At 39.2% G+C, this 56789-nt stretch carries 63 protein-coding genes, 3 tRNA genes and 1 other RNA gene (2 of these 67 running past the window's edge); 37 read left to right on the top strand and 30 right to left on the bottom strand.

The window, feature by feature from the left end:
- A protein-coding gene (locus H5088_RS05470) for a HesA/MoeB/ThiF family protein (protein ID WP_182752405.1) crosses the window boundary here: on the top strand, nucleotides 1–256 show its 3' end. Its footprint begins 494 nt before the window's first position; 256 of the gene's 750 nt are visible here — the last part of the coding sequence; its start codon lies beyond the left edge, outside the window; the stop codon is at nucleotides 254–256.
- 332 nt (nucleotides 257–588) lie between these two features.
- Here H5088_RS05470 and asd read toward each other — a convergent pair whose 3' ends face one another.
- Together asd and rsgA are read right to left on the bottom strand one after the other, a co-directional pair.
- A complete protein-coding gene (gene asd / locus H5088_RS05475) occupies nucleotides 589–1455 on the bottom strand; it encodes an archaetidylserine decarboxylase (protein ID WP_004336058.1) in 867 nt (288 codons plus the stop codon).
- 15 nt (nucleotides 1456–1470) lie between these two features.
- A complete protein-coding gene (rsgA, locus tag H5088_RS05480) occupies nucleotides 1471–2529 on the bottom strand; it encodes a small ribosomal subunit biogenesis GTPase RsgA (protein ID WP_004336055.1) in 1059 nt (352 codons plus the stop codon).
- Between the two features lie 121 nt (nucleotides 2530–2650).
- Here rsgA and orn point away from each other — a divergent pair, with 121 nt between their 5' ends.
- The 4 genes from orn to H5088_RS05500 all read left to right on the top strand — a co-directional run bounded on the left by orn (nucleotide 2651) and on the right by H5088_RS05500 (nucleotide 3693).
- Entirely contained in the window at nucleotides 2651–3196 is a 546-nt protein-coding gene (gene orn, locus H5088_RS05485; protein WP_004336052.1) for an oligoribonuclease, read from the top strand.
- Nucleotides 3197–3379: 183 nt separating this feature from the next.
- Nucleotides 3380–3455 (top strand) — tRNA-Gly (locus tag H5088_RS05490).
- Between the two features lie 43 nt (nucleotides 3456–3498).
- Nucleotides 3499–3574 (top strand) — tRNA-Gly (locus tag H5088_RS05495).
- 43 nt (nucleotides 3575–3617) lie between these two features.
- Nucleotides 3618–3693, top strand: a tRNA-Gly gene (locus H5088_RS05500).
- Nucleotides 3694–3927: 234 nt separating this feature from the next.
- On the opposite strand, the gene H5088_RS05505 is transcribed toward H5088_RS05500, so the two are convergent.
- From H5088_RS05505 to H5088_RS05515, 3 genes are all read right to left on the bottom strand, one after another.
- A complete protein-coding gene (locus H5088_RS05505; protein ID WP_182752406.1) occupies nucleotides 3928–4356 on the bottom strand; it encodes a secondary thiamine-phosphate synthase enzyme YjbQ in 429 nt (142 codons plus the stop codon).
- Nucleotides 4353–4820 (bottom strand): chemotaxis protein CheX, encoded by a 468-nt coding sequence (locus tag H5088_RS05510; protein ID WP_024595807.1) that lies wholly within the window; start codon nucleotides 4818–4820, stop codon nucleotides 4353–4355. The genes H5088_RS05505 and H5088_RS05510 overlap by 4 nt, the downstream gene beginning before the upstream one ends.
- Before the next feature lie 75 nt (nucleotides 4821–4895).
- Complete coding sequence (locus H5088_RS05515; protein ID WP_002957918.1) at nucleotides 4896–5333, bottom strand: transcriptional repressor; 438 nt, start codon at nucleotides 5331–5333, stop codon at nucleotides 4896–4898.
- A 95-nt stretch (nucleotides 5334–5428) separates the two neighbouring features.
- Between H5088_RS05515 and H5088_RS05520 the strand changes: the two genes are divergently transcribed.
- The 10 genes from H5088_RS05520 (at nucleotide 5429) to H5088_RS05565 (ending at nucleotide 13462) form a co-directional block, all read left to right on the top strand.
- Complete coding sequence (locus H5088_RS05520; RefSeq protein ID WP_002957920.1) at nucleotides 5429–6049, top strand: MarC family protein; 621 nt, start codon at nucleotides 5429–5431, stop codon at nucleotides 6047–6049.
- Between the two features lie 405 nt (nucleotides 6050–6454).
- Entirely contained in the window at nucleotides 6455–6922 is a 468-nt protein-coding gene (locus tag H5088_RS05525) for a Panacea domain-containing protein (RefSeq protein WP_182752407.1), read from the top strand.
- The gene (locus H5088_RS05530) at nucleotides 6913–8100 is read left to right on the top strand and encodes a RelA/SpoT domain-containing protein (protein WP_182752408.1); all 1188 of its coding nucleotides are present in this window, start codon (nucleotides 6913–6915) and stop codon (nucleotides 8098–8100) included. The genes H5088_RS05525 and H5088_RS05530 overlap by 10 nt, the downstream gene beginning before the upstream one ends.
- 379 nt (nucleotides 8101–8479) lie before the next feature.
- Nucleotides 8480–9463 carry a tRNA dihydrouridine(20/20a) synthase DusA gene (gene dusA / locus H5088_RS05535; protein WP_182752478.1) on the top strand — a complete coding sequence of 328 codons (984 nt, stop codon included), beginning with the start codon at nucleotides 8480–8482 and terminating at the stop codon, nucleotides 9461–9463.
- A 245-nt stretch (nucleotides 9464–9708) separates the two neighbouring features.
- Nucleotides 9709–10389: a PspA/IM30 family protein gene (locus H5088_RS05540; protein WP_182752409.1), complete on the top strand. Its 681-nt coding sequence runs from the start codon at nucleotides 9709–9711 to the stop codon at nucleotides 10387–10389.
- Nucleotides 10390–10398: 9 nt separating this feature from the next.
- The gene (locus H5088_RS05545; RefSeq protein WP_039485433.1) at nucleotides 10399–10605 is read left to right on the top strand and encodes a PspC domain-containing protein; all 207 of its coding nucleotides are present in this window, start codon (nucleotides 10399–10401) and stop codon (nucleotides 10603–10605) included.
- A gap of 172 nt (nucleotides 10606–10777) precedes the next feature.
- A complete protein-coding gene (locus H5088_RS05550; RefSeq protein WP_002957925.1) occupies nucleotides 10778–11104 on the top strand; it encodes a hypothetical protein in 327 nt (108 codons plus the stop codon).
- Between the two features lie 79 nt (nucleotides 11105–11183).
- Nucleotides 11184–11693, top strand: a complete 510-nt coding sequence (locus H5088_RS05555) for a copper chaperone PCu(A)C (RefSeq protein WP_404936286.1) — start codon at nucleotides 11184–11186, stop codon at nucleotides 11691–11693.
- An 8-nt stretch (nucleotides 11694–11701) separates the two neighbouring features.
- Complete coding sequence (locus H5088_RS05560; protein WP_024603343.1) at nucleotides 11702–12688, top strand: DUF2333 family protein; 987 nt, start codon at nucleotides 11702–11704, stop codon at nucleotides 12686–12688.
- Nucleotides 12689–12691: 3 nt separating this feature from the next.
- A complete protein-coding gene (locus H5088_RS05565; RefSeq protein ID WP_002957929.1) occupies nucleotides 12692–13462 on the top strand; it encodes a TIGR04219 family outer membrane beta-barrel protein in 771 nt (256 codons plus the stop codon).
- A gap of 33 nt (nucleotides 13463–13495) precedes the next feature.
- Here the strand turns inward: H5088_RS05565 and H5088_RS05570 are convergent, their stop codons facing one another.
- A complete protein-coding gene (locus H5088_RS05570; RefSeq protein ID WP_039485422.1) occupies nucleotides 13496–14383 on the bottom strand; it encodes a TIGR03899 family protein in 888 nt (295 codons plus the stop codon).
- Nucleotides 14352–14933, bottom strand: coding sequence for an SRPBCC family protein (locus tag H5088_RS05575; protein WP_182752411.1), 582 nt, complete (start codon nucleotides 14931–14933; stop codon nucleotides 14352–14354). The genes H5088_RS05570 and H5088_RS05575 overlap by 32 nt, the downstream gene beginning before the upstream one ends.
- A 111-nt stretch (nucleotides 14934–15044) precedes the next feature.
- Between H5088_RS05575 and H5088_RS05580 the strand changes: the two genes are divergently transcribed.
- Nucleotides 15045–17234, top strand: coding sequence for an EAL domain-containing protein (locus H5088_RS05580; protein ID WP_182752412.1), 2190 nt, complete (start codon nucleotides 15045–15047; stop codon nucleotides 17232–17234).
- Nucleotides 17235–17365: 131 nt separating this feature from the next.
- On the top strand, nucleotides 17366–19543 hold the full coding sequence (locus tag H5088_RS05585; RefSeq protein ID WP_149602129.1) for a YgiQ family radical SAM protein: 2178 nt from the start codon (nucleotides 17366–17368) through the stop codon (nucleotides 19541–19543).
- A 159-nt stretch (nucleotides 19544–19702) separates the two neighbouring features.
- On the opposite strand, the gene H5088_RS05590 is transcribed toward H5088_RS05585, so the two are convergent.
- From H5088_RS05590 to H5088_RS05650, 13 genes are all read right to left on the bottom strand, one after another.
- Nucleotides 19703–20110: a protein disulfide oxidoreductase gene (locus tag H5088_RS05590; RefSeq protein ID WP_259398088.1), complete on the bottom strand. Its 408-nt coding sequence runs from the start codon at nucleotides 20108–20110 to the stop codon at nucleotides 19703–19705.
- Between the two features lie 202 nt (nucleotides 20111–20312).
- A complete protein-coding gene (gene mgtE / locus H5088_RS05595; RefSeq protein WP_002957935.1) occupies nucleotides 20313–21671 on the bottom strand; it encodes a magnesium transporter in 1359 nt (452 codons plus the stop codon).
- Between the two features lie 131 nt (nucleotides 21672–21802).
- The gene (locus tag H5088_RS05600) at nucleotides 21803–22075 is read right to left on the bottom strand and encodes an HPr family phosphocarrier protein (RefSeq protein WP_002957937.1); all 273 of its coding nucleotides are present in this window, start codon (nucleotides 22073–22075) and stop codon (nucleotides 21803–21805) included.
- Nucleotides 22076–22117: 42 nt separating this feature from the next.
- Nucleotides 22118–22963: an RNase adapter RapZ gene (rapZ, locus tag H5088_RS05605; RefSeq protein ID WP_182752414.1), complete on the bottom strand. Its 846-nt coding sequence runs from the start codon at nucleotides 22961–22963 to the stop codon at nucleotides 22118–22120.
- 18 nt (nucleotides 22964–22981) lie between these two features.
- Entirely contained in the window at nucleotides 22982–23434 is a 453-nt protein-coding gene (ptsN, locus tag H5088_RS05610; RefSeq protein ID WP_024595797.1) for a PTS IIA-like nitrogen regulatory protein PtsN, read from the bottom strand.
- A gap of 4 nt (nucleotides 23435–23438) precedes the next feature.
- Complete coding sequence (hpf, locus tag H5088_RS05615) at nucleotides 23439–23726, bottom strand: ribosome hibernation promoting factor (protein ID WP_007580301.1); 288 nt, start codon at nucleotides 23724–23726, stop codon at nucleotides 23439–23441.
- Between the two features lie 26 nt (nucleotides 23727–23752).
- A complete protein-coding gene (locus tag H5088_RS05620; protein WP_002957941.1) occupies nucleotides 23753–25252 on the bottom strand; it encodes an RNA polymerase factor sigma-54 in 1500 nt (499 codons plus the stop codon).
- Nucleotides 25253–25321: 69 nt separating this feature from the next.
- Nucleotides 25322–26047, bottom strand: coding sequence for an LPS export ABC transporter ATP-binding protein (lptB, locus tag H5088_RS05625; RefSeq protein WP_002957942.1), 726 nt, complete (start codon nucleotides 26045–26047; stop codon nucleotides 25322–25324).
- Nucleotides 26044–26589 carry a lipopolysaccharide transport periplasmic protein LptA gene (gene lptA / locus H5088_RS05630; RefSeq protein WP_002957943.1) on the bottom strand — a complete coding sequence of 182 codons (546 nt, stop codon included), beginning with the start codon at nucleotides 26587–26589 and terminating at the stop codon, nucleotides 26044–26046. The genes lptB and lptA overlap by 4 nt, the downstream gene beginning before the upstream one ends.
- Nucleotides 26579–27133, bottom strand: coding sequence for an LPS export ABC transporter periplasmic protein LptC (gene lptC / locus H5088_RS05635; protein WP_182752415.1), 555 nt, complete (start codon nucleotides 27131–27133; stop codon nucleotides 26579–26581). The genes lptA and lptC overlap by 11 nt, the downstream gene beginning before the upstream one ends.
- On the bottom strand, nucleotides 27130–27681 hold the full coding sequence (gene kdsC, locus H5088_RS05640) for a 3-deoxy-manno-octulosonate-8-phosphatase KdsC (RefSeq protein ID WP_007580311.1): 552 nt from the start codon (nucleotides 27679–27681) through the stop codon (nucleotides 27130–27132). The genes lptC and kdsC overlap by 4 nt, the downstream gene beginning before the upstream one ends.
- Complete coding sequence (locus H5088_RS05645) at nucleotides 27682–28653, bottom strand: KpsF/GutQ family sugar-phosphate isomerase (protein ID WP_182752479.1); 972 nt, start codon at nucleotides 28651–28653, stop codon at nucleotides 27682–27684.
- A gap of 3 nt (nucleotides 28654–28656) precedes the next feature.
- Complete coding sequence (locus H5088_RS05650) at nucleotides 28657–29625, bottom strand: calcium/sodium antiporter (RefSeq protein WP_182752416.1); 969 nt, start codon at nucleotides 29623–29625, stop codon at nucleotides 28657–28659.
- Nucleotides 29626–29880: 255 nt separating this feature from the next.
- Between H5088_RS05650 and H5088_RS05655 the strand changes: the two genes are divergently transcribed.
- From H5088_RS05655 to murA, 7 genes are read left to right on the top strand one after another with little or no spacing between them, the layout of a single operon-like run.
- Nucleotides 29881–30696: an ATP-binding cassette domain-containing protein gene (locus H5088_RS05655; RefSeq protein WP_080945050.1), complete on the top strand. Its 816-nt coding sequence runs from the start codon at nucleotides 29881–29883 to the stop codon at nucleotides 30694–30696.
- On the top strand, nucleotides 30696–31475 hold the full coding sequence (gene mlaE, locus H5088_RS05660) for a lipid asymmetry maintenance ABC transporter permease subunit MlaE (RefSeq protein WP_002957949.1): 780 nt from the start codon (nucleotides 30696–30698) through the stop codon (nucleotides 31473–31475). Before H5088_RS05655 ends, mlaE begins: the two co-directional genes overlap by 1 nt.
- Before the next feature lie 13 nt (nucleotides 31476–31488).
- Nucleotides 31489–32037, top strand: coding sequence for an outer membrane lipid asymmetry maintenance protein MlaD (mlaD, locus tag H5088_RS05665; RefSeq protein ID WP_002957950.1), 549 nt, complete (start codon nucleotides 31489–31491; stop codon nucleotides 32035–32037).
- Between the two features lie 5 nt (nucleotides 32038–32042).
- Entirely contained in the window at nucleotides 32043–32723 is a 681-nt protein-coding gene (locus H5088_RS05670) for a phospholipid-binding protein MlaC (protein WP_039485391.1), read from the top strand.
- Nucleotides 32716–33009, top strand: a complete 294-nt coding sequence (locus tag H5088_RS05675) for a lipid asymmetry maintenance protein MlaB (protein WP_002957952.1) — start codon at nucleotides 32716–32718, stop codon at nucleotides 33007–33009. Before H5088_RS05670 ends, H5088_RS05675 begins: the two co-directional genes overlap by 8 nt.
- A gap of 5 nt (nucleotides 33010–33014) precedes the next feature.
- Complete coding sequence (locus H5088_RS05680; protein ID WP_002957953.1) at nucleotides 33015–33272, top strand: BolA family protein; 258 nt, start codon at nucleotides 33015–33017, stop codon at nucleotides 33270–33272.
- 13 nt (nucleotides 33273–33285) lie between these two features.
- Entirely contained in the window at nucleotides 33286–34545 is a 1260-nt protein-coding gene (gene murA / locus H5088_RS05685; protein WP_002957954.1) for a UDP-N-acetylglucosamine 1-carboxyvinyltransferase, read from the top strand.
- Between the two features lie 86 nt (nucleotides 34546–34631).
- Here murA and H5088_RS05690 read toward each other — a convergent pair whose 3' ends face one another.
- From H5088_RS05690 to H5088_RS05700, 3 genes are all read right to left on the bottom strand, one after another.
- Nucleotides 34632–35714 carry a trypsin-like peptidase domain-containing protein gene (locus H5088_RS05690; protein WP_024595792.1) on the bottom strand — a complete coding sequence of 361 codons (1083 nt, stop codon included), beginning with the start codon at nucleotides 35712–35714 and terminating at the stop codon, nucleotides 34632–34634.
- Nucleotides 35715–35816: 102 nt separating this feature from the next.
- On the bottom strand, nucleotides 35817–37169 hold the full coding sequence (locus tag H5088_RS05695; protein ID WP_024606350.1) for a Do family serine endopeptidase: 1353 nt from the start codon (nucleotides 37167–37169) through the stop codon (nucleotides 35817–35819).
- A 129-nt stretch (nucleotides 37170–37298) separates the two neighbouring features.
- Nucleotides 37299–37742: a YhcB family protein gene (locus H5088_RS05700; RefSeq protein ID WP_002957957.1), complete on the bottom strand. Its 444-nt coding sequence runs from the start codon at nucleotides 37740–37742 to the stop codon at nucleotides 37299–37301.
- Nucleotides 37743–37876: 134 nt separating this feature from the next.
- On the opposite strand from H5088_RS05700, the gene zapE reads away from it, so the two are divergent.
- The 8 genes from zapE (at nucleotide 37877) to H5088_RS05740 (ending at nucleotide 44405) form a co-directional block, all read left to right on the top strand.
- Nucleotides 37877–38965, top strand: a complete 1089-nt coding sequence (gene zapE / locus H5088_RS05705; protein ID WP_182752417.1) for a cell division protein ZapE — start codon at nucleotides 37877–37879, stop codon at nucleotides 38963–38965.
- 283 nt (nucleotides 38966–39248) lie between these two features.
- Nucleotides 39249–39677, top strand: a complete 429-nt coding sequence (gene rplM / locus H5088_RS05710) for a 50S ribosomal protein L13 (protein ID WP_002957960.1) — start codon at nucleotides 39249–39251, stop codon at nucleotides 39675–39677.
- An 8-nt stretch (nucleotides 39678–39685) separates the two neighbouring features.
- Nucleotides 39686–40078, top strand: a complete 393-nt coding sequence (rpsI, locus tag H5088_RS05715) for a 30S ribosomal protein S9 (protein ID WP_024595789.1) — start codon at nucleotides 39686–39688, stop codon at nucleotides 40076–40078.
- A 581-nt stretch (nucleotides 40079–40659) separates the two neighbouring features.
- Nucleotides 40660–41250 carry a ubiquinol-cytochrome c reductase iron-sulfur subunit gene (petA, locus tag H5088_RS05720; protein ID WP_002957962.1) on the top strand — a complete coding sequence of 197 codons (591 nt, stop codon included), beginning with the start codon at nucleotides 40660–40662 and terminating at the stop codon, nucleotides 41248–41250.
- Complete coding sequence (locus tag H5088_RS05725; protein WP_002957963.1) at nucleotides 41250–42515, top strand: cytochrome b N-terminal domain-containing protein; 1266 nt, start codon at nucleotides 41250–41252, stop codon at nucleotides 42513–42515. Before petA ends, H5088_RS05725 begins: the two co-directional genes overlap by 1 nt.
- Nucleotides 42512–43261 (top strand): cytochrome c1, encoded by a 750-nt coding sequence (locus H5088_RS05730; protein WP_002957964.1) that lies wholly within the window; start codon nucleotides 42512–42514, stop codon nucleotides 43259–43261. The genes H5088_RS05725 and H5088_RS05730 overlap by 4 nt, the downstream gene beginning before the upstream one ends.
- A gap of 80 nt (nucleotides 43262–43341) precedes the next feature.
- Nucleotides 43342–43968, top strand: a complete 627-nt coding sequence (gene sspA / locus H5088_RS05735) for a stringent starvation protein SspA (protein ID WP_002957965.1) — start codon at nucleotides 43342–43344, stop codon at nucleotides 43966–43968.
- The gene (locus H5088_RS05740) at nucleotides 43968–44405 is read left to right on the top strand and encodes a ClpXP protease specificity-enhancing factor (protein WP_002957966.1); all 438 of its coding nucleotides are present in this window, start codon (nucleotides 43968–43970) and stop codon (nucleotides 44403–44405) included. The genes sspA and H5088_RS05740 overlap by 1 nt, the downstream gene beginning before the upstream one ends.
- 57 nt (nucleotides 44406–44462) lie before the next feature.
- On the opposite strand, the gene dolP is transcribed toward H5088_RS05740, so the two are convergent.
- From dolP to H5088_RS05760, 4 genes are read right to left on the bottom strand one after another with little or no spacing between them, the layout of a single operon-like run.
- On the bottom strand, nucleotides 44463–45029 hold the full coding sequence (dolP, locus tag H5088_RS05745) for a division/outer membrane stress-associated lipid-binding lipoprotein (RefSeq protein ID WP_039485369.1): 567 nt from the start codon (nucleotides 45027–45029) through the stop codon (nucleotides 44463–44465).
- On the bottom strand, nucleotides 45022–45615 hold the full coding sequence (locus H5088_RS05750; protein WP_002957968.1) for an SIS domain-containing protein: 594 nt from the start codon (nucleotides 45613–45615) through the stop codon (nucleotides 45022–45024). Before H5088_RS05750 ends, dolP begins: the two co-directional genes overlap by 8 nt.
- A gap of 32 nt (nucleotides 45616–45647) precedes the next feature.
- A complete protein-coding gene (locus H5088_RS05755) occupies nucleotides 45648–46019 on the bottom strand; it encodes a YraN family protein (protein ID WP_182694726.1) in 372 nt (123 codons plus the stop codon).
- Nucleotides 46020–46043: 24 nt separating this feature from the next.
- Nucleotides 46044–47921: a penicillin-binding protein activator gene (locus tag H5088_RS05760; protein WP_182752418.1), complete on the bottom strand. Its 1878-nt coding sequence runs from the start codon at nucleotides 47919–47921 to the stop codon at nucleotides 46044–46046.
- A gap of 61 nt (nucleotides 47922–47982) precedes the next feature.
- On the opposite strand from H5088_RS05760, the gene rsmI reads away from it, so the two are divergent.
- Nucleotides 47983–48840: a 16S rRNA (cytidine(1402)-2'-O)-methyltransferase gene (rsmI, locus tag H5088_RS05765; RefSeq protein WP_024595588.1), complete on the top strand. Its 858-nt coding sequence runs from the start codon at nucleotides 47983–47985 to the stop codon at nucleotides 48838–48840.
- A gap of 41 nt (nucleotides 48841–48881) precedes the next feature.
- Nucleotides 48882–49259: RNase P RNA component class A (gene rnpB / locus H5088_RS05770), an RNA gene on the top strand.
- A 76-nt stretch (nucleotides 49260–49335) separates the two neighbouring features.
- Here rnpB and H5088_RS05775 read toward each other — a convergent pair.
- Nucleotides 49336–50415, bottom strand: a complete 1080-nt coding sequence (locus tag H5088_RS05775) for a mechanosensitive ion channel family protein (protein ID WP_182694723.1) — start codon at nucleotides 50413–50415, stop codon at nucleotides 49336–49338.
- A 127-nt stretch (nucleotides 50416–50542) separates the two neighbouring features.
- Here H5088_RS05775 and H5088_RS05780 point away from each other — a divergent pair, with 127 nt between their 5' ends.
- Entirely contained in the window at nucleotides 50543–51496 is a 954-nt protein-coding gene (locus H5088_RS05780; RefSeq protein ID WP_182670939.1) for a YihY/virulence factor BrkB family protein, read from the top strand.
- 3 nt (nucleotides 51497–51499) lie between these two features.
- Here H5088_RS05780 and H5088_RS05785 read toward each other — a convergent pair whose 3' ends face one another.
- Both H5088_RS05785 and H5088_RS05790 read right to left on the bottom strand, forming a co-directional pair.
- The gene (locus tag H5088_RS05785; RefSeq protein WP_182752419.1) at nucleotides 51500–52384 is read right to left on the bottom strand and encodes a LysR family transcriptional regulator; all 885 of its coding nucleotides are present in this window, start codon (nucleotides 52382–52384) and stop codon (nucleotides 51500–51502) included.
- 88 nt (nucleotides 52385–52472) lie between these two features.
- The gene (locus H5088_RS05790; RefSeq protein WP_182752420.1) at nucleotides 52473–55577 is read right to left on the bottom strand and encodes an EAL domain-containing protein; all 3105 of its coding nucleotides are present in this window, start codon (nucleotides 55575–55577) and stop codon (nucleotides 52473–52475) included.
- Between the two features lie 201 nt (nucleotides 55578–55778).
- Between H5088_RS05790 and H5088_RS05795 the strand changes: the two genes are divergently transcribed.
- Nucleotides 55779–56621, top strand: coding sequence for a pirin family protein (locus H5088_RS05795; RefSeq protein WP_138488552.1), 843 nt, complete (start codon nucleotides 55779–55781; stop codon nucleotides 56619–56621).
- A 21-nt stretch (nucleotides 56622–56642) separates the two neighbouring features.
- Nucleotides 56643–56789, top strand: partial view of a glutathione S-transferase family protein gene (locus tag H5088_RS05800; RefSeq protein ID WP_182752421.1) — the start only. It continues 828 nt past the right edge of the window; only the first 147 of its 975 coding nucleotides appear in the window; the start codon lies at nucleotides 56643–56645; the stop codon falls past the right edge of the window.

Genomic DNA, 56789 nt, shown 5'->3' on the forward strand with positions numbered 1-56789 from the left:
TTTTAGGCAAAGTGATAGCCCGTGTTATGGCTGTGTTTTTCCACAGGGCGAAGCTACACCAGTTATCAATTGCAGTAACGCTGGGGTTATTAGCCCGTTACTTGGTGTAATAGGCTCTATGCAGGCGCAACTTACGCTCAACTTATTGCTGGGGCATGCAGAGGGAGGTGTGTTTATAACCTTTGATGCGCTCACTTTAAAACAACAGCACTTTAAAGTGATTAAAGATTCAGAGTGTAAAGAGTGTGGTAAATAAGTTTTTGAGGGGCTTGTGCCTTTTATTAAATGTAGCGTTAAAGAATTAAAAGCTGCGCTTTTCGCGTGAGCAAGCTTCACGCCTACAACATATCAAACTTTTGCACCAAGCTTGTTGACGCACAGCTTGCTGGCGTGACGAGCAAAGCTCGTAATTTCTATGCTTTGGTGTCTTCTCATTTACTCCTATTTGTGCAATAAGATCTTAAGTGATTTATTCACAAAGAGGTTAAGAGGGCGCTGCGCTTTTCGCGTGAGCAGGCTTTGCGCCTACAAAAATAAAAAACCGCGTTTAAATAACGCGGTTTTTTGATTTCTAATTAACGATTTATTTTAGTCGTTAATTTTTGCAAACGCAGTACCTAAGCGAGTAACCACTTCTGGTAGTTGGTCATCCAGTATTTCAGCTTTATCAGCACCCCATGCAAGTACCACAGTAGAGCCTAATTTAAAGCGACCCATTTCTTCACCCTTTTTAAGCGTGATGGCGTTATCGCCAGTGGTTGGGTATTTCCAACTAAATACATCGCTACCTGCTGGTGGCGTGACAGTACCTGCCCAAATAGTTTCTATGCTGGCTACAATTGTTGCGCCAACAAGTACCATTGCAAGCGGACCAATCTCAGTTTCAAAAATTGCTACTACTCGTTCGTTACGTGCAAACAAGTTAGGCACGTTTTGCGCTGTAAGTGGGTTTACTGAAAATAAATCACCTGGCACGTAAATCATTTTGCTTAGTGTGCCATCAATTGGCATATGAATACGGTGGTAATCTTTAGGCGCTAAATAAATAGTGGCAAACTTACCGCCTAAAAATGGTGTTGTATCATCTTGTGAGCCGCCTAGTAGCGCTTGTAAGCTGTAATCGTGACCTTTAGCTTGTATTAGCTGTCCGTCAACAATATCGCCTAGCTGGCTGATTGCGCCATCCACTGGATGAATGATTATATTGCTATCTTCTACCATTGGGCGCATGCCGTCTTTTAAAGGGCGAGTAAAAAATTCATTAAAGCTTTTATAATGAGCCGGATCTGGGTATTGGGCTTCGCTCATATCTACTTTATATTGCTTAATAAATAGTTTAATTAAAGTCGTTGTTAAAGCACCTGCTTTAGCTGCGGCTAATTTACCCACTACGCGTGAAATAAAGTGTTTTGGCATTGCGTACTGCATTGCGATTTTAAATTTGTCTAAACTCACAGTATTTATCCTAAATTATACGCGAGGCGCACGGGCGCCTGCACGGCCATCGGCCATTGTTTCTAAAATTCGGTGGTAGCTGTCAAAGCGCAATTGAGAAATTTTGCCATCTGCTACAGCTTCTTTAACTATACAGCCCGGATCGTTTAAATGTTTACAGTCTCTAAAGCGGCATCCGCCTATAAATTCTCTAAACTCTTTAAAGCACCAGGTTACACGCTCAACATCTAAATGCCATAAACCAAATTCGCGAATTCCTGGCGAGTCGATTAGGTTACCGCCACTTGGTAAATGGTGAAGGCGTGAAACAGTTGTTGTGTGCTGGCCTAGGCCGCTGTTTTCAGATACTTCTTTAGTTAATATTTCAGCGTTAGGTAATACAGTATTAACGAGGGTTGATTTACCCACACCACTTTGACCAACAAAAATGTTATTTTTACCAACAAGTACTTCTTTTAATTCATCAATACCATTGCCCGATATATTACTAACAAGGAGTACTTGGTAATCAAGTTTACGATAGATATCGAGAACTTTTTGTATTTCGCTAAGACCTGCGTCATCAATTAAATCTATTTTATTGAGTACTAAAATTGGCTCAATACCCATATCTTCACAGGCTATTAAATAGCGGTCGATAATACTTGGGGTAAACTCAGGTAATACCGCCGATACCATGAGTATTTGATCAATGTTAGCCGCAATAACTTTTACGCCGTCGTAAAAGTCAGGGCGGGTAAGTTGCGAGCGACGCTCTTGCGTGGCTTCAATTACTCCGGCTAAATCACCTTCACTTACTTTGGCACGGCGAAACAATACCTCATCACCACACACTAAATTTGACACGGTACGTCGTATATTACAACGAAGTACATCGCCATTTTCAGTTTCGACATCGGCGTGTTGGCCAAAACGACTGATCACAATTGCGCTCTCGACCTGACCTAAATTATCGGTTTGCCACTCTTGCGCGCCTTTTTTAGCTGGTCTTGAGTCTGCGCTATTAATGCGCTTTTGGTGGTTGGCCTTGATCTGACGCGATTGGCCTTTACTTAATTTTTTCTGTTTTGCCACTGGAGGCCTATAACCTTAGTTAAATGTCGCTTTTCCTAAAAAAAGCTTTAGCTCGACGGTTGATGCTAATATGATATATCGAAATGCGTTGGATCTAAAGGAAAGCACCGCTTAGGTAATTATGACTATTAATAAATCAAATTTAATTTGGCTCGATCTTGAAATGACAGGACTCGAACCAGAGACCGATAAAATACTCGAAATTGCGACGGTTGTCACTGACGCAGACCTGAATATATTAGCTGAAGGGCCAACCATAGCTATTCATCAAAGTGATGAATTACTAAATGGTATGGACGAGTGGTGTACTACGCAGCATGGTAAGTCGGGTTTAACAGCGCGCTGTAAAGCAAGTACATTCGATGAAGAGTATGCCGTGGCACAAACGTTAGATTTTTTAAAACAGTGGGTGCCTGCAGGTGTATCACCAATGTGTGGTAATTCAATTGGGCAAGACCGCCGCTTTATGAATAAATACATGCGTGAACTTGAAGATTTTTTTCATTACCGCAATCTTGACGTGAGTACTATTAAAGAATTAGCACGTCGCTGGAAACCCGAAGTGCTTGCAAAAGTGAATAAAAAAGGCTCGCACCTTGCTTTGGATGACATTAAAGATTCGATTATGGAATTAAAAGTCTATAGAGAAAATTTCTTTAATTTGTAAAAAACACTTGCAAACACATCGGATTATTGTAGAATCCTGCCCCGCTCAAGACGATAACCCACGCGGGGTTAGTGTGTTTGAGTGATTGAATTACCATCAATAAATGCGGTACTAGCTCAGTTGCTAGAATGTTGAACGCGACCCGTCGCGCTTAAGCGTAAAATAACTGAAGAAATAAAAAATGCGGTACTAGCTCAGTTGGTAGAGCGCGACCTTGCCAAGGTCGAGGTCACGAGTTCGAGCCTCGTGTACCGCTCCAATTTCTAACCAAAAGAAATTGTAGTGTTGAATGAAAATATAATGCGGTACTAGCTCAGTTGGTAGAGCGCGACCTTGCCAAGGTCGAGGTCACGAGTTCGAGCCTCGTGTACCGCTCCAATTTCTAACCAAAAGAAATTGTAGTGATAGTAAATTTAGTTATGCGGTACTAGCTCAGTTGGTAGAGCGCGACCTTGCCAAGGTCGAGGTCACGAGTTCGAGCCTCGTGTACCGCTCCAATCTTTTTATATCCTTTCAAAATTCTCTGTATTAAAAATCATAAATAAAATTATAATTTAAAATCTCTCTTATCTACTTTATTCTTTGTGCAATATTCAGCATTAAAGTTTTGGTTGTTAGAAGCTATGGTTTCTCGCGCGAGCTATGCGCCTACAATAAAGCTATTGTACTTTGAAGTTATGAGGTATGAGTGAGGTACAGAGGAGTCAATACTTTGAAACCGAGAGCTTTTATTAAAATAGCTCCCCCTGAATAGTTGCTATAACTCGTCTAGAGCCACCAGAATCGCGATGTTCACCTAAATAAATACCTTGCCATGTACCTAACGCTAAATAACCATTTGAAATAGGAATACTTAACTCGCAGCCTAACGTACTGGTTTTTATGTGTGCAGGCATGTCGTCGTCACCTTCATAATCGTGGCGATAATAAGGTTGACGCTCAGGAACGAATTTATTGAAATGGCTCTCCATGTCCATACGAACAGTGGGGTCTGCATTTTCGTTTATTGTAAGGCTCGCTGAGGTATGCTGAATAAATAAATGCAACAAACCAACTTTATAATTTGCCAGTTCAGGAAGTTGAGACAATATTTCGTCATCGATTATATGAAAACCTCGCGGGCGAGGCTTTAATGTAATTTGCTTTTGCTGCCAACTCATAATTTATCGAAACTAACTTCAATGTTTGCATTACCAGCATCACAGCTAAATGGCATGATGATTTTTTTACCTTGGCTTTTGTGAGTAATTGTATGACCCTTACCCGATACCACAATAGGCGTTGCCATATCAAAGTCGAAGCCTTTCTCGCCAAGTAAATTTTTAGCACCACCTGTTACCATGTTGGTTATTTCGCCAACCATATCAGTAACTTCTTCATCTATAGCATCAGGGCGTTCGCCAAGCATACGCTCCATGATGGTTAATGCTAGTTCTTCATCAAATGTTATTGAAAATGATCCTCGCGTTTGCGGGCCAACCATGCCAATCAAACCTGATACATCACCACAGGCTATCTCATCAGTTTTAATGCGAGGTTTACCTGGCTTCAATTGAGTTTGAGCCATAGTGCTCAAAACATTAATTAAAGAAGATAAAAAGGGATTGATGAATTCTACATTCATAGTGGCTACTCTTAAATTTGTTCTGTGAAATGACTATATAGTTTGAGTATAGTCACTAAGGATAACTTTGAAGGATTATGATGCTCTGCAAGATTCACATTTACCATGTGCTTCTATTGTCTGCCCTGATACAACAAACCCACCTTCGGCAGCTAAATTATTTAGCTCATGCGAAATTACACTCGAGTGTAATTCTTTGACAAAACCACAGGTATCGCAAATTAACAATTGTACTGGGTGTATATGATCAAAATGATGACACAGCATAAATGCATTTGTGCTTTCAATTTTATGAATAAAACCTAGCTCAGCTAAAAAGTCTAATGCACGATAAATAGTTGCAGGTTTAGCACCCGTTTCAGTTATTTTTAATTGCTCAAGCAAATCGTATGCACCAACACCACCTTGTGCGCTGGCTAATAGGCGAAATACTTTCTCGCGGATAGGCGTAAAACGCGCGCCACGGTTGTCACAAACTTGTTTTGCTTTACTTACGAGTGATTCTATATTCATCATTACTCTTATCCTTATGCTACCGTGATATACTAACATACTGTGTTGTAGTTGCAGCGTTTTTATTAAGCGCTTTTTACCTAGGAAACCCAGTAATGCACGAACTATTAGCTATATTTATTTTCTTTTTTGCGGTTATTGACCCCATTGGTACTGTACCTGTATTTATTGCAGTCACACGTGGTGATGATGAGAAATTTAAACGTAAAGTTATATATAAAGCGGTAGGCGTATCTGCATTAGTGCTCTTATTTTTTGTACTTGCAGGTGAGCAATTACTTAACGCAATTGAAATTCCGCTTTCGGCTTTTCAAATAGCCGGCGGTATCATATTACTTATTTTTGCGCTCTCAATGATATTTGGTGAAAGTAAACCAGAAGCCGAAATTAAAAGTGTACGCGACAGCACTGAAACCGCTATTTTTCCGCTTGCGATTCCCTCTATCGCGAGCCCAGGCGCTATGTTAGGCGCCGTATTAATGACTCGTAATGAAGAATATACTTGGGTTGAGCAATTACTAACGTCTTCGATGATGCTTGCTGTATTGGCTGTTGTACTGGTTTTGTTACTGCTTGCAACGCATGTACATAAATTAATTGGTGACAGTGGTGCAAGTATAATAAGTAGAATTATGGGGCTTATTTTAAGCTCGGTTGCAGTTACCAATATTTTAAATGGCATAGCCCATTATTTTGGCTTGCAGGTTTTCTCTTAACATTGATGCTCGCTAGGCTTTTGTGTAAAATGCAGCGCCTTTTAAGCTGTGCTTAATAACTTTAATACCCTGAGGTTTGCTTTGAATAAATGTACTTTGGATAGACGCTTTTCTGTGGCCCCAATGCTTGATTGGACTGATAAGTAAGTATTTAAAGGGATTTAGTAGTGCAAGGGTGCCCATTGGGGGGACTCGACATATTAAGGGGGACTGTTGGGGGCCTATTTATGATGGTACCTAGAAGATTTACTTAGAGTAATTGCTAAAGCGAATAACTCATAGCTTTAAAGTAAATACGAAATCTTGTTAGTCTACAGAGCTCATGCTAGTATATTTTTGTACAAGTTTTATTCTTAGTGGCGAATGGCCACTATATCATTTCTCATTTATTTTGGATTATTAAAGATGAAAGCTTATCACACATACAGTGCTGTTGATGTTGCCTTTTGCTTGCTAAAGCATGCTGCTTTACAAGGTAAGCGCTTTACTAATCTTCAGCTCCAAAAATTAACTTATGTTTGTCATGGTTGGTCTTTAGGTATTTATAAGCGCCCGCTAATTATCGAAGATGTTCATGCTTGGCAATACGGACCTGTAGTGCCATCAGTATATTTTCAATTTAAACATTTTGGGTCACAGGCCATTGATGCTAGTAATCCTGTTGTACTCGATGGTGAAAGTGAACAAATTATAAGCGATATAGTTTCTGTTTTAGGAGACTATAGTGGCCCACAATTAGTTGAACTTACACATAGAGAAGGAAGTCCTTGGCATATTGTTTGGGATGGTAGCAACAACAGATTAATACCAGACGCAATCATCGAGCAGCATTACAACAAAATAAAGAGCTCAGGCCACACATCTTGCCTGTAAATGATTCAAGTACTAAAAGAATTGTCGACTTCAGAGTCGACAATTCACCACCGAATATCCCATCAAATGCTGTTTCTGAAGAATTAGATTTTGAAACACTTTTTAATTCTGATTTTGAAGAGTCACACGATGTTGTAATTTCTAAAAACCAAGTTAAAAAAGCTGGTAGAAAGATAAGAAAAAACGAAGGCGATTTAAAAGATGCACGAGCAAAAATTCAATCATTTCGTACTGAACATAAGAAGCCTTTAGAATGTATTGTACAAATTGTTAGCCGATATAGCTGTGAAGGTACACAGGTTGTTGCTAGACTGAAGCGGTTAGACACCATTATTGACAAGTTGACTAGACTTTCTCTAGATGGAGTAAGTGAGAATAAAACTTGTGTAACAAATATGAATGATATTGGTGGCTGTCGAGCAATATTCGAACGTATTGAATATCTATACGATGCATTAGAAGATATTAAAATAATTGTTGATAGGTTATCTAATATAAAAATAAAAGACATTGATGATTATATAGAGAATCCTAAAGGAAATGACTGTGGCTATCGAAGTCTCCACATCATTTTTGAGTTTAAAACACCTGACAAAACCTTAAAAATTGAGGCACAGTTAAGAACTCGTGTTCAACATTTATGGGCTACAACAGTTGAAGTGATAGACTTAATTGAACGAGTCAAAATAAAGACTCTTTCGCATAGACCCGATAATGAAAAGAATCGGAGTCAAATTTATTGGGAAGAGCTTTTAAGCCTCATGAGTGATGTTATAGCTGGTAACGAAGGCTGTAATGAATTAACGGATTCACGTAGAACAGAAATAAAAAATAAGTTGAAATACTTAAACAATAAAGTTAAAGCCGTTAATAAACTTGAAAGTTTTAAGCTGGTATCAGAAAAAATAGACTTTAATACTAGCTCTCAAAATAGTTATTATATTGTAGTTATTGGATTGGAAAAAGGAAGTATAAAAGTTATTGCTGAACAAGCATACGATAATGAACATAAAGCTATGTTGATTTATAATAATATCGAGCAAGTAGTTTCAAGTATGGAAAATACTAATACTTTAATGGTTGCCACAAAAGATATAAGCTCACTAGGGGATGCTTACCCTAACTATTTAGGCGATTGCCAAGCTTTTATTGAAATGCTAAATGAAGCCATGACTTAATTATTGTCAATTTTATAAAAATAAAAAAACCCGCTAACTAGCGGGCTTTTTTGTGCTTTAAGCTTGTGCTGTTTGAACTGATTTTATAAATAAGCACTTTTTAATATGTATTTTTAGTAATCCTTTGCTGAACAGTTTGCTAGATATTATTAAATATAGTGCTAGATTCACTGCAGTTTCGCAGCCTGTTTGTGTATAATCTCTCGCCTAATTTAATACTTTAATTATCAACTCGCATGTTTATGTAAGTTATTGATCTGTCCTACTCTGCTAGGGAGCCTATAGGGGGACCATATAGGTAATTCAAGGCAATTCAGGGCAATTCAAAGCAACTCGGAGCAGCAATTTTATGAATGAAGAAACCCTTGGAGGTGTTGTAATGTCTGGAAACCCAGTAAAAACAAGCTTTCGTAGAATGTCCGTTGCACCCATGCTTGATTGGACTGATCGCCATTGTCGTACTTTTCATCGCAAAATGACTAAACATACTGTGCTTTATACTGAAATGATAACCACAGGAGCTATCTTATTTGGTCGAGGCGACTACTTACATTTTAATAAACACGAAGGCCCAGTGGCGTTGCAGCTTGGTGGCTCTGATCCTAAAGCGCTTGCGCAATGTGCAAAATTAGCCGGTGAGCGTGGTTATGACGAAATAAATTTAAATGTAGGTTGCCCGTCAGACAGAGTTCAAAATGGTCGATTTGGCGCATGTTTAATGGCTGAACCTCAATTAGTTGCTGAGTGTGTTGCAGCAATGAAAAACGAAGTAAACATTCCTGTTACCGTTAAAACGCGCATTGGCATTGATGAGCAAGATTCGTATGAGTTTTTATGTGCGCTAATTGAAGCGTCTCATAAAGTAGGGTGTGATGATTTTATTATTCATGCTCGTAAAGCATGGCTTAATGGTTTAAGCCCGAAAGAAAATCGTGAAGTTCCACCGCTTGATTATCCACGTGTTTATCAACTTAAAAAAGATTATCCGCAGCTAGACTTAAGCCTAAATGGCGGTGTTAAAACAATTGAGCAGAGCCTAGAACATTTGCAACATATTGATGGTGTAATGATTGGGCGTGAGGCTTACAGCAACCCATTTATGCTCAATGACGTTGATGAGAAAATTTATGGTGATGCTGCAAACACGCAGTCACGCCACGACGTAGTGCGTTCAATGTATGACTACATTGAAGAAGAAATGCGTTTGGGTGCTAATTTTTGGCATATTGCACGTCACATGCTCGGTATTTTTCAGGGGCAGCCTGGTGCGCGAGGTTTTAGACGCCACCTTTCTGAAAGTGGTCACGGTAAGCAAGCTGATTTATCGGTAATGGATAAAGCATTAAGCTTTGTACCAGAATAAAAACTAAGCTTTAAAAATTCTAAATTTTAGCCACTTTCGAGTGGCTTTTTTGATCCTAAAAATTAGTCAAAATCATAATTTATTGGCCAATTACACTCTATGTTGTTCAGCTTAAAGTCACTAAAATTTAGAGTGATTGTTGTTTATCATTATGATTTTAAATGTTTTATTTTTGTTTTGATGGACTTGGCACAACTCTTGGAATCTTCTTGTTGAAATTAATTAAAAATCAACAGGAGAATACCATGGGAATCTTTAACCGCGTAAATGATGTAATTCAATCAAACATTGTCGCCATGCTTGATAAAGCAGAAGATCCAGAAAAACTTTTAAACCTAATGCTTACCGAGATGCAAGATGCATTGAATGAGTGTCGTAGTACAGCAGCCGCTTTATTGTGTGAAGAGAAAGTAATTAATCGCCAAATTGATACTAAAAAAACAGAATTAGCAGCTTGGCAAATGAAAGCAGAACGTGCGGTTGAGAAGGGCAGTGATGACCTTGCTAAATCAGCTTTACTTGAGAAGCAACGCGTTAACGAAAGCATTGAAAATAAGCAAACTCAACTAGAAACATTGCAAGAGTCTATTGCAAAAATTAAGTCTGATTGTGAACGCTTGCAGCAAAAAATGGCTATGGCTAAAACTAAGCAAGCTCAGTTAATGCAACGCCATAATGTTGCTATTGCTAGAGGGCGAATCAGTACGCAACTACAAAGCAATAAAGTAGCTCATGCGTTGTCTCGTTTTGAACAAATAGAGCAGCGTGTTGAAGGTATTGAAGCTCAAGTAGAGGCTTATGAGCTGACTGATACAGCAAGTTCTACCAGTGCCCAAATTGAGTCGTTAGTTAAAAATGAAAAAGTTGATGCTGAGTTGGCTCGCTTAAAGGCGAACTTAAATACTAATTTAAAACACACTGCTTAGGAGATTGCTATGAACAGCTTTAATCGTCAACAAGGTTGGTATAAAGATACTCTGAATAAAAAAATATCGGGTGTTTGTAGTGGTTTAGCCCATAGATTGGACTTTCCGGTATGGGCAACACGCCTAGTTACTATTTTGTTGTTTTTGAGTTTTCCGTTTGCAGTTGCACTTGGCTATTTTATAGCGCATTGCTGTCTTGAAAATAAAGAGTATTAATACCAACAGGCATAAATATTTGAACAATTTAACGAATTAAATCACCCTATAACGTTGTTAAAAATTTTAATTTAGAACAGCTAAGTATAAAAATTTTTGCCTAGTTATAGCGCAATTTTCTTATCGTTAAATAGACCTCATGTATAAGCCGGTTGGTATAAGGAGAATTACTATGAAAGCTTTGGCAGTATGTGTAATTATCTATTTATTACTGTTTACTGATTTAATAACGTTTGTGCAGATTGATTCTTGGCAGTTGCCGTTATGGATTGCTGACATTAGTTGGGCTGGGCTCGAGCTTGTAGGTGCTTTGGCCGCAATTATTGCTGTAGTTGCGGTAGTGGCTTTAATTACTATGGGATTAGTTGGTGCGGGTGTAGTGGCATTAGCAGGGACTGTTTTAGCGCTTTTATTCGGATCTATAATGATTGCATGGCCGTTACTATTTGTTGCAGTGTTGTGTTGGCTTGTTGCCGATAACAAAAAAGTAGCCTCTTAATCCTTAATTTGACTGACTATTATAGGTTAACTATGTTAAATTTAGCCTGTAATTTAAAGTTTTCATAAGGATAAGAATGATGACGAAACTATGTTTTTCGATGGCTTCTGCATTAATATTTAGTTTTTTTTCGTCATCGTTGGCGGCGCACTCAGGGCACGATCATGGTTCTGATGTGGCTGTGCTCGAAGTAACTAACGCGCAAGTTAGAGAGTTTTTACCTAGTAGTACTTCAACTGTAGGTTATTTAACCCTTATTAATCATAGTGGAGCCGCAGCAACTTTAACTAAGGCAACTATTGATGGCTTAGGGCGTGTTGAAATGCACGAGCATTCACATGTAGACGGCATGATGAAAATGCAACAAGTTGAATCGGTTGAAATTAAGGCGCACGAAAGTGTCAGCTTTCAGCCTGGCGGTTATCATTTAATGGCATTTGAACCACAAGAGCCATTAAAAGTAGGACAAGAACGTAAACTCACACTATATTTTAGTGACGGTAATCGCTTATTTACTAATGCTCAAGTCGTGTCGCTTGAAGCGCAAGCTAAGCAGTCAAAACCATCTACTCAACACGCTCATCATTAGGAGTACACATGTCGCAACATAAAGGAAAAATAGCAGGAATAATTGTTTTACTGCTTATCATTTTTTACGCAATTGCTGTTTATTGGAGCACAGAACCTTCACGTTTTGACGTTGTTGCCAACGCGAAAGAGCAAGCGCAGCTTCGTAATGAAAAAATAGTAACGGGTTATGTAACTACTTCTACATTAATTACGGTAGCCAATACCTTACTAGATAAACCGGGTGGCTACTTATCAAATGATGTAATACCACCAAGTATTATTATGGATGATATGCCAGCGTGGGAATATGGCGCACTAGAAATGGTACGTGATTTATCGCTTTCTATGCGAAAAGATTTTAGCCGTTCTCAATCACAATCAACGGAACATGAAGCCCTTAAAAAGGCGCAGCCGCAGTTTAATATAAGCTCTGAGGCATGGGCATGGCCAAGTGCCGAAGGTGAGTACCAAAAAGGTATTGACTACTTAATGGTATATCGTGGACAAATTGCTAATGAGCATGAGCGCGATAGCCAATTTTACGCACGAGCAGATAACTTACGTAGTTGGCTTAAAGAAGCTGAAAAACGTTTAGGTAGCTTAAGCCAACGTTTAAGTGCCAGTGTAGGCCAAGAAAAAGTGAACACCGATTTAGCGGGTAATTCATCTAATAAACAAGCAACTCTTGCGCCACTGCAGCAGCAAGTAAGAACACCATGGTTGGAAATTGACGATGTGTTTTACGAGTCGCGCGGTGCAACTTGGGCATTACTGCATTTTTTACAAGCGATAGAGTATGACTTTAATGACGTGCTTGAAAAGAAAAATGCACGTGTAAGCTTACAACAAATCATACGTGAACTTGAGGCGACTCAAGAAACAGTATGGAGCCCACTTATTTTAAACGGCAATGGTTTTGGCTATGTGGCAAACCATTCTTTAGTTATGGCAAATTATATTTCTAGAGCCAATGCGGCTTTAATCGAACTCAGCGAACTACTAGCTCAAGGATAAAAAATGAAAAAGTATTGTTTAGCAGCAGCCCTTTCAATGGCATGTTTAGCACCAGCAGCGCAAGCTGACACTCTACTAGGTTTATACGTAGGTGTTGATGGGTGGAAGTCAGATAACGATGGTCAATTTTCTTATAAAAATAATGCATCTCAAGATTTTAATTTTGAAGATGAGACTTTTGTAAGTTACTACGCGGCACTTGAGCACCCTGTACCATTAGTTCCAAATATTAAATTAAAGTATACCGAGCTTGAGTTAAATGGTTCTGCGCTACTTACAGATACATTTAGCTTTAATGGCTCTGATTATGTTGTAGGCTCTACGGTAAATACTGTAAGTGATTTAACACACATCGATTACATTTTTTATTATGAGATTTTTGATAACGATTTAATCTCAATTGACTTAGGTTTAAATGCTAAGCAGTTTGATGGTGATATTGTTGTAAATGGTACTACTCAAAATGGTGGTACTAACTTTACCGAAACAAAAGATTTCTCTGGTTTTGTTCCTCTTGCGTATGGCCGTGCCGAAGCCGGCTTACCATTTACTGGTTTAAGTGTATTTTTTGAAGGTAGCTTTTTGGCTATTGACGATAGCAAAGTACAAGATTACCAAGTAGGCGTAGCGTGGGAACTTATTGATAACCTAGCAGTAGATGTTGCTGTTAAAGCAGGTTACCGCTCTATGGTATTAGAACTTGATGATGTAGATGATATTACTACTGATATTGATGCATCTGGCCCATTTGCGGGTATTCAGGTTCACTTTTAATTAGTATTTTCTAATTAAACAAAGCGTGGCATATTATTTTATTGCGTGCCACGCTAAATCAAACTCTCCCTCCAGCGCATTATTAATTAACTGCTTATAAATTTTATTTACAGGAAAATTAATGAGTTTAGATAACTCATCACCTGTTTGCGTGAATTTATAATAGCTTAATACCAAGTCACTGCTTTTTGCTTTTAACGTTACTTTTTGCGATAAAAATGAAAGGGTAAGTTCTTGCCCCGCTTTAAGCACTGCAGATTCAATTTCTTTTCTATACAGTAAATTAAGATCCATAAGTGTTAAAATATCAGGAAAACTAATACCTGTTTTTCCTAAATTTAGAGACACTTTATTGCCTTTTCGTAGCAAATCAAACAATGACGGTTTTTTGTAAAAGCCGAGTAAAATAAAGTGGCTGTCGTCTTTTTCGTTATAGCCTGAGAGCGACACACATTTTTGCAAAGAGTCAGCTTCTCGCTGTGTCATATGCTTTAACGTTTGCAGGCTTTTAATTGAAAACGTACCAGGGTTGAGTGTTTCTCCCGTTAAAATTTTGGCCCATAAAGTTTGCATTGACGCATTTGAAGTATCTTCGCACAGTGCGATAAAATGCTCTACCCAGTCAGCATCGGGTTGTTTAGTACTTGCTACATCGGGGCAAAACCCCATAGCCATTGCTAAAATTGACTCTATATTTTGTTGTTGTTTTATTAGTAGTAAATCTTGGCGCTTTTGGGCACGAGCTAAAACAGAGTTTTCACTGTTGATATGATAAAGCGGCTTAACTTGGCCTTTAATATCGTAATTTTGTTCGGGGGTAGGCAATATTCCGTTACTGCCTATTTTTGTTATAGGGTAACCAAGTAAGGATTCGATAATGTTAGCAAGGTTAATTCTCGCTTGTGCTGTCTTGACTGGCATGGCTGTGCATTGTCCTTTGTGAATGACTAAGCTGAGCAACAGTTTTAAGGTTATTTAACCCCATTGAAACTGTATTACGGAGCACATATTCGCTCAAAATTGAGGTGTAACCCGATATTAAAGGGGCGGTTGTTTGTCCGTTAATCTTACATATTAAAGTGACGATACCGTTTTGCTCACTAAAATTAAAAGTCCCCCTAATAATATGCTCAGCATTTAAAAGTATATTAAAGCTGACCTTATTTTGACTCACCGAAGTTATGATCATTTCACCATATCCCCATCTTCCCTTCCAAGACTGATGAGCACCTAGGCCAGAGCTCGGTTCGCCCAAGGTAAAACGTATACTGGGGTCTACTTTTTCCCATGGAGACCATTTTTGCCATTGATTAAAGTCAGTAATTAGCGGTTTTACTGCGTCAATATTTGCATTGATTTCTATTGTTTTATTTACATTATAACTTTGGGGAAGTATCAGCCCTACCAGTACTAATACCAATAGCAATAACAGTACGCCTTTGATCAATATTTTTAATGGTTTAATAAGCACACCTTTTATTAGTTTTTTGAGTTGAAATACAAAAACTTTTTATTAATCGACTATAGTATGAATTAGATTATAAACCAAAAATAATTTATAAATTGCTACCTAGGAGAGCGAATGTCGTCAGATCAAAACGATTTTTTATTTTTTGAACAAGACTATGAAGATGATGCAGTAATTGAGCCGACTAAGTTTTGGGATATTTTAATTGTTGATGACGAACCTGAGATCCACTCTGTGACAAAGTTAGCTTTGTCTGGGGTTGAGTTTTTGGGGGCAGGCTTGCGATTTCATGATGCCTATTCGGGAGCTGAAGCAATAGAGATTTTAGCTGAAAATAACGATATTTCAGTTATTTTTTTAGACGTTATTATGGAAACTGACGATGCTGGCTTGCAGGTTGTAAAAAGGGTGCGTGACGAATTAAATAATCAACATGTGAGAATTATTTTAAGAACAGGGCAAGCTGGTAATATACCAGAAGAAAAAGTAATACGTGAGTACGATATAAATGATTATAAAACTAAAACAGAACTCACTCGCTCTAAATTAGTAACATCGCTCATAACCGCTATTCGCTCTTACGAGCAGGTATGCCAGCTTGAATATCAAAGTGATGCAATGAACACGATTGTTTCTGCATCAAAGTCTATTTTAGGGCTTACTGATATTAAGCAACTATGCAAAGAAATCATCAAGCACATGAGTATTATTTTAAAGTGTTCACCTCGAGGGCTTGTGTGCAGCAAATTAGACGGCGATGACTTTATTCAAGTATTAGGTGGTTGTGGGCATTACGAAGACTACTTTGGTGAAAAATTAATTAATGTTGATAGCAAAGTATTTAAACAAGTTGAGTTGTGTTTTGATTTATCAAAGCATCAACATACAGACTCAAGTGCAACATTTGTATTAAAAAGTAAGCATAGAAAAGCGGCTTTATATATAGAATGTGACCATGTTCCTTTGCAAGCACAATTGCAGTTTGCTGAAATCTTCTTAACAAATGTGAGTGTTGCCCTGGATAATATAAGGCTGTTTGTAAAGTTAAGAGATGCAGCTTATAAAGATGTGCTTACAGGTATTTCAAATCGTACCAATTTTATTGAACGGGTAGAGCGTTATCAAAAGCCGCACGTGAATGATTATGTATTTGTACTACTTGATATAGTTAATTTTGCAGATATTAATAATGGCTTAGGGCAAGAGGTCGGCAATAAAGTATTAATTGGCATTGTGCAAAGGTTAAAAGAAAACTACCCAACAGCTAAATTACTATCTCGTATTGGTGCTGATGTTTTTGGTTTTATTATTCGCCGTGATGAACTCGACTTAAAAAAATTGAATGAGCAGTTAGGTGTTCCATTTTGCGCAGAAGAGCATACATTGCCTATCGATTTTAGATTGGGTTTATGCCAACAGCAAGACTTTCAAAGTAGCGGGATTGATACACTTAAAGTTGCTTATATTGCACTTAATCAAGCTAAAAAAACAAAACACAAAGAGGGAATTTATTACAGTGTAGACATGCAAGATAAAATGGCTTGGCGCATAGGAATTATTAGGCAATTACGCCATGATTTTGCTCGAAACAAGTTAGAGGTATGGTACCAACCTCAACTTTCATTAGGAGACTTGTCTCTAATTGGGTGTGAGGCATTACTTAGGTGGCCCACCGGTAATGGGTCGTATATATCGCCAGCGGTATTTGTTCCACTTGCAGAAGATGCGGGCTTGATTGTTGATATAGGGCAGTGGGTTTTAGAGCAAGCTTGCCAACAACAAAAGCGCCTAGAAAATATGGGCACCGAAATTTGTATTGCGGTTAATGTGTCTGTTCCGCAGTTTAAAGTAAAAGGTTATGCTCAAAACGTTAAAAATACATTATTAAAATATGGTGTTAAGCCAAAAAACATAGAGTTAGAAGTCACAGAAAGCGTAGTAATGGATGAACTCGAAACTGTTATTAATACACTTAGAGAGCTTCAAGAGTTAGGGATTGAGGTTGCTATTGATGACTTTGGTACTGGCTTTTCATCGCTTAGTTATATACAAAGTTTACCCTTGGATAGGTTGAAAATAGATCGTGCATTTATTAAGGATCTGCCAAATGATGACACTGGCGCTATTGCTGCCTTAGTTATTTCTCTTGGTGCTAAGTTGGGGTTAAAAACGATTGCTGAAGGCGTTGAAACACAAGAACAAGCTCAGTTCTTAAAAAACTTAGGCTGTGATGAGGTACAAGGTTTTATGTATGCTAAACCCATGCCTGAGCATGAACTGATAGAATTTATAAATAAACGCTAAAAAAGATTAACTTATTATTTAAGCTAATGAACGATTTAGAATTTAAAGCGCGATATGCTTTGACTACTTTGTATATATAAAGAATTTAGTAGGGTATAATTCGCGCCTTTTGTTATTCTACGGCCACAATTATGAGCACACTCAAAGCTAAGCGCGCCTTATTTTCATACCCGAAATACTGGGCTGAATGTTATGGCACCGCGCCATTTTTACCAACTACACGTGAAGAAATGGATGCACTTGGCTGGGATAGCTGCGACATAATAATAATTAGTGGCGATGCGTATGTTGACCATCCTAGTTTTGGTATGGCTGTAATTGGCCGTGTACTTGAAGCGCAAGGCTTTAGAGTGGGGATTATTGCCCAACCTGCATGGGACTCTAAAGATGCATTTATGGAGCTCGGCAGACCGAATTTATTTTTTGGTGTAACAGCCGGCAACATGGATTCGATGATCAACCGCTATACAGCGGAAAAACGCATGCGCCACGATGATGCTTACACGCCTAATAACGTTGGCGGTAAGCGCCCAGATCGCGCCGTGATGATTTACTCGCAAAAATGCCGTGAAGCATACAAAGGTATCCCAATTGTTATTGGCGGTATTGAAGCCAGCCTTCGCCGTATTGCTCATTACGACTATTGGCAGGAAAAAGTACGTCGTAGTATTTTGTTTGATGCAAAAGCCGATATTTTAATTTACGGTAACGCAGAGCGCCCGCTAGTTGAAGTTGCACACCGTATTGCTGCGGGTGAAACGATGGATACGATTCAGGATATTCGCGGCACGGCTGTTATTCGAAAAGAGCCTCTACCTGGTTGGCGTGGCAGTGATTCTACCGCTATTGATAAAATTGGTAAAATAGACCCTATTCCAAACCCATATGGCGCGGATGATGTTGGCTGTAGTAAATCTGAATTTAAACAAGCGGGTATTGATTTAAAAGCAGAAGCGGCAAAACCAATCATGGTTCAGCCTGCACGTCCTAAGCCGTGGGAAAAAACCTATGTTAAGTTACCTGCTTATGAGCAAGTAAGTGTTAACAAACCTTTATACGCCCATGCCTCGCGAATTTTACATCAAGAAACAAACCCTGGTTGTGCAAGAGCGCTTTACCAACGACATGGCGATCGCTCTATTTGGGTAAACCCGCCAGCATATCCATTAGAAACACATGAGATGGATGCTGTATTTGGTTTGCCGTATCAGCGTATTCCTCACCCAAGTTATGGTGATGCTAAAATACCTGCTTACGATATGATTAAAACGTCAGTTAATATTATGCGTGGCTGTTTTGGTGGTTGTTCGTTTTGCTCAATTACAGAGCATGAAGGGCGCATTATTCAAAGTCGTTCGCAAGAATCTATTATTGAAGAAATTGAACAAATTAGAGATAAAGTTCCCGGCTTTACTGGTGTTATTTCTGATTTAGGTGGCCCAACGGCGAATATGTATAAGCTGCGCTGTACTAGTAAAAAGGCCGAGAGTACCTGTAGACGCTTATCATGTGTGTATCCAGATATTTGTAAACACATGGATACAGATCATACGCCAACAATAGATTTGTATAAAAAAGCACGTGAAGTTAAGGGTATTAAAAAGGTATTGATTGCTTCAGGTGTACGTTACGATTTAGCTGTACGCGACCCGCGTTACGTTAAAGAATTAGTAACCCACCATGTAGGCGGTTACTTAAAAATAGCGCCAGAGCATACAGAGGATGGTCCATTATCAAAAATGATGAAACCAGGTATGGGAGCGTACGATCAATTTAAAGAACTGTTTGATAAGTACTCTAAAGAAGCCGGTAAAAAGCAGTATTTAATTCCTTACTTTATATCTGCTCACCCAGGTACAAAAGATGAAGACATGGTAAACATGGCTTTATGGCTTAAATCAAACGACTTTAAGCTTGATCAGGTACAAAATTTTTACCCATCACCTATGGCTAATGCGACAACTATTTACCATACAGAGATGAACTCTTTACGTAATATAAAAAACAACTCAGAAGTTGTTCCTGTACCTAAAGGCGCACGCCAACGTAGATTACATAAAGCTATTTTACGCTACCACGATGCAGCTGGTTGGCCAATGATACGTGAAGCTCTACGTAAAATGGGTAAAGCTAATTTAATTGGTAAAGGGCCTAACTGTTTAGTGCCAGAAGAAGGGCGCGATGAAAAAGCAGGTAAAGGTGGTAAAAAAAGTGGGCGTCCGGCACTAACGCGACATACTGGTTTTAGCCAATTTAAAAAGGCAAACACTAAGCCAAAAGTAGGCGGTAATCGTCAAAGTACACGTTAGTAATTTTATTTGCTAATAGATAAGGCTAATTGCGGTACGCGCTTTTTCATACGCAAATAAAGTAAGCCTTGCTCTTTATTATCTATATTATTGTAGGTGATAAAGAGTGAGGTTTTAGAGCCCCTCTCTTTAGATATCCTGTGCTAAGTTTAGCTTTTTTTAAAGCATTGATGATAACCACAAACGCAATTTAAGTGACCATAACGGCTGAATGCCCGTGAGTCCTTGCGTCATTTTATTATCTTTTAAGATTATATAAGATGGCGTGACTTGTCCCTGCCAATCGGAAAATATCTCCCCGTGTTGATCGTTAACAGTACTGAAGCTGTAGCCTTGCTCATTTAAATAATCATGCAGCTCTTGATCAGAGCCTGATTTTATTGCGATGCTCACGACGGGGTATTTATTCTCGTTTGCGAGTTCGTTTATGGCAGGGGAGGTAATACTACAAATAGGACACCAAGTTCCCCAAAAATACACAAGCGTGGGTTTATCTTGGCTCATTGCTGCTAAATCAATGTTTTGCCCTTCATAGTCGATTAATTGTAATTGAGGATTTGCTGGCATGACAGGTTGCCGCCACCAATTGACGGCGGTATAAATGACGAAAAATATAGAGCTATATACCAGTAGACTTTTTAATATGGATACGCTTTTTTGTTTTAGCGTTTTTTTAGGTATGTCATTTTTATGTTTGGTATCCGTTGCCATAGCTACTGATTTACCCTAACTATTTTTGCTGTAGTTTTTTACATTTAAAGCGTTTAATTTATATCAGCAACCATGTAGCAGTACCTAAAAAGGCGAATATACCAACAATATCAGTCACTGTGGTTAGCACCACACTCCCTGCAAGAGCAGGGTCTATATTCATTCTTTTAAGAATTATTGGAATACTTGCACCAGCAACACCTGCCACCACTAAGTTCATAAACATAGCGAAGGCGAGTACGCCACCAAGCATAAAGTCCCACTGCCATAGCGCAATAACACCCGCAATTAATAGTGACCACAAAATACCGTTTAGCGCGCCAATGGCCAGTTCTTTCATCATCAAGAAACGTTGGTTTGTTTGGTTTATATGACCTACTGCAATACCACGGATAACAAGCGTTAATGATTGGCTACCAGCAACACCACCCATAGAAGGGACAATACCGTTAAGCACAGCCAAAATAGGGAGCACATCTAAAGTGCCTTCAAAAAAGCTAGCTACAAAAGCAGCTGCAAGTGCGGTTAGTAAGTTAACTCCTAGCCAAACTGAGCGTTTTTTAGAGCTTTTTAGTACTGGCGCGAATGTATCCTCTTCATCATCAAGACCGGCTAGGCTTAATAAGCTATGCTCGGCATCTTCTCGGATTACATCAACGATGTCATCGATAGTTACACGACCGAGGAGTTGGTCGTTATCGTCCACCACTGGGGCCGATATCCAATTATGACGCTCAAATAATTGCGCTACTTCACTTTCATCCATTGAGATTGGGATAGACTCACAATCTTCATCCATTAAATCGCGGACAATTTTTTCTGGCGGATTAGTTAATAATGTACTCAGCGATAAAGCGCCTATAAAGCAGTTATGTTTATCAACAACATATAAATCATCTGTACCCTCTGGTAACTCACCACGCAGTCTAATATAACGAAGTACAACATCGAGTGTTACATCAGGGCGAATGGTCACCGTATCGGTGTTCATTAGCGCACCTGCTGAACGCTCTTGATATGACAGTGCTTGCGTGGCACGTTCACGGTCTTGAATGTCCATCGCGCTAACAACGTCTTTATAGACGGTATCTGGCAGGCTACGTAATACTTCACCTAAGTCATCGTGGCCCATGTCTTCAGTTGCGGCGGCAATGTGCTTAGGTTCCATTTGGGCAATAATGCCTAAACGAACATCTTCAGATAATTCTTCAAGAACATCACCCTGCACATCAGGATCGACCAATTGCCAAAGCAGTCGGCGAATTTTATGCGGTGATGATTCTAATAATAATGCGGTATCACAAGGAGCCGTTTTTGCGAGCATGCGCCTAACTTGAACAAATTGACCACTATTGAGTGACTTCGTCACCTGCTTTAGTTGCTGTAGTGGATAATCTTGTTCAAAAGCTTCTGGCATTGGCGTCCTTTATAAATTGTTATATTACTTTATGGGGGGAGGTGAGTTAACTGGCGTTACTAACCTATTTATTTTATATATCTGTTTTAATTGAAGCACTAGTAATGCGAATATTGTTTTTATAAAACAGATTATTCTTGTTCATTAAAGCGTTGTGCTATTAATTCTCCAACAGCGTGTAAAGCTTGCTCAGAATCAGGGCCTTTACAAACAACTTTAACTTCTTTTCCTTGGCTACTTTCAAGTAACATTAATGCAAGTACGCTATCGCCTGCTGCTTCTTTGTCATCTTGGAATAATGTGATTGTAGCATCAAATTGTACTGCTAATTGCGCAAGCACAGTAGCTGCTCTGGCGTGTAAGCCTAATTTGTTTTTTATTAAAAAGGTATCTTCACAATGCATAACTTACTCTACCTAAGCTGAACAGGTGATTATTCAGCTATATTATTTTTCTTGTTCGCGATGGCGAATTTTTACATTGGGATGTGTCATTGCAAAACTTTCACCGATAGTTTGCGCTAAATACACAGAGCGATGTTGCCCGCCTGTACACCCAATAGCAATGGTTAAATAACTGCGGTTATTTCGTTCTAAATGCGGTAACCACGTTTGTACAAATGTTTGAATTTGCCATGTGAATTTTTGCACTATGCTGTGATTAGCTAAATAGTCTTTAACCGGTTGATCTAATCCATTTAAAGGCTTTAACTCTGGTTCCCAGTGTGGATTTGGTAAAAAGCGTGCATCAAATACGTAGTCTGCTTCTTTTGGTATACCGTGTTTAAAACCAAACGATTCAAATGTGACAATCAGTTGCTTATCTTTTTTACCTAAAATCTTTTCACGAATAGATTCAGCGAGTTGATGAACACTTAAATCAGTCGTATCTATCATAAAGTCGGCGCGAGTGGTTAATACATCAAGTAATTCTTTTTCATTTTTGATGGCTAAATCAAGCGGCAACGAGTCTATTGATAGTGGGTGTAATCTGCGTGTTTCAGAAAAGCGTTTGATCAATGTCTGATCGTCGCTATCTAAATAAAATAACGTAGGGTTTGCAAAGCCTGGTAAGTATTCAAGAATATCGTTAAATTCATCTTGTTCTTTAGGGATGTTGCGCACGTCTATGCTAACAGCAATTTTATCGTAGCTATCAGACACACTGCGAACTAATGAAGGTAGTAGGTTTACTGGAATATTATCAACGCAATAATAACCTAAATCTTCTACAACGCGCAAAGCAACCGACTTTCCAGAACCAGAACGGCCGCTTATGATAATTAACTCCATTTAACACCCTTTATAAAACTATGATTGATCGACAATAACTTGGTAAAGCTCAGTATCAGATTTTGCACTGCGTAACTGTTTACAAAAATCTTTGTTGTTTAGTTTATCAGCAATGGTTGCTAGAGTCTTTAAGTGCTGCTGGTTATCGCCATCTGGTACGATGAGTGCGACAAAAATATCAACAGGGCGATTATCGATTGCATCAAAGTTTATTGGAGTTTCGCTAACGAGCACTAAAGCCAAAGGCTCTTCTGCACCGCTCATTCTTCCATGAGGAATAGCAATGCCACGTCCTATACCTGTACTACCTAATTTCTCTCTGCTCATTAAAGCATTAAGAATATCTTGTTGCGGTAAATACGGAAGTTTGTCGTGAGCAAGTTCGCTAATGAACTCTAAAATTCTTTTTTTGCTATTAAAAAGGACCGCAGCTTTGCTGCAGTCCTGGCATATAAGTGAACTTAATTTCATCATATTAGTGTCGAGCAAGCTTCTCTTTGTGTTTGATTACTTGGCGATCGAGCTTGTCGATCAATGAGTCAATAGCGGCATACATATCTTGATGTTCTGTAGAGGCAAATAGCTCAGCACCGCTTACGTGTATTGTGGCTTCTGCTTTTTGATTTAATTTTTCTACATCGAGAATGACATGAACATTATTAATATGATCAGAGTGTCTTTCAAGCTTCGCAAATTTAGTATTAATATAGTCTCTTAGTGAATCGGTTAATTCTACGTGACGACCAGTTAAGTTTAGTTGCATAAGCATTACCCTCTTAGTTTAGCGTCTTAAATCAGACTTTTACGCTGATTTGACGGTGGAATAGCAAGAGATTCGCGGTATTTTGCGATTGTACGTCTCGCTACTTTAATTCCTTGCTCAGCCAATATATCCGCTATTTTGCTATCACTCAATGGTTTTGCTGAGTTTTCTGCTGCGATTAATTTTCGGATAAGCGCACGTATTGCTGTAGATGAACATTCACCACCGTTTTCAGTACTTACATGGCTTGAGAAAAAATATTTAAGCTCAAATATACCACGGGGTGTATGCATGTACTTTTGAGTAGTTACGCGAGAAATTGTCGATTCGTGCATTTCTACCATTTCAGCAACATCATTTAAAACCATTGGTTTCATGGCTTCAGGGCCATGTTCAAAAAAGCCTTGTTGTTGCTTAACAATACAATTAGTAACTTTTAATAGCGTGTCGTTTCTACTTTCTAAGCTTTTAATAAACCATTTAGCTTCTTGTAAATGTGAGCGAATAAACTGGCTGTCGCCACTTGATTTTACAGTGCGAGACATTGCTGCGTATTGGCTATTAACACGAATTTTAGGCATGCTATCTGGGTTTAATTCGACAACCCAGCGGCCTTTAATTTTTTTAACTGACACATCAGGAATAACATACTCAGATTCTTCCCTTACAATAGTATCTGCAGGTTTTGGGTTGAGAGTATGTATTAGTGTCATTACTTCTTTAAGCTCTTCTTCTTTGAGCTTAGTTTTTTTCATTAATGTACGATAGTCGCGAGCTGCTAATAGATCAATATGCTCGGTTAAAATCATTTTCGTTTCATTAATATAAGGTGTTTCTTTATCAAATTGATTAAGCTGAATACACAAACACTCTTGTAAACTACGTGCAGCAATACCAACAGGATCAAACAGTTGGATGCGTTTTAATACCGCTTCAATTTCATCAAGTTCGACTTCGTTATCATCTTCGTTTTCTTGATTAAAGCTTTCTAAAATCTCTTCGCAGCTTAGTGTTAAAATACCTGAATCATCGACAGCTTCTACAATAGCAATAGCAATAGCTTCGTCTGTAGGGCTAAATGGCGTTAGTTGTAATTGCCACATTAAATACTCATGGAGCGTTTCAGTAGAGGCGCCTTGGTATATTGATTCGTCTTCAGGCATTGGACCTGATGAGGCTGCAGGAGCGGCACTCATGTACTCATCCCAACTGACATCCATAGCCATGTCGTCACTTAGCGTGTCTTTTGCAAGTGCTTCACCAGTATCTTGTTCGTATTCGCTCGGAGCATCATCAGCAGATGCGCTAACAGTTATGTCATCGGTATCAGCTTTTTGCTCGTTTTTACCAGCAGCGTCTTCGGAATAGTCTGCCTCTTCAACCTCTAATAGTGGATTACTGTCGAGAGCTTCTTGTATTTCTTGCTGGAGATCCAATGTACTGAGTTGCAACAAACGAATAGCTTGTTGCAACTGTGGAGTCATTGTAAGTTGCTGGCCCATGCGCAGCTGTAGTGATTGCCTCATGTATCTCTAACAATCCTTTTATGTTGTTATAATTAATACTAGCAGATGCTTAAAGACATGGCGTAAATGTTACAGCCTAAATTGCTCGCCTAAGTAAACATCGCGTACTGTTTTATCATTTAATACGTGTTCTGGAGTACCTGATGCAATCAGCTCCCCATGAGAAACAATGTAGGCTTTTTCACAAACATCAAGGGTCTCTCTTACGTTATGGTCGGTAATTAATACACCAATCCCACGATTTTTAAGATGTTCTATTATTTTCTTTATATCTAATACCGAAATAGGGTCAACACCGGCAAACGGTTCATCCAGTAATATAAATTTAGGATCTGCTGCCAGCGCTCGTGCTATTTCTACACGACGACGTTCTCCCCCCGATAATGCCATACCTTGGCTATCACGAATGTGTTGTATGCTAAATTCATCTAATAAGTTATTGAGCGTGTCTTCTCTGGCTTGTTTATTTAGTTCTTTGCGCGTTTCTAAAATGGCCATTAAGTTTTGATAAACAGTCAGCTTTCTAAAAATCGATGACTCTTGTGGTAAGTAGCCTATGCCTAATCTAGCACGACTATGCATAGGTAAAAGAGTAATATCGTTATCATCAATAGATATTTTCCCTTTGTCGCTAGGAACAAGCCCTACAATCATATAAAAAGTCGTTGTTTTACCAGCACCGTTAGGGCCAAGTAAGCCAACTATACTGCCAGCTTGTACTTCAAGGCCGACGTTTTTTACAACTTCACGACCTTTATAGCTTTTTGCCAATAGTTCTGCTTTTAATGTGCTCATGGTTGACCTTTATCGCCTTTTTTACTTTTTTTAGTTTCGATCGGTACTAAAATTGTGTGAACACGGTCAGTTGAGTTTTCATCTTTTTCGGCACTGATGAGCTGCTGCTCTATGTCGTAGGTAATGCTTTTAGCATTTATTTTTTGTCCGGCTTGCGATACTTGTGCATTACCAACAAGCGTTAAAAAACGCTTAGATACATCATAACGTACTTCGTCAGCACTGGCGCTCATAGTCGTGCCGTCTGATTGCTTTTCTTCAAAGTGCGCAGGGCTACCTGTGGCAATTAATAATTGTTTATTATCACCAAGTTCATCACGTTTGTGTACTTCGAGGCGATCGGCTGTAATGCGGCGATTACCGTGAATAATCTCAACGTTTTTCTCAAAAATACCCACATTAGCTTTCAATTGACCTTCTTGCTTGTCGGCACTTATTGAAATTTGATTGGCAGCAGGTTGCGTGTTTTGCTCTGCAGCACTACTATTAAACGCTAGTATAAGTGTAGGAATTATAAGTGATTTTAATATTTTATTGGTCATAATATATGGTTCGCGTATGGTTAATTAGTTTTATCACTTCGGTTTTCAAGTCGGCTTCTAGGCCTTTACCGGTGATTTTTAAATTGGGTCCAGTGATAATGACGGGTTGCTCCGAACGCATTGTTAATAACTTTATATCAACCTGAATATTATCAGCATTGATTTTGTCTATCATGGCGTTATCGGTTAAGTTTTTGGCAACCACATTACCTTCTAAAATTAATTGTTTGTCTTCGTATAATGTTGCTTCGTCTGCATTTATTTGCCACGTTTGCTTTTCGTTATATAAAGTAAAAATGGGTTTTTCAAAAAACGTGAAACCTAATTGCTGATATAGTTCCATTTTAGCCGCAGTGACTTTGTGGCTAATTTTACCTTGCTCATCATAGGCTGTCTGTTTGAGCTCAATAGCTATGTAATCAGGCTTGGCAATAACTTCAGGCTCAGTCTGAGGCAAAATATTTGGTTGTGTAAAATAAGGGTACCAAAGCCAAACCATACAGCTAATGAATAAAACGCTTAATATTATGCGCGCTGCATTCATGAACTAGTGCCTTGTGTAGTCAACGCTTTACCATTTTCAAGCATGAGCAAATCGGTGAGTTCTCTCACAGCGCCAAAACCACCAGGCATTTGCGTTACATAATGTGACAAACGCTTAATAAGAGGGTGGGCATCATTTACTGCAACGGCAAAGCCTACTAACTCCATAACAGGCATGTCAGGGCCATCATCACCGATATAAGCAATTTGTTCATCGCTAAGGTTGAGTTTGTCTTTTAATTCTTGATAGGCAATGAGCTTATTTTCTTGGCCTTGATAAATATGCTGTACGGTTAAGCTACTCATACGTTGTTGCACTATTTGTGAATGACGACCAGTAATTACAGCTACTTCAAAGCCACTGTTTATAAGCGCTTTAATGCCAAAACCATCTTTTGTATTAAATGCTTTTAGCTCTTCACCTTGATTACCAAGATAAATACGGCCATCAGAAAATACACCATCAATATCGCATATAAGTAGCTTTACTTTTTTAGCGCGTGCTTTTGCATCATCGCTCAGCGGTTGATAGAGTTCTTCAAATTGCATTTATAACACTCCTGCTTTTAATAGGTCTTGCATATTTAATGCGCCAATAGGTTGGTTTTTCTCATTGACGACGATTAGGCCATTTATACGTTTGTGTTCCATAATATTAAGCGCTTCAGCAGCTAAAATATCTTGTGTAGCCGTAGTACATGACTTAGTCATAACAACATCTATTTGTGTTGTATGAATATCAATTCTTTGTTCTAAAATGCGACGTAAGTCACCATCGGTAAATAACCCTACGAGTTGCTGATTTTCATCAACAATGGCTGTCATACCTAATCCTTTAGCTGACATTTCTATTAGAGCATCTTTAACTGTTTGTGAAACATCAATAATAGGTGTATTTGCGCCGCTGTGCATAACATCTTTTAAAGTAAGTAATAAGCGCTTGCCTAAACTACCACCTGGGTGAGATAGCGCGAAGTCATCAGCTGTAAAGCCGCGAGCTTCTAATAATGCAACTGCCATGGCATCGCCCATCGCAAGCGTTGCAGTGGTACTTGATGTAGGGGCTAGACCCAATGAACAAGCTTCTTTTTCTACTTTAATGCACACATGTACATTAGCAAGGGTTGCCATTGTTGATTGTGTATTGCCAGTCATCGCTATCATTTTGGCACCAAGTCGTTTTAAAACCGGAATGATATTTAAAACTTCGCTGGTTTCCCCTGAATTAGAAATAAGCATAACCACGTCATTTTTAGTGATCATACCTAAATCACCATGACTTGCTTCACCAGGGTGAACAAAAAACGCAGGGCTGCCAGTGCTTGCAAGGGTTGCCGCTATTTTATTGCCAATATGGCCTGATTTTCCCATGCCAATGACAATAATACGGCCTTCACAGTCGTACATTAATTGGCACGCGTTATGAAAATTTTCATCTACATATTGTGCAATATCACTAAGTGCTTGGCGCTCAACATCTAAAACGCGAAGGCCTTGTTCAATAAAGTTTAGCGTTGCCATCATTTACCCTACTTGACTAAAAATATACCCTTGGTAACCCAAAAACGCTATTAGCAATAAGCCGCCTTCTACCCTATTGATACGCTGGGTGCCTCTAAAGTTCAATGACATAATAATAAGAGCAAGTGTTGCACCAATCATAATTAATATATCTCGGCTTACTAACGATGGATCAATTGCTGAAGGATTAATAATACCTGCTAGAGGTAATACAGCTAAAATATTAAATATGTTTGAGCCAACAATATTACCTAGTGCTAAATCATCTTCATTTTTAAGTACACCTGCAACCGAGGCGGCAAGTTCAGGCAAGCTAGTACCAATGGCAATAATTGTTAAACCAATGACTAAGTCGCTTAAGCCGAAGTATTTAGCAATATCAACAGCTGAGCCGATTAAAAAATGAGAACTAACCGGCAGGAGTATCATGCCAACAATTAACCAAAATACCGCTTTTTTAGTAGGTACATCGTTTGGTACATCGTCGCAGGCTTCTGAGACAAATGGGTCATCTTGGTTTTTTGCACGCATAGATACAATGATTAACCCACCGATGAATACGATAAAGCCAACTAAAAGCTCAACACCTTCACTAAATGAAAAGTAGTTATCTGAGAACACATACCAAGTAGCTAAAGATACGAGCATCACTAATGGCATTTCACGTTTTAACGTACTAGATGAAACTGAAAGAGGGCGAAATAGAGCAGTGATACCTAACACAAGTAAAATGTTTGTAATATTAGAGCCAACAGCATTGCCAACGGCTGTGTCGGTTTTGTTAGCCAGAGCGGCAGAGGCTGAAACCATCATTTCAGGGGCTGAAGAGCCCATGGCTACAACGGTCAAACCAACAATAAGTGTAGGTACACCAAAGTTTTTAGCAAGAGCCGCAGCCCCATAAACAAACCTATCGGCACTCCAAACAAGAGCTGCAAAACCAAGAATTAAAATAACAAACGAGGTAACCATTGTGTTAAGCCAGTTATACAAAATACGGATGGCGCGAATAGTAACAAAAGCCAAGATGAAAGTATAAATAAAAGAGTAAGGTCAACTAGGTAACAATGTTGCTTTTAAACAGCTAATTTAAAAATTTAAGCCGGGGTTAAGCTGTTTTGAGCGAGTCTTATAATCCTTTTCATGGGTGTATTACAAAATCTTACGAATTGTTTTTTCCATCTTTGACAAAAAAGCTTTAAAATAGGGGCACTAGTGAACATTTTTATGGAGAGCGACTTGTCGCAATCAATAGTAGAAGTCAAGGATGTTAGCTTTTCGAGAGGCAATAGAACCATATATAAAAATATGAGTTTTAGCGTTCCTAAAGGTAAAATTACTGCGATTATGGGGCCAAGCGGAATTGGCAAAACCACTATGTTGCGTTTAATTGGTGGTCAGCTTAAACCAGATTCAGGTGATATTTTATTTGAAGGTGGCAGCATTCCTAAAATGTCTCGTAAAGAGTTATACGAAGCACGTACTAAAATGAGTATGCTTTTTCAAAGTGGTGCGTTGTTTACTGATATGTCGGTATTTGACAATATCGCGTTTCCTATAAGAGAGCACACAAAGCTAAGTGAAGACCTGATTCGATTAGTTGTGTTAATGAAACTGCAAGCGGTTGGACTACGTGGCGCTAAAGATTTAATGCCATCTGAGTTATCCGGCGGTATGGCAAGGCGTGCTGCACTTGCACGCGCTATAGCACTTGATCCAGAGCTAATCATGTACGATGAACCATTTGCAGGGCAAGATCCTATTTCGATGGGCGTATTGGTTAAGCTAATTAAGTCGCTCAACGAAGTATTAGGTTTATCGTCTTTAATCGTGACGCACGATGTAACAGAGGTAATGAGTATTGCCGAACACGTTATAATTATCGCCGATCAAGGGGTAATTGGTTCTGGTACTCCAGATGAAATGCGTAATCATGAATCTCCTTTAGTTCAACAGTTTTTAAAAGGCTTGTCGGATGGTCCTGTACCATTTCATTTTCCGGCTCAGGCTTATGCAGACGAACTACTTGGAGAAAAAGCATAATGTTGGATTTATTTCAAAAGCTAGGACATAAAACGCTAGGACGCTTTGCGGCCCTTGGTCGTTCTGCTTATATGCTGTTTAGTGCATTAGCGCATGTTCCTAATTTTAAAAAAGGCACACCGTTACTTGTTCGCCAGCTTTATATGGTTGGTTCGCAATCGTTACTCATTATTATGGTGTCGGGTTTGTTTATCGGTATGGTGTTGGCTTTACAAGGTTACACCGTATTGGTTGGTTATGGCGCTGAGGATAGTTTAGGGCCGTTAGTGGCACTGAGCTTATTGCGAGAACTAGGCCCGGTTGTTACTGCATTATTATTTGCAGGACGCGCAGGTAGCGCTTTGACAGCTGAAATTGGCTTAATGAAAGCAACAGAGCAACTTTCATCACTTGAGATGATGGCAATCGATCCGCTAAAACGTATTATTGCACCGCGCTTTTGGGCGGGTTTTATAAGCATGCCATTGCTTGCATTGATATTTTCAGCTGTAGCAATTATAGGCGCTCATTTAGTGGGGGTAGATTGGCTGGGGGTTGATACAGGTAGTTTTTGGTCAATCATGCAATCGCAAGTGTCGTTTCAGCAAGACATACTAAACGGTATTATTAAAAGCTTTGTATTTGCCATAGTGGTGACCTGGATTGCGCTTTATAAAGGATATGACTGTGTGCCGACCTCAGAAGGGATCAGCAAAGCAACCACCGAAACGGTTGTTCATTCGTCATTAGCAGTTTTAGGTTTTGACTTTATTTTGACAGCGGTAATGTTTACCAGCTAATAGGGTATAGATAATGAATTCACGGAAATTAGAAATTTTAGTTGGTTTTTTTGTAGCACTTGGCATTTTAGCTTTTGCGATGCTTGCACTTAAAGTTGCCAATTCAGGTATTAGTGGCTCTGGCGAAACATATACGCTTAATGCCAAGTTTGAAAACATCGGCTCGTTAAAAGCGCGTGCGCCAGTAAAAGTAGGTGGTGTTGTAATTGGCCGTGTTGAATCAATTTATGTTCACCCACAAGAGTTTTTACCAGTCGTTAATATGACCATTGACGCACAGTACTTATGTCGTTTTTCAGACACAAGCTCAATCTCTATTTTAACGTCGGGTATTTTAGGTGAGCAGTACTTAGGTATTCACCCTGTAATTTCTCCAGATTCTGCTAAGCAACGTTGTTTAGGCGAAACAGTGACAGAAAACAAGCAAGATGAAGCAATTGACGATTTATTTGGTGTGGAAAGTAAAGCACTAGGTGATGGCGATTCAATCACTGATACTAAGTCTGCCATTGTACTTGAAGAATTAATCGGGCAGTTTTTATTCAACCAAGGTAGTGAGTAATTATTATGTTGAAAAAGTTTTTAGCTATTGTAGCAATTGGCACAATGACGCTAACTCAAAGCGTAAGTGCAGCAGATGTGAAATTAGTCGATCCTAATAAAATGGTACGCCAAGTTGCCGATAATACATTTGCGCGCATTAAAAAAGATCAGCCATTAATTGTTAAAGATCAGGAATACCTTCGCGTAATAGTCGAAGAAGAATTAATGCCTTATATCGACTATAAATATGCAGCACTTCGTGTACTTGGCAGTGAAGTATCTAAAGTTCGTGCAATTACCGACGAGGCTGAAAAGGCCAAAGCAATTAAAGAAATTCAACGCTTTATTGGTGTATTTAGAGAGTACTTAGTTGCTACTTATGCAGGTGTATTTACTCAATACACAAACCAGAAAGTTGAGTTTGGTGCAGAGCAAGCGTTTAAAGGTAAAGACGTCGTTGTTGTTAAGACTAAAATTATTGAAGACGGTAAACCTGATATCAGAATCGATTTTAAAGTACGCGAAGACCGCGACGGTGAATGGCGCGCGTACGATATGATTGCCGAAGGTATTAGTTTACTGGATGCAAAGCAAAGCGAGCTGCAAGGTATTTTGCGTCAGCAAGGTATTGATAATGTAAGTAACCTTTTAGAGCAAAAGAGTCAGCTACCAGTTCAGTTTAGAGGCAGTAACTCGAATGACTAAATTGGCAATAAGCCAAGTTGATGGACAACATTTTGGAGTAAGCGGTGAGCTTACTCGAAATTCAATTGGCGATGAACAGCTTCTGAACAATAAGTTATTAACTAAGCATAAAATCATCTATTTCGACCTAAGTGGAGTATCAAGGGTTGACACAGCAGGCTTAGCTTGGTTAATTCACTCTTTTGCAGAATTAAAGCAGCAAGGCATTCGCCTTGAATTGCAAAACCTACCTGAGCAATTGCAAAATTTAATGCAATTGGGTCAGGTTACAACCCTATTTGAGTGAGAGTTATGGAAACTAGCCAAGTCGAAACATTATTACGCGAAGAACTTCAATTAGCTGAAGTACATGTAAAAGCCAATGGTAGTCATTATGAAGTTGTTGCAGTAGGCGAATGCTTTGACGGTTTAAGCCGAGTTAAAAAGCAGCAGCTAGTTTATGGTCCATTAATGAATACAATTTCAGATGGGACAATTCACGCAGTATCTATTCGTGCATTTACTCCTGTAGAGTGGAAGCGTGAACAAAAATTCATTTTACCGCAATAACTAGGGCCTCCTAATGGATCAATTTGTAATTCAAGGTGGCACTTCACTTGCTGGTGAAGTGACTATTTCGGGCGCTAAAAATGCCGCACTTCCTATCTTATTTGCTTCACTATTAGCTGATGGTAAAAGTATATTTACTAATGTACCGCGTCTTCGCGACATAGTGACCACTGAAGCCTTATTAAAAACTTTAGGTGCAGATGTTAATTGGCAGGGCGATACGCTAGTAATTGACGGTGCAACGGTTAATAAAACATTAGCGCCTTACGACTTAGTAAAGCAAATGCGCGCCTCTGTGCTTGCATTAGGCCCTCTAGTTGCACGTTTTGGTGAGGCTCAAGTGTCTTTACCTGGTGGGTGCGCTATTGGTGCTCGCCCTGTTGATATCCATATTCAAGGTTTGGAGCGCATGGGCGCACAAATAAACGTTGAAAATGGTTATATTAATGCCAAGGTTAATGGTCGCTTAAAAGGCGCTGAAATTTTTATGGAAATGGTAAGTGTAGGCGCTACCGAAAACCTATTAATGGCAGCGGCCCTCGCTGATGGTAAAACCATACTTGATAATGCGGCACGCGAGCCTGAAATAATTGATTTAGCTAACTGCCTAATTGCTATGGGCGCTAAAATCACAGGTGCAGGTACTAGCCGCATTGAAGTTGAAGGCGTTGAGCGTTTAGCTGGCTGTGAACACAGTATTTTACCTGACCGAATTGAAACTGGGACGTTTTTAGTCGCAGCAGCAATGGCTGGCGGTGAAGTACTTTGTAAAAATACAGACTTTCATTCTCTTGAGCCTGTGATTGAAAAGCTACGTGCTACGAATGCGCACCTAGAAGTACATAACGATAGTATTTATCTTGATATGCGCGGCCGAGAACTTAAAGCCGTGAATATTAAAACAGCTCCACACCCAGGTTTTCCTACGGATATGCAAGCTCAGTTTACAGCATTGAATGTAGTAGCAAATGGTAGTGCAACGATCACAGAAACGATTTTTGAAAACCGTTTTATGCATGTACCAGAGTTGCAGCGTATGGGCGCTAATATTCGTTTAGAAGGGCATACCGCAATTTGTGGTGAGACTGAAAGCTTAACGGGTGCGCAAGTGATGGCAACCGATTTACGCGCTTCAGCTAGCTTAATTTTAACGGGTATAGTGGCACAGGGTGAAACGGTTGTTGACCGTATTTATCACGTTGATAGAGGCTATCAGCGCATTGAAGATAAGCTAAGTGCGTTGGGTGCAAACATTAAACGTAGAAGTAGCTAAGTAGATAACTAGTTAAGCTATTTAAAAAAGGTCGGATACGCAAATTGCTATCCGACCTTTTTATTGACGATTGGTATTACTCTTTATTAGAGCTTTGTTTCAAGCTCAGCTACCACCACCATGATTTTTTCTATTTTGCCATCTCTGTATAGCTCAAATTCTATTTCTTTACCGGGCTCCGTATTACCTATTTTTTCAAGCACTTTTTGTGGGTTTGCTACCGAAAGCCCTGCAATTTTAATGACGATATCTTGCTCTTCAATACCCGCTTGCCATGCTGGCCCCAAAGGGTCTAAATTAGTAATGCGCATGCCGGTAACCGGCGTTAGGCTGTCGTTTACTTCTTTACCCGTACTATCTACTGCTGTGCCTTCAAAGCCTAAATAGCCGCGCACAACCCGACCGTGACGAATGAGTTTACCCATCACTTTTTTAGCAAGTGAGTAAGGAACCGCAAAAAATATTCCTTGAATATTCAAGTTCTCACGCGTTTTAAATTGTGCAGAAGTAATGCCGACTAAATCACCATTGGAGTTAACTAATGCGCCGCCGGAGTTGCCCACGTTAATAGCTGCATCCATTTGCAATAAGTTATTGTAAGGGCTATCTGTAATTTTTTGCTTACCCGTTGCACTAATAATGCCTTGAGTGATTGTTTGCCCTAAGTTAAGCGGGTTGCCTATAGCAAGTACAACATCGCCTACATTTGATACATAGCTATCGTTTACGGGAATCACCGGGAGGTGATCTGCATTGATTTTAAGTAAGGCTAAATCAGTAATGGTATCAAAACCAATGAGTTGCACATCAAAAAAGCGTCGGCCATCGGTTAAGATAACCATAATTTGGTCTGCATTATTAACAACATGATAGTTAGTAAGAATATAACCGTCTTGCGACATAATGACGCCAGAGCCTAGCTCTTGTACCGTGTTTTTTCTTTTATAACGAGGCTCTTTGGAAATGCTTTCTGAAAAAATAGTAACTACAGAAGGAGCTGCTCGTTTAACTGCATCAGAAAAACTCAGGTGACTCGCACTCATCGCGCTTGGAAGGGGAACATTAGGAAGTAAGGCGGCTCGCATATTAGGGCTGAAAAAAACCACTAAAAAAGCAATACTTAGACCTGCAAATAAAGGGGGAAGAATAAATTTTATTAATTTCAGCACAGTTTTCTTATTATGTAAGTGAGCAATCTCTTTATGATGACATAAAAAAAATAACAGCGGCAAGTGCCACTGTTATTTTTATTACATTAATAGTGCTATTTATTACTGAATTAAAATAAATATAGACTCACGACCACGTTGCACGCCAAGTACGATATTACCTTTGGTGTTTTCGATAATCTTATTCATATCACGAATAGTCTCTACTCGTTGGCGATTCACTTGCATAATAATATCACCTTCTTCAAGGCCAACACGGGCAGAAGGTGAGCGAGGGTCTACAGACGTAACCTCAACACCTTTATTACTATTTTTTTGCACGTTTTCAAGTGTCGCGCCTTGGAACGCAGGATGCAGCTCTTCGCCAGTCGCTGTAACACCTGATGCACCATCAAGAGTTACTTTTACCGTTTTAATTTTACCATCGCGGTAAATACCTAGTTTTATTTCGCGGCCTTCACCTAGCGTAGCAATTTTGCTGCGTAGTTCATGGAAACCACTAATATCACCGCCATTAATGCTAACAATTACGTCACCTGCTTTTATACCTGCTTTACTTGCAGCAGTGTCGTCCATTACTTGCATTACATAAGCACCTTGTTTAACGTCAAGTTGCTGCGCTTTAGCAAGGCCTGCATCAAGTGGGCGGCCAGAGATACCCAGCGAACCTCGGCGTACTTCACCGTGTTCAACAATTTGATCAACTAAGTTTTTCATCATGTTTGATGGAATGGCAAAACCAATACCCACGTTACCGCCAGAAGCACCTAAAATCGCAGTGTTAATACCAATCAATTCACCGTTTAAGTTAACTAATGCACCACCAGAGTTGCCTTGGTTAATAGCAGCATCGGTTTGAATGAAATCTTCGTAGCCCTCAATATTTAAACCACTACGACCAAGAGCACTAACAATACCAGATGTAACTGTGTGGCTAAGTCCAAATGGGTTACCAATAGCGACAGCAAAGTCGCCCACTCGTAAACTGTCTGAATTTGCGAGTTTTATTTCAGTTAAGTCATCAGCGTCTATTTGTAAAAGAGCGATGTCTGATTCTGTATCAGTACCAATTTTAGTTGCTTCAAATTCACGGCCATCTTCGAGGGTTACTACCATTTTTTCGGCATCTTGGATTACGTGATTATTAGTGACTACATAACCCTCATCAGCATCAATAATCACCCCAGAGCCTAATCCACTAAATTGACGCTTTTGACTGCGAGGCTGTTGCTGTCCAAAAAAGTATTCAAGCGGATCTGCACGGCGGCGTACTTCTTTTGAGCCTGAAACTTGGATACTTACAACACCTGGAGATATTTTCTCTAGCATGGGGGCAAGAGTTGGTAGTTGTTGACCATTTACTGCAATTGGCATTTTTGCATAAGACGCTACTGGGCTCATTAACAAGCTTGTAGATAAAATAGCTGCGCTGATAAGTGATAATTTCATTTTCATAGTCAGGGGTAACTCCACTTAAGATAAAGCAAAACAAAAAGGGCTACTTTACAGCAGCCCTTTTCGGTTTATTAAGATAAAACAACAAAGCTGTTATATCTAAAGACTATGGGGTCAAAAAAAAGTTCATCAAGATGCTTTAGAATGTTCTGAAACTTTATTTTGACCAGCAAATAAACCTGATTCACCTGATACATAATCAGCTGGTTGTGCTGCGGCTGTAGAACGATCGCATTGACGCTCTTTTAATGAAGCCTGCAGTTGTTCTGTTGTTTCTTTTGAAAAGAATGGTTCAGCTGGTGCTTTATTTCTATCTTCTAGAAGAAGCTGGTTTGTTTCTTCAACGTGACTAAGCAGTTGATCATAGTTTTCTTTCATTTTATTTACGAGCTTACCAGTATTCGCTAAATGATCAGCTACATCTTGGCGATACTGCTCTAACGCATTTTCAGCTTGCTCTGCTTGCTCTTTTAATTCATCTTGTTTGAACTGTTTTTTAGTAACAAATGCGCCAATAAAAAATGCTACAACAGCAACAATAACAATCAAACCTACCCACATAACTGTGCCCATAAAAACTACCCCTTTGGGAAAATAACTAACGAATGCCGATTCAATTATAAATCATACTAAGTGTAATATACCCCGAGTTATGATGCGTGTTAATATGCTTTGCAAATTAAACTGTGTTTTAACTGTAAATAGATATGACTCCTTGGCAAACATACCAACAAGACTTAAAGCGAGATGACTTTGTACACGACGCAGCACAAGAAAATGCTGTGCGCCATTTACAACGTCTATACGATGACCTAACTCAGACAAAGCCAAAACAAAAAGGCTTTTTTGCTAAGCTATTTAGTAAAGAAGAACCTGCGCCTGTAAAAGGTTTGTACTTTTGGGGGGGAGTAGGGCGTGGTAAAACTTATTTAGTTGACACTTTTTACGAATCATTACCGGGCACACGTAAAATGCGTGTGCACTTTCATCGATTTATGCACCGAGTGCATAACGAGCTTAAAAAGCTAAATAATACGGCTAATCCATTAGAAAAAATTGCTGACACTTTTAAAGCAGAAACAGACATTATTTGCTTTGATGAGTTTTTTGTACAAGACATTACTGATGCCATGCTATTAGGTGGCTTAATGGAAGCGCTATTTGCACGGGGCATAGTACTTGTAGCAACCTCTAATATAGTGCCAGATGAACTTTACAGAAATGGCTTACAGCGAGCTCGTTTTATGCCAGCTATTGAGCTTGTTAAAAAAAATACCGAGATAGTTAATGTAGATTCAGGTATCGATTATCGCTTACGTACTTTAGAGCAAGCTGAAATTTTTCATAGTCCGTTAGATGAAGATGCGGATAAAAACCTATTTGAGTACTTCGATAAGTTATCGCCAGAGCCAGGGCAATTAGATGAGTCGATAGAGATAGAAGGGCGAAAAATCAAAACGCGTAAAGTAGCTAAATGCGTTGTGATGTTTGAGTTTAGTGAATTGTGCGAAACAGCACGTAGCCAGGTCGATTACATGGAGATTAGCCGCTTATACAATACGGTGATTATTTCTAACGTAAAACAGCTAGGTCAAACTAATGATGATGCTGCTAGACGTTTTATTGCTTTAGTGGATGAATTTTACGAGCGCCATGTAACTTTAATTATATCGGCTGAAAAACCTATTACCGAACTTTATACCCAAGGTAATTTAAATTTTGAATTTAAGCGTTGTATTAGTCGTTTACAAGAAATGCAATCCTTAGAATATTTAGCTAGAGAGCATTTAGTTTAAATAAGTAAGTAAATGTGTAATAGGGCAACTATAAAAAAAGAGGTACATATATAGTACTTCTTATTTCTGAAATTTCTTGTGGAAAAAACAACCGGCGAGTAGCAATGTGTTTTAAGTGCTGGTATACTCCCGCGTCTGCCACGTTGCGTTCTATGTCCTCATATAGTCTAGCCACTTGTGAGCGGCGCAAAAGTCTAAAACTCGAAGGGGTTATAGCAAACTTAGAGCAGTAGTTAATATTAACTACTTGTGGTTTTAATTGAAAAACATTGGATTTTTATAAATGAAAACGTTTGTTGCTAAACCAGAAACAGTAAAACGTGACTGGTACGTAGTTGACGCTGAAGGTAAAACTTTAGGTCGCATCGCTACTGAAATCGCTCACCGCCTACGCGGTAAGCATAAAGCTGAATACACTCCTCACGTAGATACTGGTGATTACATCATCGTTATCAACGCTGAAAAAGTTACTGTAACTGGTAACAAATTCAAAGATAAAGTGTACTACGCTCACTCTGGTTTTCCAGGTGGCCTTAAGTCTACTACTTTTGATAAACTTCAAGCTGCAAAGCCTGAAATGATCATCGAGAAAGCTGTAAAAGGCATGTTGCCACGTGGTCCTTTAGGCCGCGCTATGTACCGTAAACTTAAAGTTTACGCAGGTACTGAGCATAACCATGCTGCACAACAGCCTCAGGTTCTAGACATTTAAGGAGCACCATCATGGCAAATCAATACTACGGTACAGGTCGTCGTAAAAGTTCAAGTGCTCGCGTATTCTTACGCCCAGGCACTGGTAACATCGTAATCAACAAACGCTCTCTAGAAGAGTATTTTGGTCGCGAAACAGCACGCATGGTTGTTCATCAAGCTCTTGAGCTAGTTGATATGACTGAAAAATTTGACCTTTACATCACCGTTTCTGGTGGTGGTACAACTGGTCAAGCTGGTGCTATCCGTCACGGTATCACTCGTGCACTTATGGAGTTTGACGAGTCACTACGTCCACAACTTCGTAAAGCAGGTTTTGTTACACGTGATGCACGTAAAGTTGAACGTAAGAAAGTGGGTCTTAAGAAAGCGCGTAAGCGTCCACAGTTCTCAAAACGTTAATCTATACGTTATCAAGAATTCAAAAACCCAGCTTATGCTGGGTTTTTTGTTTTCAAATCAAAAAGTTTACATTTGCTACTTAATTTAAATTTGTTTATAGCGGTCGCCATACTTGGTATTGCTGTAATTAATGATGATCAAATTTATTAATAACTGCGTATTAATCGAACGAAAGTTAAAAAACACTCAGATAGCTGCAAAAAAGTTAAATAATTATCGTAATTAGTTTAAATCCATCAGTTAATTGGTGGAATTTTTTGCTACAATTGGCGTGGAAGTAAAATGAGTGAGTTTAACGACACTATGTACAGTTTTTACTGTTTCCTCTTAGTGGTGTTGATCTCGGTCAGTATATTGTTTTTACAGAAGCGTTATTATAGTCGTTCGGCTTTATTCTCGAGCTAGCTTAATCAAATTTTTGATCAAGTCAGGTTTATTCGAGCATGGGGCTTTGAATAACCTTGTTTTAATCAAGGGTTTTAATTATGATCGCTTCTATTTTAAAAATTTCGAATAATTAACCTGCTGTAACTGATGTTCTCAATATAGCAAGTGTTGAGAATCATAGTGGAGATAAGTGGATGAGCAATGCGCCTGTAGACAATGGCCGACGTCGCTTTTTAACCATAGCTACCTCTGTTGTAGGTGGTGTTGGTGCGGCTGGGGCTGCTGTTCCTTTTATTGCGTCTTGGAATCCAAGTGAGCGAGCTAAATCTGCGGGTGCGCCTGTAGAAGTAGATATCAGCAAACTTGAGCCTGGACAATTAATACGTGTCGAGTGGCGTGGTAAACCTGTATGGGTTGTATCACGTACCCCAAAAATGCTTGAGCAGATGAAAGAACATGAAGGTCAACTTCGTGATCCGCAATCGCAAGAGCCACAACAATTAGAATCATCAACAAATGATTACCGTTCATTACGTCCAGAAATATTTTTGGCTGTAGGTATTTGTACACATTTAGGATGTTCACCAGGCTTTTTACAAGGTAATTTTGGTGAGAAAGTAGAAGGGACTGATGACGGTTTCTACTGCCCGTGCCACGGTTCTAAATTTGATATGGCTGGTCGAGTATTTCAATCGGTACCTGCACCATTAAACTTAGAAATACCACCTTATACTTTTCTAGATGACACCACTATTTTAGTGGGCGAAGAAAGAGGGGTAGCCTAATGTTTGGTAAGATTATTGGTTGGATAGACGACCGAATCCCAATGACACGTGTTTGGAACATGCACATTGCACAGTATCCAGCACCTAAAAACTTTAACTTCTGGTACTTTTTTGGCTCACTAGCCATGTTAGTACTAGTAAACCAAATCCTAACAGGTATTTGGTTAACGATGAACTTTGTTCCGTCTGCTGAAGGTGCTTTTGCCTCGGTAGAGTACATCATGCGTGATGTAGAATATGGCTGGTTACTACGTTACTTGCACTCAACAGGTGCATCAGCGTTTTTCATCGTTGTATATATGCATATGTTCCGTGGCATGATCTACGGTTCTTACCAAAAGCCGCGTGAATTACTGTGGTTATTTGGTATGTTCATTTTCTTAGCGCTAATGGCTGAAGCATTCATGGGATACTTATTACCATGGGGCCAAATGTCGTTCTGGGGCGCACAAGTAATCATTTCATTATTCGGTGCTATTCCGGTTATTGGTGATGACTTAACACTTTGGATCCGTGGTGACTACGTAATATCAGGTGCAACGCTTAATCGCTTCTTTGCATTACATGTAATTGCACTACCACTGGTTATTGTAATCTTAGTTTTCTTACACATTGTTGCTCTACACGAAGTGGGTTCAAATAATCCTGAAGGTATCGAGATTAAACGTAAGAAAGGCTCAGTAGCTGAAGAAGATAAGCCTAAATTTAAATTCCACGAGTATTACACTAACAAAAAAGACATTGTTGATGCGATACCGTTCCACCCTTACTACACAGTTAAAGATATTGTGGGTGTGGTTGGTTTCTTAATACTGTTTTGTTGGGTTGTGTTCTTTATGCCGGCGATGAATGGCTTCTTTTTAGAAGGTCCAAACTTCGAGGCAGCTAACCCACTTAAAACACCTGAGCATATTTTCCCGGTTTGGTACTTTACGCCATTCTATGCAATCTTACGTGCAATCCCTGATAAGTTAATCGGTGTTGCGGCGATGGGTGCATCGATTGTAGTACTTGCATTACTACCTTGGATAGACCGTGGTAGAGTTAAATCGGTTCGTTACCGTTGTGGTTTCCATAAATGGAACATTGCAGGCTTTGTTGTAACTTTCGTTCTTCTTGGTTGGGTGGGTGCAACTCCACAAACTGATATGAAAACGATTATTTCTCAAATCTGTACTGTGACTTACTTTATGTTCTTCGTACTGTTGTTTGTATACAGTAAGAACGAAAAAACTAAGCCATTGCCAGAGAGGTTAACGAAATGATGAAGAAGCTTATTATTGGTTTATTTGCTTTATCAGTAAACTTGTTGCCTAACATGGTTATGGCAGCAGGTCCGTCGGTTCCTTTAATGGAAGCGAATAACGACCTTACTGATCAACCATCTTTACAACGCGGTGCAAAGTTGTTCATGAACTACTGTCTTGGTTGTCACCAAATGCAGTATCAACGTTATGAGCGTACTTTTCGTGATATCGGTATCCCAACAGAAGTTGGTTTAGAGCAGTTAATTTTTGACGGCTCTAAAGTAGGTAGCCATATCACCAACGCAATTACAAAAGACGATGCAGCAAAATGGTTTGGTGCGGCTCCGCCGGATTTAACTCTAATTGCACGTGTAAAATCACCAGATTATATTTACACGTACCTAAAATCGTTTTATAAAGATGAATCTCGCCCGTTTGGAGTTAACAATATTGTTTTTCCATCGGTAGGTATGCCTCATGTTCTTCAAGAACTACAAGGTTTACCAACGCCTATCACTAAAGAAGTAGAAGAACATGGCCACACTGTGACCAAAGTTATTGCTACTGAAACTGATGGTACGGGTGAATTAAGCGTAGATGAATACGACCAAGCGGCTCGTGATTTAACAAACTTCCTTGAGTACGTGGGTGAACCTTCACGTCTTGAATCGGAAGCGCTAGGTATTAAGGTAATAGGATTCTTAATAATTCTATTTATCTTGGCATTTATGCTTAAGAAAGAATACTGGAGAGATGTTCATTAACTTGAACATTTTTAAAGGTAATTTTGCAATAGGGGCTTAAGCCCCTTTTGCTGTTTTAGTTATTTAATGGAGGTATAGGCATGGCCGTAGCTGCCAATAAGCGCCCTGTAATGACCCTTTTTTCTGGTGCTAACTGTATGTATAGCCACCAAGTACGTATTGTACTTGCGGAAAAAGGTGTAAGTGTAGATATTCATTTGGCTGAAAAAGATAACTTGCCAGAAGCACTTCACGAAATTAACCCTTACGGCACAGTGCCAACACTGATTGACCGTGAGCTTGGTTTATACCAGGCAAACATCATCATGGAATACCTTGATGAGCGTTTTCCTCATCCTCCACTAATGCCTGTTTACCCGGTAATGCGTGGTCGTAGCCGCTTAATGATGCATCGTATTGATACTGACTGGTACAGCCTAGCTGACAAAATCAGTAACAACACGTCAGATGCTGCTCAAGCTCGTAAAGAGCTAACAGAAGCATTACTTGCTGTAGCACCTATTTTTAGCGAAGCACCTTACTTTATGAGTGAAGAGTTTAGCTTAGTAGATTGTTATTTAGCTCCACTATTATGGCGTTTACCAGAGTTTGGTATTGAGCTTAATGGTGCAGGTTCTAAAGAGCTTAAAGAGTACATGATCCGTTTATTTGAACGTGAGTCATTCCAAGCCTCTTTAACTGAAGCTGAGCGTGAGATCCGTTTATAATGACGCCTAATCGTCCTTATTTATTACGTGCTTTTTTTGATTGGATAGTCGATAACGAGTGTACACCGCATTTAGTGGTAGACGCTGGGTTTGCAAATGTACAAGTGCCAACACAGTTTGTTCAAGACGGACAAATTGTTTTAAACATAAGTCCATCAGCGGTCACACAGTTTTCGTTAGACTTAACCCAACTTAGCTTCAATGCGCGCTTTGGTGGTCAGCCAATGCAAGTGTATGTGCCTCTAGGTGCTGTGCTTGCAATATACGCGCGTGAAAATGGCGAAGGAACAGTCTTTACTGCAGATGAGTTTTTAGAGGACGAAGACGATTTTGTGCCTGAGCTTGAAAGTGTTGATTCATCAGCTGAATTTATTGATGAAACACCACCAGAAAAGCCACAGAAGAAAAAAGGCTCTCATTTACGCGTTATTAAATAATAAGTAAATGCAAAAAAAACCGCTTAATAAGCGGTTTTTTTATGTCTGTATTTTACTTTACATATATTCGAATACTTTAATTACACGCTCTACGCCAGATACATTTCGGGCAATGTTTACAGCTTGAGTAGACTCAGAGTCAGATACTAAACCCATTAAAAATACTTCAGCGTTTTCAGTAACTACTTTAATGTTATTACTGCTAATGTCTTTTGCTGTTAGTAGCTGAGCTTTTACTTTAGAAGTTAACCAAGAGTCATGCGTTTGTGTAGTAATACCAATATTTGAGCCAATACGAATTTGGTTATGTATCTTACGAATACCTGAAACGCCCTCAATGGTACGCTGTGCTTCGTTTCTCATTTCTTCATTAGATACTTGACCTACAAGTAAAACAATACCGTTAACGCTTACAGCGCTTATATTGGCAAACTTTTCAAGGCGTTCTACTTCGCTAAGTGCAATACTGGCTTTTATTTCAATATTGTTATCGTCAATTTGAGAGCCAATGGTACGGCGATCGTTCGCTGCAGTTACTGCACTGGCTGTACCTGCAACAACAGCAGCTGCGCAGCCTTGTAGTAATACAACAGTACCTAAAACAATAAGAGAGCGTTTAAACATAATTTTCATCCTGAGGGAAAAGCGTTAAATCAACAAGTTCGCTTAAACAATGTAAGTTAACTAAATGGGATTCGATAATGCGGCTAGGGCGTTTAGATGGGGATCTAATTTCAACATCGTTAGGGCCAAGTAGGCCAACCAACTCGCCACCATCATCACCAACCATAACTATGACCTTCATATCTTTAGTTAGTGCAGCTTCAACGGCAGAAATAACATGTTTTTCGTTACCGTTAATAGCCAGTACAAGCAATAAATCACCTTGCTGAGCAAAAGCTCGGACTTGGCGAGCAAATGTATCGTGATCGTCTACCTGAGTACTTTGTCCAAGGTTAACGTTTTCTTGCGATAGAGCAATTGCGGGTAAACAAGGACGCTCGGTTTCATAGTGATTAACCAATACTCCCGCCATGTGCTGGGCGAGCATGTGGCAATTTGCAGTACCGCAGCAAATGAGTTTATTTCCGTTGATCAGACTTTGTGCAATAGTAAATGCAGCTGACTCAAGCGCACTAGGTAGCACTTCACCAGCAGCGATTTGAACTTGAATGCTTTCTGTAAAAATTTCTTTAATTGTGTCTTGCATAGCCTACCAATAATTTATCTTTGTATTTGCGTTTAAAATACATTTTTAAGCCAATTAATATTAGGAGATGCTTCTCCTGTAATGGCTACATAATCAATTCTTAGTGCTTGGTTAGTTAAATTTTTAGCTGCTAAGTAATGATAAATACTACGTTTTAATCGAGCTTGTTTTTGTGGGCTAAGTGCATAGTTGGCACCGCCACGGGCATTATTTTTGCGAAACTTGACCTCAATGAATACAAGGGTGTCGCCTTCTTTCATAATGACATCAAGCTCGCCAAAGGGGCAGTAATAATTACGTTCAATGGGTGTTAAGCCCTGAGTAACTAAGTATTTTTGCGCTTCAAGCTCATAATACTGGCCTTTTTCGCGACTATTTTGCCACAGCTCTTTAAACCACGACATGCCGCCCCCTTAACTTAATAAAGTTTAATTTATAGTTTGTATATCACCCGCTGATTGCATAAACAATGGTACCGGGCGTTGTGTTTCTAATTGCACAGGCTTAATGCGACGGTTTGTATATTGAGCCCAGTCGAGCATACGTTCTATATGGCCGCTGGTATTAACAGATAACTTACCGCTTAAGCCACTATATTGATTGCCTGGCATTACGCTTAACTGTCTAATGTCATGTAATATTGATACTGCATCGTATGCCATTGCAAATAAGCGTTGGCTAATATCAATTTGCTCTGGCCATAGAGAGTTGTACTGTTGGCGTAAATTATGTTGTTTAATTTGTGAATCAAGCATCCACGGTAATTCAGTGAAGTATAGGCCGTCTAAGTCGCCTTTGTCTGTACTGTCAATTTGTTTACTATGACTTTTAGAGCTTGCATAAAGTGGAATGCGATCAGCAAATGTACTGACGTTTACATCAAGGTAAGGTTTAATTAAGCGAGTTTCTATTGCATCACCCAAAATATAAATAACGTCTATATCACTGCGTGAACGCGTTTCGTTTTCTACTTCTTGCTTAAATAATGCTTTAACTGTTTGTATGCGATCTTTTGACTTATCAACTTCTAATAAGCTGGTAATTGTGTTCGGCATATCTTTTTTATCGTTATAAAAACCGATTTGTGGCTTGGTTTCGCTGTAGCGTTGCCACTGTAGGTTAAAATAATCAACTAAACGTTGGCCATTTGCATTATTTGGCGCAAGCAGCATAGGCTTTTGATAGCCCTTAGTTAAAAAGTGTTCCAGAGCTTGTTGTACTTCGTGCTCAGGGTTTAATGCAAAGTAATAATGCTGAAGCGAAATGCGCTCACCATCAAAGGTGTTTAAATGCAGTACCGGGGTATCAATAAGAGTTTGTGCATTGGCTAGTTTATCAATATTTGCTTTAAGTAGAGGACCAATTACAAAATCAGGCTTTATTTCTTCAAGTTGTGCTGCGATTTCCTCAGTGCTTAGGTTTTCATCAATAAAAATAGTGTCGTTAATAGTTTGCGTATCAAGTGCAGCTAACACACCCGCTTTAAGCGCATCACCTAAGCGTTCGTTAGGGCCTGATTGTGGAAACAACACAACTAAACGCTTTATATTAATAGGGGCGAGCTCAGTAAGCATTTCGTCTTGTTCAGGTAATACAGAAAAAGCCGGATGCCCAATATAGCGCCTGCGCCAATTATTAATTGCTTGGTCTAGCTCCACGCCACTACTTGCATATACTTGATAGTATAGACCAAGGTTTACCCAGCCTTGCTGGATAACCGAACCACGGTTAAAACGTTCAAGCGCATATGAAGAGAGCTGTTTTAAGTTATCCCACAAATTTTGATTGAGCTGAGGGATTTCTATATTGTTTTTTGTAGCTGTTTCAGAAGCTCTAAAGAAATAGGGGGCAGCTTTTTTTGGAAAATTTTGCGATGCATAAATACTGGCTGTTAAAAACTGATGCCAAGCAAAATGCTCAGGTTGAGTAAGTTGTCCGTCTAGCGATTGTAAAATCACCAAAGCTTGATCATTCTTATTCTGTTGTTTTTGTGCAAATGCAATATAAAGACGGTTTTGGATTTGATCAACACTTGCGGTTAATTCAAGCTCATTACCAATTTTCTCTAACAAAGGCCAGTTTTGCTCACTAATTGCGGCATCACGGGCGCTATACAATAACTGTATTTTATCGGCACCTTGGCGGTTTTGCGCCAATTGGTAGATAGATTGCGCGCTGGTTGCCTGATTTTGCAGTGCATTAGTGCGGTTACTTACGTTATCGCTGTTTTTAGTTGGTTTTTCGGTTGTGCTACACGCCGATAACCCTGACAATATAATTAATAGACTAACTAGTTTAAGTCGCACAATGATTTCCCAATACGTTAACGCGATTTGCTTATATTACTGACTGACGCAGGAGACCTCAATGTTAAATGAGGAGAATTCACAGAAAATTGGCACTCTTTACATTGTTGCCACCCCAATTGGCAATTATGACGACTTAAGTCACCGTGCCATTGCGACATTATCGCAAGTTGACTTAATAGCTGCTGAAGACACTCGCCATACCGGCAAGCTACTTAGCCACTTTGGAATTAAGGCAAAAACGTTTGCATTACACGACCACAACGAAAAGCAAAAAGCACAGCAAATTATTGATCAACTTAATCAAGGTTTAAATATTGCTTTAGTATCTGACGCTGGTACACCGCTAATTAGTGATCCAGGCTACGCTGTGGTAAATCTATGTCGCGAACAAGGCGCTCATGTTACACCTGTTCCAGGTGCATGTGCTGCAATTACAGCCGTATGTTGTTCAGGCTTACCAACCGACCGTTTTCAGTTTATTGGTTTTACGCCAGCTAAAAGCAAAGCTCGCCAAGACTTTTTTACCGAAGCTGTTAACTCAGGTATCACCAGCATAATGTACGAAAGTACGCACCGTATTATGGCAAGCCTTGATGATTTAGCACTAGCCCTAGGTGATGAGCAACAAGTCGTGTTTGCTAAAGAGCTAACCAAAACCTTTGAAACATTTTTTAATGGTAGTGTAAGTGAGCTTAAACAGTTTTTAACTGATGATCCTACCAAGCAGCGCGGCGAAATAGTGCTTATGCTTGCGGGCAAACCAAAGCAAATAGACGATGTTCCGCCTGAAGCGCGCAAAATGCTGGCACTTCTTGAGAGTGAAATGCCAATGAAAAAAGCCTGTGGCGTTGTAGCCGAATACTTTGGTATGAAGAAAAACGCTTTATATAAAACAATTATTGAAGAAAAAGAGTAAATTTTACTGCGCTTGTTATTAGCCTCATGTATACTGCGCGCCGAGTCAGCCAAGATGATCGCTGCCTGTGACGAAAATGATCAGGGGGAGGAAAGTCCGGGCTCCATAGGGCAGAGTGCCAGCTAACGGCTGGGGGGCGTGAGCCCACGACAAGTGCAGCAGAGAGGAGACCGCCAATCTCGATTGGTAAGGGTGAAAGGGTGCGGTAAGAGCGCACCGGGCCGCTAGTAATAGTCGGTTGCAAGGTAAACTCCACTCGGAGCAAGACCAAATAGGGTTCTATCATTTTAAATAATGAACGCGTGGCCCACGTGAGAACCGGGTAGGTTGCTTGAGCCATAGAGCGATTTATGGCCTAGACGAATGATTATCACTTTCTTCGGAAAGGACAAAACCCGGCTTACCGGCTGACTCACTCATTAAATAGAAAGCCCGCAGTTAACGCTGCGGGCTTTTTTGTGCTTGTAAATTTTAGTTAATACAACTTCAGCATCTTTAAATAATATTTTTACCTTGTTCTGGATCGCGAGATTGCTCTGCTTGTTCACGTATTTCGTCGGTATCACTGCTCACATCATCAAGTGTTTTAGTTTGATCAACTGTTTCACTTTTTTCGCTTTGCACTTGCGATGGTTGTTTTTCCTCTAAATTAGAAACATTTTCACTAGGGTCGGTGAGTATAATTCTTTCTCGTGCGTCATCAGGCATGCTGATGTTTTGTTTTGTGAACTCATTGACTAATTCGCGCATAAGCTGGGAAGCTACTTTTAATGGACTGTGTTGCTCGCTATTAACCCAAAAATACAAAACGAAGTTAATAGTAGATGAGCCTAAGTTTTTTATTAAAACCTGCGCAGGTGGATCGCTAAGCACCGCATTTTGTTGATTGGCAATAGCTAGGGCAAGAGTTTGTGCGCTGCGTATATCATTATCATAGCCAATACCAATTTCTACTTTTCCGCGCATTTTTGGATTGGCAGTCAGGTTTTTAATAGTATTTTTATATACCGTCGCATTGGGTATTTGAATATGATTGCCATCGTAATCAACAAGTGTGGTTGCTCTTGCGGTTACTTTTTTAACAACGCCTAAACGATTGTCTACTTCAATTACATCGTCGATTTTGAAAGGCCTCTGTATGCTCAGTAATAAACTAGCGATAAAGTTCTCAGCTATGTCTCTAAAGGCAAAACCTAATATAAGTCCTATTAGTCCCGTTCCACTCATAATGGCGACAGCAAACTCGGTAAGCCCTGCTAAACGCAGGAATAAGTACACGCCAAATAAAATAATTAAAGTGCTTATACTGCGCCTTACAACTAGATGAACTAGTTTACTGTCAGTCATGTAGTCAACAGGCTTTATAAGCAATCGAGAAAGTGGCCCTGCAATTAAATAGCTTAATGCTAAAAGTATTATACCGAGTAATAGTGTGGGTAATATTTGCGCTGTTGCATGAAGTAATTGCACAGCTTGTTCATGAAAAAACTGCCACGTAAACACATCGCCTTGAAAACTTTGCGTGCTGGGAGGCGTATTGTTTAAAGCTATAATGTTTGATTGGCTACTAGGCATGGCTTATCGTCCGTGTTTGGTTTTTATAATCGCTAATATTAGGTAACAGCAAGTTTAGTACCAAATACTTTATTTAACTTGGCAAACATTTTGCTGTAGTAATGTAATACAAATATTGAGGTTTAGAATGAAAGAAGCTAAACGAGGACAGCAAGCTGAGCAGCCTGGTCATATCCCTTTTATAGGTTGGTGGGATATTGTTAAGCGCATTTTTAAGCAAATGAGTGAAGATAACTTATCTATAGTGGCAGCGGGTGTGGCATTTTATGCGTTACTTGCTATTTTTCCGGCCATTGCGGCGATGGTATCTGTGTATGCGTACTTTTCATCCCCCGCAGATATTAGTGATCATTTAAGTAAAATAGTTACTTTGCTCCCACCAAGTACCAGTGAACTAATTTTATCTCAGGTTTCTAGCCTTGCAAAAACATCAAGTGCAAGCTTGAGCTTAAGTGCAATCGGTACGCTTATACTTACTATTTGGAGTAGTTCTAAGGGCAGCCAAGCACTTATTACTGCGTGTAATATTAGTTATCGTGAATATGAAAAGCGTTCATTTTTTAAAGCTCAATTAGTACGCTTTTTATTTTCGGTAGGGGCGATTGTTGTCGCAATTTTTGCGTTATTAATTATTGGTATTTTACCTATTGTACTTAATTTAGTGGGACTAAAAGAAAGTATAGATTTATTAATTAAACTCATCTCTTGGCCATTATTAGCTTTTACCTTTAATTTTGCATTGGTACTTTTATATCGTTATGCCCCACATCGTAAACCGGCCAAATGGCGTTGGATCACGATGGGTTCGTCTATTGCTACTGTACTTTGGATTTTGGCATCTATAGGTTTTTCTTTTTATGTGTCGCGTTTTTCTAGTTACAACGAAACTTACGGCTCACTAGGTGGTGTAGTGATCATGTTGATGTGGTTGTATATCAGCGCTTATATAATCACATTAGGTGCTGTTATTAATGCAGCTACTGAGCAGCAAACAGGTAAAGACAGTACTATAGGCCCAGCTAAAGAGCGTGGGCAGCGAGGCGCCTATGTGGCAGATCACCTCGATGTAAAAAACGAATAGCTATTAGCTAAAGTTAGTGAGAGCTATAAGCTGCTCTTTAAACTCTTGTGCTGCAGGACCAAGCCTGTCGTTGTCGTTGCACATTAAATATAAATTAAGGGTACGGGTTGTACCTTGGTCTAAATTAAGTGGGATGAGCGTTTTATTTTCAATTAAATGTGCTATTTGTGTTTTTGGCAGCCAAGCGTAACCCAAATTTTGACTAACCATATCAATAGAGTTGCGTAAATGGCTGACTGTCCAGCGCATATCAGCACCTAACCAGCCATCATTGTGACTTGTGTGTGTTGCTGAGTCGCGAACTACTATTTGCCGGTGTAGCTTTAAATCGCGAAAGTTGAGTTGTTCAGTTTGTTGGTGTAATACATGGTCTTTATGCGCAACGGCTATAAACTCTATATCGCATAACGTACTGCAACTAATTCCATAGATAGGGATTGATGAAATGGCTAAATCAACTACTGAGTTATGTAATAATTCGTTTGCACCGGTTAGCACGCTTTCTACTAAATCAATCTTTAAAAGCGGGTAAAGTTCACTCGTTTTAGCAAGTGCCTTGCATAAAATGGTGTGTGGAAAAACTTCATCAACAGCTATTTTTAACGTGCTTTCTACGCCTTCGCTTAGTGTACTTGCTACCGATTCTATTTTAGTTGCTTCTTCAATTAAAAACTCGGCTCTGCGTAAAATTAGTTTACCGCTATCGGTTAAAAATGCTTTACGACCTTTTACTTCAAGCAACTTAATTTGCAAGGCGGCTTCAAGTTTTTGAACAGCATGGTGTACGGTTGACTGACTTTTATGTACAGCCGCACTTGCGCCTGCAAATCCGCCGTGATCCACAACCGCTTTAAACATTCGCCATTGCTCTAATGTTGCTTTTGCCATTTTTAAATCCTGTTACTACTTATATCTGATTGCTTAACTTGACCGCGCAGACGCATTATTTATTGCGTAACAGTGATTTTTTTTTTATTTATTTTAATAAAGCGACTTTTTTATCAGCTAGAAGTGCCATAAAACTGCTTTTATTTAAAGGTCTTGAAAATAAATAACCTTGTCCGTAATCACATCCGGCTTCAAGTAATAGCTGCATTTGTAATTCAGTTTCAATTCCTTCGGCGATTACTTTTAAGCCTAGTTGATGCGCCATAACAATTATAGCTTCACACAGTGCAAGTTCTTGACTGCCTACTTGGATATTATCAACAAAACGTTTATCTATTTTTAAATAATCGGTATCCATTTCTTGTAAGTAAGCGAGTGACGAATATCCTGTACCAAAATCATCAAGGGCAAGCTGCATACCTGATTTTACTATTTCTTTTAAGCGACGTTGCGTTAATGCTTCGGGGTTAATCATTAGGCCTTCAGTTATTTCTGCCACAATTGAGGATGCAGGTAATCTTGCAGCTTTTAGCATATCGTACCATTCATCTATACCACTCTCTGGCGTGGATAACTGCACTGGCGACACGTTTACACTTATTTGAAAAGTATCATTGGTAAGGGTTTTTATATCGTTAAGCGTTTGCAGGGTTTGAGCAAATACAAATTGGCCAATTGCATTTATTTGCCTGGTTTCTTCAGCAAGAGGAATAAATGCGACAGGGCTAATTAGGCCTTTTTCGGGATGTTGCCAACGAATAAGTGCTTCAGCTTTATAAATATGTAAATCATTCAAAGCAACTATGGGCTGATAAAACAACTCAAATTGTTCAAGTTCTATGGCACTTCGTAAGTCTTTTAATAGCACCATGCGTGCGTGTGCATATTCGCGCATGTCAGCAGAGAAAAACTCAAAACAGTTACGACCATTACTTTTTGCTTTATACATAGCCTGATCGGCTGCTTTTAAAAGCTGTTCAGTATTTTCACCATCATTAGGGGCGCATGCTATGCCCATGCTGGCGCTAATAAATAATTCTTCGTTTTCAAGATGCAAAGCCGACGATAGGCTAAGCAAAATATTACTGGCAATTTGATTAATATGACGCGTACTTTTTATACGATTAAACACAATAACAAACTCATCACCACCAATACGTGCCACAAACTCAGCATTTTTTGCCGACTGGACTATACGCTGAGATACGAGTTTTAATAAGTTATCACCATAGTGATGGCCTAATGTGTCATTAATATCTTTAAAGTGATCTATATCTAAAAGCATGACAACCAATTGATTGTCGGGAGTAACAACGTTTGAAAATCGTTGATTTAATCGCTCCTTTAACTCTAAACGATTTGGTAAGTCAGTTAGGTGATCATAGTGAGCTTGTCGCCAAATTGTTTCATCGGCTTGTTTTTTCTCAGTGAGGTCTGTGAATATCGCGATTCGACGAATAGGTGCTTTGTTTGTATCATAAACCGTATCGATTGTGAGCCACTCAGAGTAAAGCTGCCCGTTCTTTTTACGGTTAATAACCTCGCCTTGCCAGCGGCCTGTTTGCTGTAATTCAGACCACATTTTATTGTAAAAATTCTTATCATGTTTTCCTGATGAAAGAATTGAAGAGGATCGCCCAATAACTTCTTCTTTATTATATAAAGTCGTTTTGCAAAACGCAGGGTTTACATCAAATATTATACCCGCTGGATCGGTGATTGCCATGCCTTCACTACTGTTGTTATATACTAGCGAGGCAAGGTGGAGTGCTTCTTCATTTATTTTTCGTTGTGTTATATCTCTTAGCACAACAACGTATTCATTTTTACTTTGCATTGCACTAATACGCGCTTCAAAGCTGCGTTTCGGATTGGATTTTTCGAGTGTAAATTCTAAATTACTCGAAACATCAAGCTTAGATAACTGCGATAACAAAAGCTGCACATTGTTGTGAGAAAGTATTGATGATAAATGAGGTACTGCAGTGCTGTTTGGGTTTACTTGAGGCTTAAATTGCCCCGTTATGTTGAGAATATCGCCATGGATGTTAATTCTAACGTAACTGTCGGGTAGAGTATTAAGCAAGCTGGTAAGCTCATCGTGCTTGTTTTTTAAATTAGCCTCGGCGGTTAACCTAGTTTGCGCCATTGATTTAAAGCGCTGATAGAGAGTATTTAGCTCTGGATTATTTGGCTGTGTTTTTTGTGACGGCATTTCGCCCTTAGCCAACACGTTTGTTGCATTTGTTAGATTATTAATTGGGTCGATAATGCTGGTTTTAAGCAGCTTACGTGCAATTAAACATAGCACTAGCAGTGATAAAATAAATACACCAATCGCTATAAAAAAATTATTATTTATTTGCTTTAAAGCATGCGTAATAGGAAGTGCAATATGTATATTTAAGCTGTTATTACTCGGATCTTTATAAATAATAGAGTGATGAAGCATTCGATCTTCACCCTCAATAGATTTTATTTTTGTTGATGCCTCATTATCAATCGAAGAATCAGTTGCTAATAAAGTCTTTGCAATATTATCGCCAAGGGCTGCAGTTGTTGGTGGGTAACGCGCTAAAATTTTTCCGTTAGAATCAGCGATTGCAGCAATAGAGCCTGCCGGCAGTTCAATATTATTAAAAGCATTGTTCCACCAGTCAAGCGCAACAACGATAACTACAACGCCCTGAATTACATTTTTTTTATTAATGATAGGCAACGCAAAGTTAAGGGTGTTTTTTTGCAAGTTTCTATCGTGCTGAAAATAACCTACCGACAATTGGTTACTTTTTAAGGCATTTTGAAAGTACGCACGATCTGCAATACTTATTGTTTTGGTTAATCCGCTTGTTGTACACATAACAATGCCATTTGGATCTATAATCCCGATATTGGCAACATGGGCATAAATAGATCTAAATTGATTAAAATAATTAGGGCATGACGTTGCTAGATTTTCTTTCTTACTTTCCTCTTTAGCCAAATAACGCGCTAAACGGTCAATATCATCGACTAAGTGCTTTTGTTGTAAAATTAATTGCTTAGCAATGTTTTCTACTTTTTTTTCACTTTGCTCAATAGAGTGGTGGCGTTCAAGCAGCAGGGTAAAAATAATTACAGCTATGCCCGGAATACTTAGCAATATAAGCAAACGATAAAGCTGATGTTTGAGAGAATAAGTAAAAATAACCATTCCTTAGTTTCGTATTTTGCAATAACAATTGTAGCCAAATTCACTCCAAATAACCATAGTAATTATAAGGTTGAAAATGTAACCAATGAATCAATGTTGTTCTATTTTTTAGAACCTTAAGCTCGATTTAAAGACATAGTTGTTTTGTTTAATGAATGATTTAATAGTCTCATAAACTTATTCTTTAGAGTGAATTAAAAAATGAAAATATCAAAAATACTTACAGCTTATGCAACTCAAGATGGCGATGGCGTGAGCATTAGCCGTATACCTGGGTTTGATGGTAAATATTTAGATCCGTTTTTGATGATTGATGAACTTAAGTCAGACGACAAAAAAGATTATATGGGAGGCTTTCCAGAGCATCCGCACCGAGGAATTGAAACGTTTACTTATATTCTAAAAGGTGGCTTTGAGCATCGTGACCAAATGGGTAACAAAGAAGCAATTAAAGCAGGCGATGTGCAATGGATGAGCACAGGGCGCGGCGTCATGCACAGTGAAATGCCACTCGCTGATGCTATAGATGGTCTGCATGGCTTTCAAATTTGGATAAACATGCCAAGCGCAGAAAAAATGCGTGATTCACGTTATCAAGATACGACTAAAAACCCAGCTCCTAGTTTTACAAATACGCAAGGCGTGACGTTAAAAGCACTTGCGGGATCGTGGCAGTTCGAAAGTGAAACGCTTGCAAGCGAGCTGCAAAGTTTAGCTGCTAATGCGGCGCTTGCTGATATTACATTACCTGCTGGTAAAAGCACTTATTTAGAGCCTCTTAGCCAACAAAAAGTAATGCTTTATATTCATAGCGGCTCACTAATAATGAGCGACAATCAAATAATACCAGCGGGTAAACTACTTATTTTAGAACCAGGCAGTGATATTAATATTAGCTCTGAGCACGGCGCTGGCGTTTTGGTTTTAGCAGGCGATCCACTTAATCAGCCAATTGCTCATATGGGTCCGTTTGTAATGACAACGCAAGCAGAAGTACAGCAAGCGGTACGTGATTATCAAAACGGTGAGTTTGGCAAAATATAACGGTATTTTTAGGAGAGTTTTATGGGATTATTAGTTAACGGCCAATGGCAAGATAAATGGTACGACACAGATTCAAGTAACGGTAAGTTTGAACGTGAAACGGCGCAGTTACGTCACTGGGTAACTGTTGATGGTAGCGCTGGAATAACGGGCGAGGCCGGATTTAAA

This window comes from Pseudoalteromonas sp. SR43-3, from assembly GCF_014163875.1.
GTDB classification, from domain to species: Bacteria; Pseudomonadota; Gammaproteobacteria; order Enterobacterales; family Alteromonadaceae; genus Pseudoalteromonas; species Pseudoalteromonas distincta.

Excerpts from the sequence above, each read along its gene's own strand:
- H5088_RS05550 (WP_002957925.1), top strand. The coding sequence starts at position 10,778 with ATGAAAGCTTTGGCAGTATGTGTAATTATCTATTTATTACTGTTTACT.
- zapE (WP_182752417.1), top strand. The coding sequence starts at position 37,877 with ATGACTCCTTGGCAAACATACCAACAAGACTTAAAGCGAGATGACTTT.
- sspA (WP_002957965.1), top strand. The coding sequence starts at position 43,342 with ATGGCCGTAGCTGCCAATAAGCGCCCTGTAATGACCCTTTTTTCTGGT.
- H5088_RS05585 (WP_149602129.1), top strand. The coding sequence starts at position 17,366 with ATGAGCACACTCAAAGCTAAGCGCGCCTTATTTTCATACCCGAAATAC.
- H5088_RS05570 (WP_039485422.1), bottom strand. The coding sequence starts at position 14,383 with ATGCCAGTCAAGACAGCACAAGCGAGAATTAACCTTGCTAACATTATC.
- H5088_RS05695 (WP_024606350.1), bottom strand. The coding sequence starts at position 37,169 with ATGAAAATGAAATTATCACTTATCAGCGCAGCTATTTTATCTACAAGC.
- H5088_RS05540 (WP_182752409.1), top strand. The coding sequence starts at position 9,709 with ATGGGAATCTTTAACCGCGTAAATGATGTAATTCAATCAAACATTGTC.
- H5088_RS05670 (WP_039485391.1), top strand. The coding sequence starts at position 32,043 with ATGTTGAAAAAGTTTTTAGCTATTGTAGCAATTGGCACAATGACGCTA.
- H5088_RS05555 (WP_404936286.1), top strand. The coding sequence starts at position 11,184 with ATGACGAAACTATGTTTTTCGATGGCTTCTGCATTAATATTTAGTTTT.
- H5088_RS05520 (WP_002957920.1), top strand. The coding sequence starts at position 5,429 with ATGCACGAACTATTAGCTATATTTATTTTCTTTTTTGCGGTTATTGAC.
- rplM (WP_002957960.1), top strand. The coding sequence starts at position 39,249 with ATGAAAACGTTTGTTGCTAAACCAGAAACAGTAAAACGTGACTGGTAC.
- H5088_RS05545 (WP_039485433.1), top strand. The coding sequence starts at position 10,399 with ATGAACAGCTTTAATCGTCAACAAGGTTGGTATAAAGATACTCTGAAT.
- H5088_RS05560 (WP_024603343.1), top strand. The coding sequence starts at position 11,702 with ATGTCGCAACATAAAGGAAAAATAGCAGGAATAATTGTTTTACTGCTT.
- hpf (WP_007580301.1), bottom strand. The coding sequence starts at position 23,726 with ATGCAACTAAACTTAACTGGTCGTCACGTAGAATTAACCGATTCACTA.
- H5088_RS05795 (WP_138488552.1), top strand. The coding sequence starts at position 55,779 with ATGAAAATATCAAAAATACTTACAGCTTATGCAACTCAAGATGGCGAT.
- H5088_RS05730 (WP_002957964.1), top strand. The coding sequence starts at position 42,512 with ATGATGAAGAAGCTTATTATTGGTTTATTTGCTTTATCAGTAAACTTG.
- H5088_RS05755 (WP_182694726.1), bottom strand. The coding sequence starts at position 46,019 with ATGTCGTGGTTTAAAGAGCTGTGGCAAAATAGTCGCGAAAAAGGCCAG.
- H5088_RS05780 (WP_182670939.1), top strand. The coding sequence starts at position 50,543 with ATGAAAGAAGCTAAACGAGGACAGCAAGCTGAGCAGCCTGGTCATATC.
- lptC (WP_182752415.1), bottom strand. The coding sequence starts at position 27,133 with ATGAATGCAGCGCGCATAATATTAAGCGTTTTATTCATTAGCTGTATG.
- H5088_RS05505 (WP_182752406.1), bottom strand. The coding sequence starts at position 4,356 with ATGAGTTGGCAGCAAAAGCAAATTACATTAAAGCCTCGCCCGCGAGGT.
- H5088_RS05675 (WP_002957952.1), top strand. The coding sequence starts at position 32,716 with ATGACTAAATTGGCAATAAGCCAAGTTGATGGACAACATTTTGGAGTA.
- H5088_RS05510 (WP_024595807.1), bottom strand. The coding sequence starts at position 4,820 with ATGAATGTAGAATTCATCAATCCCTTTTTATCTTCTTTAATTAATGTT.
- H5088_RS05590 (WP_259398088.1), bottom strand. The coding sequence starts at position 20,110 with ATGCCAGCAAATCCTCAATTACAATTAATCGACTATGAAGGGCAAAAC.
- dolP (WP_039485369.1), bottom strand. The coding sequence starts at position 45,029 with ATGTTTAAACGCTCTCTTATTGTTTTAGGTACTGTTGTATTACTACAA.
- H5088_RS05790 (WP_182752420.1), bottom strand. The coding sequence starts at position 55,577 with ATGGTTATTTTTACTTATTCTCTCAAACATCAGCTTTATCGTTTGCTT.
- H5088_RS05515 (WP_002957918.1), bottom strand. The coding sequence starts at position 5,333 with ATGAATATAGAATCACTCGTAAGTAAAGCAAAACAAGTTTGTGACAAC.
- mlaE (WP_002957949.1), top strand. The coding sequence starts at position 30,696 with ATGTTGGATTTATTTCAAAAGCTAGGACATAAAACGCTAGGACGCTTT.
- orn (WP_004336052.1), top strand. The coding sequence starts at position 2,651 with ATGACTATTAATAAATCAAATTTAATTTGGCTCGATCTTGAAATGACA.
- H5088_RS05655 (WP_080945050.1), top strand. The coding sequence starts at position 29,881 with ATGGAGAGCGACTTGTCGCAATCAATAGTAGAAGTCAAGGATGTTAGC.
- H5088_RS05620 (WP_002957941.1), bottom strand. The coding sequence starts at position 25,252 with ATGAGGCAATCACTACAGCTGCGCATGGGCCAGCAACTTACAATGACT.
- H5088_RS05645 (WP_182752479.1), bottom strand. The coding sequence starts at position 28,653 with ATGGCAACGCTAAACTTTATTGAACAAGGCCTTCGCGTTTTAGATGTT.
- H5088_RS05700 (WP_002957957.1), bottom strand. The coding sequence starts at position 37,742 with ATGGGCACAGTTATGTGGGTAGGTTTGATTGTTATTGTTGCTGTTGTA.
- H5088_RS05785 (WP_182752419.1), bottom strand. The coding sequence starts at position 52,384 with ATGGCAAAAGCAACATTAGAGCAATGGCGAATGTTTAAAGCGGTTGTG.
- mlaD (WP_002957950.1), top strand. The coding sequence starts at position 31,489 with ATGAATTCACGGAAATTAGAAATTTTAGTTGGTTTTTTTGTAGCACTT.
- H5088_RS05650 (WP_182752416.1), bottom strand. The coding sequence starts at position 29,625 with ATGGTTACCTCGTTTGTTATTTTAATTCTTGGTTTTGCAGCTCTTGTT.
- ptsN (WP_024595797.1), bottom strand. The coding sequence starts at position 23,434 with ATGAAATTAAGTTCACTTATATGCCAGGACTGCAGCAAAGCTGCGGTC.
- rapZ (WP_182752414.1), bottom strand. The coding sequence starts at position 22,963 with ATGGAGTTAATTATCATAAGCGGCCGTTCTGGTTCTGGAAAGTCGGTT.
- H5088_RS05580 (WP_182752412.1), top strand. The coding sequence starts at position 15,045 with ATGTCGTCAGATCAAAACGATTTTTTATTTTTTGAACAAGACTATGAA.
- H5088_RS05775 (WP_182694723.1), bottom strand. The coding sequence starts at position 50,415 with ATGCCTAGTAGCCAATCAAACATTATAGCTTTAAACAATACGCCTCCC.
- H5088_RS05750 (WP_002957968.1), bottom strand. The coding sequence starts at position 45,615 with ATGCAAGACACAATTAAAGAAATTTTTACAGAAAGCATTCAAGTTCAA.
- H5088_RS05525 (WP_182752407.1), top strand. The coding sequence starts at position 6,455 with ATGAAAGCTTATCACACATACAGTGCTGTTGATGTTGCCTTTTGCTTG.
- petA (WP_002957962.1), top strand. The coding sequence starts at position 40,660 with ATGAGCAATGCGCCTGTAGACAATGGCCGACGTCGCTTTTTAACCATA.
- H5088_RS05680 (WP_002957953.1), top strand. The coding sequence starts at position 33,015 with ATGGAAACTAGCCAAGTCGAAACATTATTACGCGAAGAACTTCAATTA.
- H5088_RS05600 (WP_002957937.1), bottom strand. The coding sequence starts at position 22,075 with ATGCATTGTGAAGATACCTTTTTAATAAAAAACAAATTAGGCTTACAC.
- rsmI (WP_024595588.1), top strand. The coding sequence starts at position 47,983 with ATGTTAAATGAGGAGAATTCACAGAAAATTGGCACTCTTTACATTGTT.
- lptA (WP_002957943.1), bottom strand. The coding sequence starts at position 26,589 with ATGACCAATAAAATATTAAAATCACTTATAATTCCTACACTTATACTA.
- kdsC (WP_007580311.1), bottom strand. The coding sequence starts at position 27,681 with ATGCAATTTGAAGAACTCTATCAACCGCTGAGCGATGATGCAAAAGCA.
- H5088_RS05740 (WP_002957966.1), top strand. The coding sequence starts at position 43,968 with ATGACGCCTAATCGTCCTTATTTATTACGTGCTTTTTTTGATTGGATA.
- murA (WP_002957954.1), top strand. The coding sequence starts at position 33,286 with ATGGATCAATTTGTAATTCAAGGTGGCACTTCACTTGCTGGTGAAGTG.
- lptB (WP_002957942.1), bottom strand. The coding sequence starts at position 26,047 with ATGAGCACATTAAAAGCAGAACTATTGGCAAAAAGCTATAAAGGTCGT.
- H5088_RS05565 (WP_002957929.1), top strand. The coding sequence starts at position 12,692 with ATGAAAAAGTATTGTTTAGCAGCAGCCCTTTCAATGGCATGTTTAGCA.
- H5088_RS05725 (WP_002957963.1), top strand. The coding sequence starts at position 41,250 with ATGTTTGGTAAGATTATTGGTTGGATAGACGACCGAATCCCAATGACA.
- dusA (WP_182752478.1), top strand. The coding sequence starts at position 8,480 with ATGTCTGGAAACCCAGTAAAAACAAGCTTTCGTAGAATGTCCGTTGCA.
- mgtE (WP_002957935.1), bottom strand. The coding sequence starts at position 21,671 with ATGCCAGAAGCTTTTGAACAAGATTATCCACTACAGCAACTAAAGCAG.